The 56,012-nt window shown below is 68.2% G+C and carries 49 protein-coding genes and 3 pseudogenes (1 of these 52 running past the window's edge); 26 read left to right on the forward strand and 26 right to left on the reverse strand.

Features of this window, described 5'->3' with window-relative positions; all coding sequences use genetic code 11:
• Positions 1–252: 252 nt before the first annotated feature.
• The gene (locus BLQ74_RS25455; RefSeq protein ID WP_090268083.1) at positions 253–693 is read right to left on the reverse strand and encodes a MarR family winged helix-turn-helix transcriptional regulator; all 441 of its coding nucleotides are present in this window, start codon (positions 691–693) and stop codon (positions 253–255) included.
• A 72-nt stretch (positions 694–765) separates the two neighbouring features.
• Between BLQ74_RS25455 and BLQ74_RS25460 the strand changes: the two genes are divergently transcribed.
• The 3 genes from BLQ74_RS25460 to BLQ74_RS25470 all read left to right on the forward strand — a co-directional run bounded on the left by BLQ74_RS25460 (position 766) and on the right by BLQ74_RS25470 (position 4,022).
• Positions 766–1,503: a siderophore-interacting protein gene (locus BLQ74_RS25460; protein WP_090268084.1), complete on the forward strand. Its 738-nt coding sequence runs from the start codon at positions 766–768 to the stop codon at positions 1,501–1,503.
• Between the two features lie 537 nt (positions 1,504–2,040).
• Entirely contained in the window at positions 2,041–3,177 is a 1,137-nt protein-coding gene (gene ssuD / locus BLQ74_RS25465; protein WP_090268086.1) for an FMNH2-dependent alkanesulfonate monooxygenase, read from the forward strand.
• Positions 3,174–4,022 (forward strand): amidohydrolase family protein, encoded by an 849-nt coding sequence (locus BLQ74_RS25470; protein WP_090268087.1) that lies wholly within the window; start codon positions 3,174–3,176, stop codon positions 4,020–4,022. The genes ssuD and BLQ74_RS25470 overlap by 4 nt, the downstream gene beginning before the upstream one ends.
• A 51-nt stretch (positions 4,023–4,073) precedes the next feature.
• Here BLQ74_RS25470 and BLQ74_RS25475 read toward each other — a convergent pair whose 3' ends face one another.
• From BLQ74_RS25475 to msuE, 6 genes are all read right to left on the reverse strand, one after another.
• Positions 4,074–5,399 (reverse strand): ABC transporter substrate-binding protein, encoded by a 1,326-nt coding sequence (locus BLQ74_RS25475; RefSeq protein ID WP_090268089.1) that lies wholly within the window; start codon positions 5,397–5,399, stop codon positions 4,074–4,076.
• A 64-nt stretch (positions 5,400–5,463) separates the two neighbouring features.
• Entirely contained in the window at positions 5,464–6,531 is a 1,068-nt protein-coding gene (locus tag BLQ74_RS25480; RefSeq protein ID WP_090268091.1) for a branched-chain amino acid ABC transporter permease, read from the reverse strand.
• Positions 6,532–6,543: 12 nt separating this feature from the next.
• On the reverse strand, positions 6,544–7,425 hold the full coding sequence (locus tag BLQ74_RS25485) for a branched-chain amino acid ABC transporter permease (RefSeq protein WP_090268092.1): 882 nt from the start codon (positions 7,423–7,425) through the stop codon (positions 6,544–6,546).
• Between the two features lie 28 nt (positions 7,426–7,453).
• Positions 7,454–8,251, reverse strand: a complete 798-nt coding sequence (locus BLQ74_RS25490) for an ABC transporter ATP-binding protein (RefSeq protein WP_090268094.1) — start codon at positions 8,249–8,251, stop codon at positions 7,454–7,456.
• Positions 8,248–9,393 carry an AMP-binding protein gene (locus BLQ74_RS25495; protein WP_090268097.1) on the reverse strand — a complete coding sequence of 382 codons (1,146 nt, stop codon included), beginning with the start codon at positions 9,391–9,393 and terminating at the stop codon, positions 8,248–8,250. Before BLQ74_RS25495 ends, BLQ74_RS25490 begins: the two co-directional genes overlap by 4 nt.
• Before the next feature lie 40 nt (positions 9,394–9,433).
• Complete coding sequence (gene msuE / locus BLQ74_RS25500) at positions 9,434–10,021, reverse strand: FMN reductase (RefSeq protein ID WP_090268099.1); 588 nt, start codon at positions 10,019–10,021, stop codon at positions 9,434–9,436.
• Positions 10,022–10,405: 384 nt separating this feature from the next.
• On the opposite strand from msuE, the gene BLQ74_RS25505 reads away from it, so the two are divergent.
• Positions 10,406–11,650, forward strand: coding sequence for an acyl-CoA dehydrogenase family protein (locus tag BLQ74_RS25505; RefSeq protein ID WP_090268101.1), 1,245 nt, complete (start codon positions 10,406–10,408; stop codon positions 11,648–11,650).
• Between the two features lie 157 nt (positions 11,651–11,807).
• On the opposite strand, the gene BLQ74_RS25510 is transcribed toward BLQ74_RS25505, so the two are convergent.
• The 13 genes from BLQ74_RS25510 to BLQ74_RS25570 form a co-directional block, all read right to left on the reverse strand.
• Complete coding sequence (locus tag BLQ74_RS25510) at positions 11,808–12,173, reverse strand: hypothetical protein (RefSeq protein ID WP_090268103.1); 366 nt, start codon at positions 12,171–12,173, stop codon at positions 11,808–11,810.
• Between the two features lie 11 nt (positions 12,174–12,184).
• Entirely contained in the window at positions 12,185–13,417 is a 1,233-nt protein-coding gene (locus tag BLQ74_RS25515; RefSeq protein ID WP_090268104.1) for an SfnB family sulfur acquisition oxidoreductase, read from the reverse strand.
• Positions 13,418–13,460: 43 nt separating this feature from the next.
• Positions 13,461–14,240 (reverse strand): ABC transporter ATP-binding protein, encoded by a 780-nt coding sequence (locus BLQ74_RS25520; protein ID WP_090268106.1) that lies wholly within the window; start codon positions 14,238–14,240, stop codon positions 13,461–13,463.
• A gap of 19 nt (positions 14,241–14,259) precedes the next feature.
• Positions 14,260–15,600, reverse strand: a complete 1,341-nt coding sequence (locus tag BLQ74_RS25525; protein ID WP_090268108.1) for an ABC transporter substrate-binding protein — start codon at positions 15,598–15,600, stop codon at positions 14,260–14,262.
• Positions 15,601–15,672: 72 nt separating this feature from the next.
• Positions 15,673–16,737: a branched-chain amino acid ABC transporter permease gene (locus BLQ74_RS25530; RefSeq protein ID WP_090268110.1), complete on the reverse strand. Its 1,065-nt coding sequence runs from the start codon at positions 16,735–16,737 to the stop codon at positions 15,673–15,675.
• Between the two features lie 4 nt (positions 16,738–16,741).
• Entirely contained in the window at positions 16,742–17,623 is an 882-nt protein-coding gene (locus BLQ74_RS25535; RefSeq protein WP_090268112.1) for a branched-chain amino acid ABC transporter permease, read from the reverse strand.
• Positions 17,623–18,390 (reverse strand): ABC transporter ATP-binding protein, encoded by a 768-nt coding sequence (locus BLQ74_RS25540; protein ID WP_090268114.1) that lies wholly within the window; start codon positions 18,388–18,390, stop codon positions 17,623–17,625. Before BLQ74_RS25540 ends, BLQ74_RS25535 begins: the two co-directional genes overlap by 1 nt.
• Complete coding sequence (locus tag BLQ74_RS25545; protein WP_090268116.1) at positions 18,387–19,346, reverse strand: AMP-binding protein; 960 nt, start codon at positions 19,344–19,346, stop codon at positions 18,387–18,389. Before BLQ74_RS25545 ends, BLQ74_RS25540 begins: the two co-directional genes overlap by 4 nt.
• A gap of 11 nt (positions 19,347–19,357) precedes the next feature.
• Positions 19,358–20,755: an LLM class flavin-dependent oxidoreductase gene (locus tag BLQ74_RS25550; RefSeq protein WP_090268118.1), complete on the reverse strand. Its 1,398-nt coding sequence runs from the start codon at positions 20,753–20,755 to the stop codon at positions 19,358–19,360.
• Between the two features lie 245 nt (positions 20,756–21,000).
• Positions 21,001–21,759, reverse strand: a complete 759-nt coding sequence (locus BLQ74_RS25555) for an SDR family NAD(P)-dependent oxidoreductase (RefSeq protein WP_090268119.1) — start codon at positions 21,757–21,759, stop codon at positions 21,001–21,003.
• A gap of 112 nt (positions 21,760–21,871) precedes the next feature.
• On the reverse strand, positions 21,872–22,633 hold the full coding sequence (locus BLQ74_RS25560; protein WP_244507270.1) for a PAS domain-containing protein: 762 nt from the start codon (positions 22,631–22,633) through the stop codon (positions 21,872–21,874).
• A 15-nt stretch (positions 22,634–22,648) separates the two neighbouring features.
• Complete coding sequence (locus BLQ74_RS25565) at positions 22,649–23,284, reverse strand: response regulator (RefSeq protein WP_090268121.1); 636 nt, start codon at positions 23,282–23,284, stop codon at positions 22,649–22,651.
• Entirely contained in the window at positions 23,250–24,419 is a 1,170-nt protein-coding gene (locus BLQ74_RS25570) for a sensor histidine kinase (protein WP_090268123.1), read from the reverse strand. Before BLQ74_RS25570 ends, BLQ74_RS25565 begins: the two co-directional genes overlap by 35 nt.
• 265 nt (positions 24,420–24,684) lie before the next feature.
• On the opposite strand from BLQ74_RS25570, the gene BLQ74_RS25575 reads away from it, so the two are divergent.
• The 10 genes and pseudogenes from BLQ74_RS25575 to BLQ74_RS25620 all read left to right on the forward strand — a co-directional run.
• Entirely contained in the window at positions 24,685–25,224 is a 540-nt protein-coding gene (locus BLQ74_RS25575) for a dimethylamine monooxygenase subunit DmmA family protein (protein ID WP_090268124.1), read from the forward strand.
• Entirely contained in the window at positions 25,221–26,150 is a 930-nt protein-coding gene (locus tag BLQ74_RS25580; protein WP_090268126.1) for a PDR/VanB family oxidoreductase, read from the forward strand. The genes BLQ74_RS25575 and BLQ74_RS25580 overlap by 4 nt, the downstream gene beginning before the upstream one ends.
• 14 nt (positions 26,151–26,164) lie before the next feature.
• A complete protein-coding gene (locus BLQ74_RS25585) occupies positions 26,165–27,181 on the forward strand; it encodes a heme-dependent oxidative N-demethylase family protein (protein ID WP_090268128.1) in 1,017 nt (338 codons plus the stop codon).
• Positions 27,182–27,214: 33 nt separating this feature from the next.
• Positions 27,215–28,345, forward strand: a complete 1,131-nt coding sequence (locus BLQ74_RS25590) for an aminomethyl transferase family protein (RefSeq protein WP_090268130.1) — start codon at positions 27,215–27,217, stop codon at positions 28,343–28,345.
• 43 nt (positions 28,346–28,388) lie between these two features.
• Complete coding sequence (purU, locus tag BLQ74_RS25595; protein ID WP_090268131.1) at positions 28,389–29,255, forward strand: formyltetrahydrofolate deformylase; 867 nt, start codon at positions 28,389–28,391, stop codon at positions 29,253–29,255.
• Positions 29,252–30,148 (forward strand): bifunctional methylenetetrahydrofolate dehydrogenase/methenyltetrahydrofolate cyclohydrolase FolD, encoded by an 897-nt coding sequence (gene folD / locus BLQ74_RS25600; protein WP_090268133.1) that lies wholly within the window; start codon positions 29,252–29,254, stop codon positions 30,146–30,148. Before purU ends, folD (BLQ74_RS25600) begins: the two co-directional genes overlap by 4 nt.
• Positions 30,149–30,162: 14 nt before the next feature.
• Positions 30,163–31,524 carry an NAD(P)-binding domain-containing protein gene (locus BLQ74_RS25605; RefSeq protein ID WP_090268135.1) on the forward strand — a complete coding sequence of 454 codons (1,362 nt, stop codon included), beginning with the start codon at positions 30,163–30,165 and terminating at the stop codon, positions 31,522–31,524.
• 57 nt (positions 31,525–31,581) lie between these two features.
• The gene (locus tag BLQ74_RS25610; RefSeq protein WP_090268137.1) at positions 31,582–33,924 is read left to right on the forward strand and encodes a trimethylamine N-oxide demethylase; all 2,343 of its coding nucleotides are present in this window, start codon (positions 31,582–31,584) and stop codon (positions 33,922–33,924) included.
• An 89-nt stretch (positions 33,925–34,013) separates the two neighbouring features.
• Positions 34,014–35,702 (forward strand): APC family permease, encoded by a 1,689-nt coding sequence (locus BLQ74_RS25615; RefSeq protein ID WP_090268139.1) that lies wholly within the window; start codon positions 34,014–34,016, stop codon positions 35,700–35,702.
• Positions 35,703–35,804: 102 nt separating this feature from the next.
• Positions 35,805–36,779: pseudogene (locus BLQ74_RS25620) on the forward strand (PAS domain-containing protein); the annotation flags it as partial.
• Positions 36,780–37,106: 327 nt separating this feature from the next.
• Here BLQ74_RS25620 and BLQ74_RS25625 read toward each other — a convergent pair.
• From BLQ74_RS25625 to glnT, 5 genes are all read right to left on the reverse strand, one after another.
• Positions 37,107–38,426 carry an ammonium transporter gene (locus tag BLQ74_RS25625; RefSeq protein WP_090268142.1) on the reverse strand — a complete coding sequence of 440 codons (1,320 nt, stop codon included), beginning with the start codon at positions 38,424–38,426 and terminating at the stop codon, positions 37,107–37,109.
• A 655-nt stretch (positions 38,427–39,081) separates the two neighbouring features.
• The gene (locus tag BLQ74_RS25630) at positions 39,082–40,407 is read right to left on the reverse strand and encodes an FMN-binding glutamate synthase family protein (RefSeq protein WP_090268144.1); all 1,326 of its coding nucleotides are present in this window, start codon (positions 40,405–40,407) and stop codon (positions 39,082–39,084) included.
• A gap of 57 nt (positions 40,408–40,464) precedes the next feature.
• Positions 40,465–41,139, reverse strand: a complete 675-nt coding sequence (locus tag BLQ74_RS25635) for a GltB/FmdC/FwdC-like GXGXG domain-containing protein (RefSeq protein WP_090268146.1) — start codon at positions 41,137–41,139, stop codon at positions 40,465–40,467.
• An 11-nt stretch (positions 41,140–41,150) separates the two neighbouring features.
• Positions 41,151–42,056 (reverse strand): class II glutamine amidotransferase, encoded by a 906-nt coding sequence (locus tag BLQ74_RS25640; protein ID WP_090268148.1) that lies wholly within the window; start codon positions 42,054–42,056, stop codon positions 41,151–41,153.
• Positions 42,057–42,143: 87 nt separating this feature from the next.
• A complete protein-coding gene (gene glnT / locus BLQ74_RS25645) occupies positions 42,144–43,478 on the reverse strand; it encodes a type III glutamate--ammonia ligase (protein ID WP_090268150.1) in 1,335 nt (444 codons plus the stop codon).
• Between the two features lie 354 nt (positions 43,479–43,832).
• Here glnT and BLQ74_RS25650 point away from each other — a divergent pair, with 354 nt between their 5' ends.
• The 9 genes from BLQ74_RS25650 to BLQ74_RS25690 all read left to right on the forward strand — a co-directional run bounded on the left by BLQ74_RS25650 (position 43,833) and on the right by BLQ74_RS25690 (position 53,074).
• On the forward strand, positions 43,833–44,426 hold the full coding sequence (locus BLQ74_RS25650; protein ID WP_090268152.1) for a helix-turn-helix domain-containing protein: 594 nt from the start codon (positions 43,833–43,835) through the stop codon (positions 44,424–44,426).
• Between the two features lie 379 nt (positions 44,427–44,805).
• Positions 44,806–45,633, forward strand: a complete 828-nt coding sequence (locus tag BLQ74_RS25655) for a formyltetrahydrofolate deformylase (RefSeq protein WP_090268154.1) — start codon at positions 44,806–44,808, stop codon at positions 45,631–45,633.
• A complete protein-coding gene (gene folD / locus BLQ74_RS25660; protein WP_090268155.1) occupies positions 45,630–46,553 on the forward strand; it encodes a bifunctional methylenetetrahydrofolate dehydrogenase/methenyltetrahydrofolate cyclohydrolase FolD in 924 nt (307 codons plus the stop codon). The genes BLQ74_RS25655 and folD (BLQ74_RS25660) overlap by 4 nt, the downstream gene beginning before the upstream one ends.
• Complete coding sequence (locus tag BLQ74_RS25665; RefSeq protein ID WP_090268157.1) at positions 46,535–47,776, forward strand: FAD-dependent oxidoreductase; 1,242 nt, start codon at positions 46,535–46,537, stop codon at positions 47,774–47,776. Before folD (BLQ74_RS25660) ends, BLQ74_RS25665 begins: the two co-directional genes overlap by 19 nt.
• 10 nt (positions 47,777–47,786) lie before the next feature.
• On the forward strand, positions 47,787–48,095 hold the full coding sequence (locus BLQ74_RS25670; RefSeq protein ID WP_090268158.1) for a sarcosine oxidase subunit delta: 309 nt from the start codon (positions 47,787–47,789) through the stop codon (positions 48,093–48,095).
• Positions 48,092–50,998 (forward strand): 2Fe-2S iron-sulfur cluster-binding protein, encoded by a 2,907-nt coding sequence (locus BLQ74_RS25675; RefSeq protein WP_090268160.1) that lies wholly within the window; start codon positions 48,092–48,094, stop codon positions 50,996–50,998. Before BLQ74_RS25670 ends, BLQ74_RS25675 begins: the two co-directional genes overlap by 4 nt.
• 3 nt (positions 50,999–51,001) lie before the next feature.
• Positions 51,002–51,685 carry a sarcosine oxidase subunit gamma gene (locus BLQ74_RS25680; protein ID WP_090268161.1) on the forward strand — a complete coding sequence of 228 codons (684 nt, stop codon included), beginning with the start codon at positions 51,002–51,004 and terminating at the stop codon, positions 51,683–51,685.
• Between the two features lie 46 nt (positions 51,686–51,731).
• Positions 51,732–52,487 (forward strand): IclR family transcriptional regulator, encoded by a 756-nt coding sequence (locus tag BLQ74_RS25685; protein WP_090268163.1) that lies wholly within the window; start codon positions 51,732–51,734, stop codon positions 52,485–52,487.
• 167 nt (positions 52,488–52,654) lie between these two features.
• Positions 52,655–53,074 (forward strand): cupin domain-containing protein, encoded by a 420-nt coding sequence (locus BLQ74_RS25690; RefSeq protein WP_090268164.1) that lies wholly within the window; start codon positions 52,655–52,657, stop codon positions 53,072–53,074.
• 40 nt (positions 53,075–53,114) lie between these two features.
• On the opposite strand, the gene BLQ74_RS25695 is transcribed toward BLQ74_RS25690, so the two are convergent.
• The gene (locus BLQ74_RS25695; protein ID WP_090268166.1) at positions 53,115–54,032 is read right to left on the reverse strand and encodes a glycosyltransferase family 2 protein; all 918 of its coding nucleotides are present in this window, start codon (positions 54,030–54,032) and stop codon (positions 53,115–53,117) included.
• Positions 54,033–54,052: 20 nt separating this feature from the next.
• Here BLQ74_RS25695 and BLQ74_RS25700 point away from each other — a divergent pair, with 20 nt between their 5' ends.
• The 3 genes and pseudogenes from BLQ74_RS25700 to BLQ74_RS28265 all read left to right on the forward strand — a co-directional run.
• The gene (locus BLQ74_RS25700; protein WP_090268167.1) at positions 54,053–54,985 is read left to right on the forward strand and encodes a UDP-glucuronic acid decarboxylase family protein; all 933 of its coding nucleotides are present in this window, start codon (positions 54,053–54,055) and stop codon (positions 54,983–54,985) included.
• A gap of 350 nt (positions 54,986–55,335) precedes the next feature.
• A pseudogene (locus tag BLQ74_RS28260) lies at positions 55,336–55,617 on the forward strand (PAS domain-containing protein); the annotation flags it as partial.
• A gap of 309 nt (positions 55,618–55,926) precedes the next feature.
• Positions 55,927–56,012 (forward strand): annotated as a pseudogene (locus BLQ74_RS28265) (methyl-accepting chemotaxis protein) (its annotated part continues 889 nt past the right edge of the window); the annotation flags it as partial.

Below are 56,012 nucleotides of genomic sequence, written 5' to 3' on the forward strand. Positions count from 1 at the left end.
CTTTCGTCTCAACCGAGGCCGCGCATTCTACAGCAACCTCTCGTTCCGTCAAGCGCTATTTTCGAAAATTTTCTTTTCTACTCAATCACTTGCGTCGTTGCGGACTCCAGGAGCGCCGCAGCGAGGTGGCGCATATTACAGCCTTTAAAAATGCTGTCAACAGAAAAACAAATAACTATCGAGCCATGGCGCTACGCCTCTTCGCGTCCGTATTGGATCGATGCGACGCAGGGCATTGCGGGATTCCAGCCATCAGCGCTCAGCCTCCAGGTTGGCATGAACCCGCTCCAGCAGCGCCAGCAGTTGAGCGCACTCATCGTCACTGAAGCCGGTTACCGCGACCCTGGACAAATGGCGCCCCTGGCGCTCTATGACGGCATGCACGGCAGCCCCCGTCGCCGTCAGATGCAGCCTGATGCTGCGCTTGTCGGCTGGGTTGGCCTTCCCCTCCAGGAAGCCTTTGCCCTTGAGCCCCTGGATCAATCGCGCGACCTGCGCCTTGTCGCGCCCGCTGCGCGCGACCAGATCACTGAGAGTGGCATCGGGATGCCGGGCAAAGAACGACAGCGCCTTGAACTCCATGTGGGTCAGGTCATAAGGACCGTCACGCAGCACCCGGTATTGCCGGGAGCGATACAGGTGCATGACGGCGTGAATCGACTCGAAGACGTCTTCAGGCAAATGGGCGGGCATATGGTTGACTTTATCAACTAGCAGTTTCTATGATCGTTGATATTATCAACCATGACCACAACGAGATAGCCAATGGATCATTCCCCTCTGCCACGCCGCGTACAGCGAATCCGCCACGAGCTGCGCCGGCGCGATGTCGAAGTCATCCGCACGACGACGAACGGCGCCAACTTCGTCAGCGTGACCTTCACCGGCGATGCGCTGGCGGATTTCCTCTCCGCCTCCTTCGATGACCACGTCAAGTTCATCTTCAGCGACGACAACGGCGATGTCATACGCCGGGACTACACCCCACGCGCCTTCGATCCGGCAAAGCGTGAGCTGACCATCGAGTTCGCGCTGCACGGCGACGGCAAGGCATCCACCTGGGCGCAACGCGCCAGCCGCGGCAGCACCGCGATCATCGGCGGCCCCAAGGGCTCGATGATCATTCCGCTGGACTACGACTGGCACCTGCTGGTCGGCGATGCCACGGCCCTCCCCGCCATCAACCGGCGCCTGGAAGAATTGCCCGCCGCTAGCCGCGCCCTCGTCATCGTGCAGGTGAACGACCCGGCCGACCGCCGCGCGCTCCATAGCCAGGCACAACTGGAGCTGCAATGGGTCGATAGCCCCGAGCAGTTGATTTCGGCGCTGCGCCAGCTGCAACTGCCATCCGCTGATGGCTTTGCCTGGGGAGCCGGGGAAGCGTCGATGATGGCCCAGGCGCGCGCCATCATCGCCAACGAGAAAGGCCATCCGAAGGACGCCATGCGCGTCGCCGCCTATTGGCGCCACGGCGTATCCGACTACCACGCAGAACTCAGCTAATGCGCCGCAGCGACTCGCCATGGAGCGGCGCGCCGGGCCCCGCCCTGGTATCCCCAGCCAGACCGTCACCGCCTCCTTCTATATAAGGACGAGCCGCAGGGCATTCACCGGCCCCCGCCTGGCCAGCCCCAGGCCAGGTAGGCGCGAGGACCTCGGCGCGCAGGCGCAGCTCCCGGTCCTGCCGGCGCGTTCGTCTCCCTGGCGGCGAGCTGACGCACACCGCACCAAGTGTTGGTCCAGCAACACACCCTCGACAAACTGACCGCCAAGCAACAGCGCTCTGCTTGCGCACGCCGCGCCAGGCCGCGCGGCGCCAGGCGTTTGAGGGGCTGGCACGCGGCTTGCCCTCTTCTCCGGCAAGACCGACAGCCACAAACCGCGCCCATGAGCGCGAGCGCCCCGCCGAACGCCCTCGCCCAGCCAGGGCCGCCCTCGGCAGCGGGTCGATCGGCCGCTCCCGCGCGAGCGCCGATCCGCCACGCGTGCAGCCACCGGAGCCGAACGGCTCCGCCGCCATTGCTCACTGAGGACAACACCATGAGTCTGGACATTTTCTGGTTCCTGCCGACTTCCGGCGACACCCGCTACCTGGGCCACTCGGCCAGCGGCCGCCCGGCCACCAACGAGTACATGCGGCAGATCGCCGTGGCCGCCGACCAGCTCGGCTACGACGGCCTGCTGATTCCCACTGGCGCGAGCTGCCTGGACCCCTGGGTGACCGCCGCCAGCCTGGTGCCGGTGACCCGGCGTATCAAACTGCTGGTGGCGCTGCGCACTTCGCTGGGCAACCCGACTGCCTCGGCGCGCCAGGCGGCGAGCCTCGACCAGGCCAGCGGCGGACGCCTGCTGCTCAACGTGGTGCCCGGCGGCGACGCCACCGAGCTGGCCGCCGATGGCGTGTTCCTCGACCACGACCAGCGCTACGCCGCCTCCGATGAATTCCTCAGCATCTGGCGCCGCCTGCTCAGCGGCGAAACGGTGGATTTCGCCGGCGAACACCTGAAAGTTGAAGGCGCGCAGAACTTCTTCCCGCCGTTGCAGAAACCCTACCCGCCACTGTACTTCGGCGGCTCTTCGGCCGCCGCCCACGAACTGGCGGCCAAGCACGTCGACGCCTACCTGACCTGGGGCGAGCCGCCGGCCGCGGTGGCGGAAAAGATCGCCGACGTGCGCGCCCGCGCCGCCCGCCATGGACGCAGCGTGCGCTTTGGCGTGCGCCTGCACGTGATCGTGCGCGAGACCAACGAACAGGCCTGGGCCGCCGCCGACGAGCTGATCAGCCACCTCGACGAGGCGACCATCGCCGCCGCCCAGGCCAACTACGCGAAGATGGATTCCGAGGGCCAACGGCGCATGGCCGCGCTGCACGGCGGCCGCCTCGACCGCCTGGAAGTGGCGCCGAACCTCTGGGCCGGGGTCGGCCTGGTGCGCGGCGGCGCCGGCACCGCGCTGGTCGGCGATCCGCAGACGGTGGCCGCGCGCCTGCTCGAATACGCCGAGCTGGGTGTCGACAGCTTCGTGCTCTCCGGCTATCCGCACCTCGAAGAAGCCTATCGCTTCGCCGAACTGGTCTTCCCGCTGCTGCCCGGCAAGGGCCGCGTCACCGTCGACGGCGTGCTCACCGGCGGCGCCTTCGATATCCGCGCCGGGCAGAACAAGGAACAGGCCGCATGAAGATCATCGACATGCGCTGCCGCCCGGCCTACCTGCATGCCTTCTTCGGCGGCGTCCCCGGCACGCCCGAGCACGCCACCGCGCGCTGGCTCAACCGGCGCGTCGGCACGCGCGGCGACGACACCCATTTCGAGCGCTCGCTGAGCGCGCAGGGTTTCCTCGACGAAGTACGCGAAGCCGGCCTGCACAAGGCCGTGGTGGTCGGCCGCCACACGCCGGCCCAGCACCTGCCGAACCAGCGCATCCATGAGATCGTGCACGGCCATGCCGAGCTGCTCGGCATCGGCGCCATCGACCCGGCGCTGCAAGGCGTGGAGGCGGCGCTGGCGGAGATCGACCACGCCGTGGACGTGCTCGGCCTGCGCGGCATCGACCTGGAGCCGGGCTTCGCCGAGCCGGCGCGGCAGCCCGACGACGCGCTCTACTGGCCGATCTACGAACACCTGCAACGGCGCGGTGTCCCGCTGTTCCTGATGAGCGGGCCGACCACCCCGGACCCGGCGTACAACGATCCCGGCCGCCTCGCCGCGGTGGCCCGCGCCTTCCCCGACCTGGCCATCGTCGCCTATCACGGCTACTGGCCGAACGTGCAGCAGGCCCTCGGCCTGGCCTTCCGCTATCCCAACGTGCACCTGGTGCCGGACATGTACCTGTTCCTGCCCGGCAGCGAAGGCTATGTACAGGCCGCCAACGGCTTCCTCGCCGAGCAGTTGCTGTTCGGTTCCTCCTACCCGTTCCGGCCGATCCGCCAGAGCATCGAGGATGCCCAGCGCCTCGGCCTGCGCGAGGAGGTCCTGGAACGCTTCTTCCACGCCAACGCCGCACGCCTGCTGCGCCTCGACTGAGGCGCCAGGCGGCGTCCGGGCCGGCGCGCAGGCGCACGGCCCGGCGCGCGGTCAGGACTCCTTGCTGCAATCGCGCGGGGTGATGCCCTTCTCCTGCGCGTACTTGTGCGAGGACGCCTCGATGATCGGCCGCAGCAGCGCGCGGTCGGCCTGCACCCAGTCGCTGATCAGCGTCCACTTCTCGCCATCCCACTGCTGGAAGCGCACCGCGCCGCCGCCTTCGTGGTCGGCGCAGGACAGCTTCAGCGGCTGCACCAGGCCCTTGGCGCCGAGTTGCTGCAGGCGCGCATCGTCCAGCGCCAGGTGCTCGAAGCCCCAGCGCACCTGTTCGCCGGTCAGCGGCTGCTTGCCGTACTTCTCCTGGGCCAGGCGCAGCGCCTCGACGTTGAGGATGCCGTTGACCACCCCGAGGTTGTAGTAGACGGTGCCGAAGCGCTTCGGATCGGCGAGATCGCCCTGGCCCTTGTCGACGACCTGCTGCTTGATGCCCTGCAGCACCGCGAAGTCGGTGCCCGAGGGGTGCGTGGTGATGGCGATGAAGCCCTTGGCGGCGGCGCCGGCCGGAGCGGCGTCTTCCTCGGAGTTGCTCCAGATGTTGCCGATGATGTGGTTGGCCGGGTAGCCGACCTTCTGCGCGGTCTTCAGCGCCACCGGGTTCATCACCCCCCAACCGCGCAGGATCACCCAGTCGGGCTTGATGCGGCGGATGTTCAGCCACTGCGATTGCTGCTCGTTGCCGGGGTGCGGCACTTCCAGCAGGGTCAGCTCGAAGCCGTACTTGTCGGCCAGGGTCTTGAGCACCTCGTTGGTTTCCTTGCCGTAGGGCGAGCCGTGGTAAAGGGTGACGATCTTCTTGCCCTTCAGGTGCTCGGCGCCGCCGGCCTGCTGGCCGATCCAGTTGACGATCGCCGAGACCTCGGAATAGGGGTTGAGCTGCAGCGGGAAGGCGTAGGGGAAGACGCTGCCGTCGGTGGAATCGGTGCGGCCGTGGTTGATGGTGATCAGCGGCAGCTTGTCGGCAGTGGAGCGATCCAGGGTGGCATAGGCGATGCCCACCGAGAGCGGGTTGGTGGCCGCCGCCGGCGCGCCGTTGAGGCCTTTCTTCAGGCGCTCGTAGCACTCCACGCCCTTCTCCACCACGTACTCGGTCTCGCACTCGCTCCAGGTCAGCTTGACGCCATTCACCCCGCCGTTGGCGTTGACGTACTTCATGTAGTCGATAAAGCCGCCGAAGAAGCCGGTGCCGCCGGCGGCGTAAGGTCCGACGCGGTAGCTCTGCAGGGGGAAGTACTGCTCGCCGTCGGCGTGCGCGCCAACGGCGCCCAGGCCAAGACTGGCGGCCAGCGCCAGGCGGGCGAAGAAGGAAGGTTTGAACATCGTTGCGGTCCTTGTTTGGAAAGGCGGATGGTTGGAATGACGGGGCCCCGTCGCGTGGGTCCGCTCAGTAGCGCAACGGCCACAGCCGCGCGCGCTCGCGAAAGCGTCGCCAGAGGCGCGCCAGGCCCTCCGGCTCCTTGATCAGGAAAAGGATGATCAGCGTGCCGAACACCATCTTCTGCAGGTTCTCCACCTGCCCGGCGTCGATGCTGCCGGCCGGCAGCAGCGCGGCGAGGTTGGACAGCAGCACCGGGAACAGCACGATGAAGGCGGCGCCGAGGAAGTTGCCGAGGATGCTGCCCAGGCCGCCGATGATGATGATGAACAACACCTGGAAGGAGCGATCCAGGTCGAAGCCGTGCGGCTCCACCGTGCCCAGGTAGGCAAAGGCCCAGAGCGCGCCGGCGATGCCGAGGAAGAAGCCGCTGATGGCGAAGGCCAGCAGCTTGGTCTTGAGCAGCGGAATGCCGATCACCGCGGCGGCGGTGTCCATGTCGCGCACCGCCATCCAGTTGCGCCCCAACTCGCTGCGCACCAGGTTGGCGGCGAGCCAGAACAGCGTGGCGACCACGCCGAGGGTGAGCAGGTAGCGGCCCGCCGGCGAGCTGAAATCCACCCCGGCGATGCGCAGCGGCGGCGCGCTGATCACCCCCGAGGCGCTGTCGTTGGAGAACCAGCTGAACTTGGTCAGCGCCCACTCGACGAAGAACTGCGCCGCCAGGGTCGAGACCAGCAGGTAGAAGCCCTTGATGCGCAGGCTGGGCAGGCCGAAGAGCACCGCCACCAACGCTGCCACCAGGCCGCCCAGGGCGATGCTCAGCAGCAGTGGCAGGCCCGGCAGGCGCAGGTCGAGGTTATAGGTGGCGAAGGCGCCCACGGCCATGAACGCCGCCGAGCCGAGCGACAGTTGCCCGGCATAGCCGGTCAGCAGGTTCAGCCCGAGGCCGGCCAGCGACAGCACCAGGAAGGGAATCAGGATGGCGCTGAACCAGTAGTCGTTGCCCAGCCAGGGCAGCGCGAGGAAGGCGAAGGCGAGCAACGCCGCCAGGCCGATGCGGTCCTGGCGCAGGCGGAACAGGCGGCGGTCGTCGGCATAACGGCTGCTGAACTGACCGGCTTCGAGATAGAGCATGGCGTTTCCTCCTCAGACCCGCGCGATGGCGCGCTCGCCGAACAGCCCGGCCGGACGCACCAGCAGGAACAGCAAGGCCAGCACATAGGGGAACCAGTTCTCGATGCCGCCACCGACGAAGGGCCCGAGATAGACCTCGGCGAGTTTCTCCGAAGCGCCGACGATCAAGCCGCCGACGATGGCCCCGCCGATCGAGGTGAAGCCGCCGATGATCAGCACCGGCAGCGCCTTGAGCACCACCAGCGAGAGCGAGAACTGCACGCCCAGGCGCGCGCCCCAGAGCAGTCCGGCGACCAGCCCGACGCAACCGGCCACCGCCCACACCACGGCCCACACCCGTTCCAGGCGCACGCCGAGCGACAGCGCGGCCAGGGTGTCATCGGCCACCGCGCGCAGCGCCAGGCCGGTGCGGGTGTACTTGAACAACAGGATCAGCAGCACCACCAGGGCCGCCGCCGTACCGGCGGCGAACAGGTCGAACTGCGACAGCAGCAAGCCGCCGACCTCCAGCGGTTCGTCGCTGACGCCCAGCTCCAGGCCGTGCACCTGGGCGCCCCACAGCGCCTGGGCGGCGCCCTCGATGACGTAGGACAGGCCGAGGGTGGCCATGAACAGGGTGATCGGCGAGCGGCCCACCAGCGGCCGCAGCACGGCACGCTCGATCAGCAGGGCGAGCAGCACCATCGCCGCCAGGCTGACGAGGAACGCCAGCCAGAACGGCACGCCGCGTTCGAGCAGGCTGACGAAGGTCAGCGCGGCGAACAGGACCATGGCGCCCTGGGCGAAATTGAATACCCCCGAGGCCTTGTAGATCAGCACGAAGCCGAAGGCCACCAGGGCGTACATGACGCCGGCGAGCAGGCCGCCGATCAGTACTTCGAAAAAGAATTCCATGGCCACTCCTCTGCGGCGGGCGGTCGATTCAGGCACTGGCCGCGACAGGCGCGGCCCCGGCCGGGGTTCCCAGGTAGGCGGCGATCACCTCGGGGTCGTGGCGCACCGCCGCGGGCGTGCCGTCGGCGATCTTGCGCCCGTAGTCGAGCACCACCACGTGGTCGGACAGGCTCATGACCACGCCGATGTCGTGCTCGATCAACACCACGGTGGTGCCCAGCTCGCGGTTGATGTCGCGGATGAAGCGGCTCATCTCCGCCTTCTCCTGCGCGTTCATCCCCGCCATCGGCTCGTCGAGCAGCAGCAGGCGCGGCTCGGCGGCCAGCGCGCGGCCCAGTTCGACGCGTTTCTGCAAGCCGTACGGCAGGGTACCGACGATGGCATCGCGCCAGGCCTGGATACGCAGGAAGGCCAGTACCCGCTCCGCCGCCTCGCGCTGGCGATCGTCCTCGCGCGGCGCGCGCCCCAGGCGCAGCGCCTGCTCCAGCCAACTGGCGCGGCGCTTGAGGTTGCGTCCGCTGAGCAGGTTGTCGAGCACGCTCATGTCCTTGAACAGCGCGATGTTCTGGAAGGTCCGCGCGATGCCACGGCGCGCCGCCTCGTGCGGGCGCATGCCGCGCCGTTCGACGCCGTCGTAGCGGACCCGGCCCTGCTGCGGGCGGTACACGCCGTTGATGACGTTGAGCAGCGAACTCTTGCCGGCGCCGTTCGGCCCGATCAGCGCGCAGATCTCGCCCGGGGCGACAGCGAAGCTGATGTCGCTGATCGCCTTGACGCCCTGGAAGGCCAGGGAAATGTGCTGCAACTCCAGCAGGGCGCTGCTCATCGCGACGGCTCCATCAGTGGTTCCTGGCCCCGCGGCCAGGTCGTTTCGGCACGGCGCGGCGGCGCCGCCTGCCAGCTTTCGGCCAGCGGCCAGGCGCGCGGCGCCACGCCGAGGGCGGCGAAGAAGCGCTGCGCCTCGGCCGCCAGCGGCGCGCCGACCAGCAGCGGCACCCGGGTGCGGCTGAAGCCGAGGACATCGCGCAACGGCCGCCGCAACAGCCAATGACCGAGGCTCGCGCGCAGCAGACCGGGACGATCGGCCAGCGCCCAGTCGAGCAGGCGGCGCGCCAGGCTGCCGGGCAGCGGCATGCGTTGCAGCGCCTGGGCGTACAGCCGGCCGTAGGTCTCGCGGGTGCCGAGCAGCAGGCTCGGGCCGAGTTCGCGACGGTCGCGGTCACGGGTTTCCAGGCTCTCCGGGAAATTCAGGCGGAAGCCGGCGATCAACCAGGGCGCGAGCAGGTAGCGCGCCTGTCCGGCGGCGGCGAAGGCCCGCGCCGCCAGGGCCTCTTCGCCGGCGCCGAGGCCTTCGGCGCGGACCAGCCGCTGGCCTTCGTCGAGCAGTTCCGCGTGGCTCAGCGTGTGTCGCTCCAGGCCGCCCTGCGCGGTCTGCCGGTAAAAGACGAAGGCGACTTCCGCCCCCCGCGCCTGCGCCTCGAACTGACTCGCGGCCGGCGTTGCCAGCAGCGCCGCGTATGCCTGCGTGGCGCTGCCCTGCCACTCGCTCAGGCCGCGCCCTTCGGCGTACAGCAGGAGCGCCGGGCGCAGGCCAGCGCGTTGTACGCGGAGCAGTTCGTCGAGGCCCTCGGCGAAGACGAAGTCCGGGTTCAGTTCGCGCAGCAGGCCGACTTGCGCCTCGCCCGCGTCGAGTGGGTCGAGCAAGGCCGCCGCGCCGCCCAGCCACTGCGCCGCCAGCGCCAGCAACAGCGCCTCCGGACGTGGCCGGCTGAGCACCAGCAGTTCGGCGCCGGCGGCGAAGCCGTGCGCGGCCAGCGCTGCTGCCAGGGCGCGCACCTCGGCGTCGAGGGTCGCCCAACGGCGCACCTGCCAGACCCCGAGGTGCTTGTGGCGCAGGGCGATGCCACGCGGCTGGCGTTGCGCCTGCTGCTGCAGCCAGGCCGGCAGGCTGTTGGCGTTGCTGCTCATGGCTGCCGGCTCCGGCCCCGCGGGGCTTGTCGCCGCGCGTTCATCGTTGGGTCTCCGGCACTGCCCGCGACGTGCCGGCGGCCTGCCGGAATCGCTTGGCGAACAGCGCGTCGAGCGGATCGAGGGCGCGCTCGATGCGCTCGTGGAGGGCCGGGTTGAGCAACTGGTAATCGTCGAAATCGCTTTCGCTGGCGTACACCCCGAGCGGCAGGCTGAGGGCCTGGAAGAAGCCGAACAACGGTCGCAACTGGTGCTCGATCATCAGCGCATGGCGTTCCGAACCGCCGCTGGCGGCCAGCAGCACCGGACGGTTCTTCAGCGCGTCGTGCTGGACGAAGTCGAACAGGTGCTTGAACAGACCGGTGTAGGACGCCCTGTACACCGGGCTGGCGGCGATCAGCAGCTCAGCGCCCTCGATGGCGGCAATCTGTTCGGCCACCGCGGCGGGCAGCTTGTCGCGCTGCAGCACACCGGCCAACGCCGGGCCGATCTCGGCCAGCTCCAGCAGGCGCACCTGCAGCGGCAGGCGCTGCGCCAGACGCTCCAGCACGGCCTCCACCAGCGCCAGGGTGCGCGACGGCCGCTGCAGGCTGCCGCACACCGCCACCACCTTCAACGCTCCACTCATCATGCTTCCTCGTCATCGCGACGGGGATCGCCCCCGCCTTCTGCAAGAGGCAGGAGCAGCAAGCGTGCCATCCGCATTTATTCGTTTAATTTCAATACGTTGCGCATGAATATGGGCCGCCGGGGGATGTACCGCGGCGAGCAAACTGCTGATCGGCTGTTGCGCGACGGACAGTCCCTCCCGGCGCCCCCACCGCCGAGCACTGTTGGCCCCGCCACAGCGATTCAGCAGAGTGCCCCGCCGACAACAGCCGGTGCCCGCCGCGGCGTGGGCGCAGGCCGCGCCACGCCTGGGCTGGCGTCGATCGGCATGGACTCTGCAACGGCCTTGCGGTCAGCGGCCGCCGCGCGGCCGTCCCCGGATCAATCGCCAAGGAGCATGTCCATGACTGCGCATCAGCACCAACTGCCTGCCGCCCTTTCCAACGGCACCGACTACGAAAGCCTGGCCGCGCGCTTCCGCCCGATCTTCGCGCGCATCGCCGAAGGCACGGTGGAGCGCGAACGCAACCGCGCCCTGCCCTACGAGCCGATCGAATGGCTGAAGAAGGCCGGTTTCGGCGCCGTCCGCGTGCCGCAGGAATTCGGCGGCGCCGGCGCCTCGCTGCCGCAACTGTTCCAGTTGCTGATCGAGCTGGCCGCGGCCGACTCCAACGTGCCGCAGGCCCTGCGCGGTCACTTCGCCTTCGTCGAGGACCGCCTCAACGCCCATGCCGGGCAATCCCAGGAAACCTGGTTCAAACGCTTCGTCGCCGGCGACCTGGTCGGCTGCGCCTGGACCGAGGTGGGCGCGGTGAAGATCGGCGACGTCATCACCCGCGTCTCGCGCAAGGGCGAGCAATGGGTGGTCAACGGCACCAAGTACTACAGCACCGGCAGCATTTTCTCCGACTGGATCGACCTCTTCGCCCGCCGCGACGACAACGGCCAGGACGTGATCGCCGCGATCAGCACCCGGCAGCCGGGGGTCAAGCAGAGCGACGACTGGGACGGCTTCGGCCAGCGCACCACCGGCAGCGGCACCTCGGTGTTCGAGGACGCCGTGGTCGAGGAAGAGAACATCATCGACTTCGCCAGCCGCTTCAAATACCAGACCGCCTTCTACCAACTGGTCCTGCTCGCCGTCCTGGCCGGGTCGGGACGCGGCGCCCTGCGCGACTTCTCCGCCGAAGTCGGCAAGCGCACCCGGGTGTTCAGCACCGGCAACGCCGCCGCGGTCAACCAGGACCCGCAGGTGCTGCAAGTGATCGGCAAGGCTTCCGGCCAGGTCTACGCCGCCGAGGCCGCCACCCTGCGCGCCGCCGCAGCCGCGCAGCGCGCCTACCTGGCGCACTTCGGCGCGGACGCCGAGGCCGAACGCCAGGCCAATATCGCCGCCGAACTGGAATCCGCGCAGGCCCAGGTGGCCTCGGTGGAACTGGTGCTGCGTGCCACCAGCGACCTGTTCAACGCCCTCGGCGCCTCCGCCACCAGCGTCGCCAAGCAGCTCGACCGCCACTGGCGCAACGCCCGCACCGCCTCCTCGCACAACCCGGTGATCTACAAGGAACGCATCATCGGCGACTGGCACGTCAACGGCACCGAGCCGCCCTATGTCTGGCAGATCGGCGGCGGCGCCAAGCAATCCTGAAAGCATCGCGCAACGAAAAAGCCCCGTCTCGACGGGGCTTTTTTTCGCCTGCCAGCGGCGGGCGGGGGCTGATGGATATCGCTGCGCTCAACGCCATCCTACGTGCACCCGTAGGATGGGTTGAGCCTGCGAAACCCTTGCGCTCGGCGGCTGCGGGTCAGTTCAGCGGGGTGCCGTTGAGGTAGTGGTCGCCGAGCTGGCGGCGCAGGTTCAGCAAGGGCGGCTCGCCGGCCGCCGGCAGCGGGCGCGGTGCGCTGCGGCCGGCCAGTTCCACGGCCAGGCGTTCGGCCAGCCGCGCGGCCTCGGCCGCCGCCAGGCGGAAGGCGATGGCCGCCGCCGGTGTCTCCTCGACCTGCGCCAGCAGCGCGTCGGCGGCGTCGATGCGGATGCGCAGTTCGCCGACGGCGGCGATCACCAGCGGCTCGTGACGGCTCGGCTGGCCGCTCAGGTAGTCGATCAGCACCTGCTCGGTGGCGCGCGCGTGGGCCAGGTCGGCCCGGCCTTGGGCATGGGTTCGGGACATGGATCGGTTCCTCAGTTCCAGGTATGACGCGGGGGGATGACGCCGTTCAGGCTGTGGTTGCCGACCAGGTGGTATTTCCAGCGCACCGGGTCGTGCAGGGTGTGGGTGCGGGCGTTGCGCCAGAAGCGGTCGATGCCGTGACGCGCGCTGACGCTGCGGGTGCCGGCCAGTTCCGGGAGTTTCTCCGCGGCCAGCAGGGCGATCTCGGTGGACAGTACCTTGGCCTGGCCGACCACCAGCGAGGCGGCGGCGACGCTCGCCTCGCTCGGTTCGGCGAGGGCCTGGTCCACCGCGTCGGCGGCTTTCAGCAGGATCGCCTCGGCGGCTTGCAGGCGCCAGGCCAGTTCGCCGATGGCGGCCTGGCTGAGCGGGTCCTGCCAGCCGTGCTCCAGGCCGCTGTCGACCCAGGGCCGGGCCTCGCGGGCGAAGCGCAGCAGCTCGGCGAAGGCGCCCCGGGCGATGCCGGTATCCACCGCGGCCTGGATGATCTGCGACACCGGGCCATCGGCGCTGGGCTGCTCGTAGGCTTTCCAGGCCGGGATCACGTCGTCGGCCGGCACCCGCACGCCGTCGATGAGCACCTGGCCACTGGCGGTGGTGCGCTGGCCGAAGCCGTCCCAGCTATCGACCACGCGCAGGCCGGCGGCGTCGCGCGGGACGAAGGCGATGAACGGCCGCTCGGCCTCATCGACCCCGGCCACCGGAACGATGTGGGCGAAGAGCGCGCCGGTGCAGTAGGCCTTCTCGCCGTCGAGCACGGCGCTGTCGCCGTCGAAACGGATGCGCGTCTGGAACGTGGTGACGTACTTGCTCTTGGCCTCGGAGAAGGCATTGCCGAAGCGGTAGCCAGCCAGGACCTTGGCGAAATAGCGCTGTTTCTGCGCCTCGCTGCCGGTCAGCAGCAGGTTGTTGACCACCCCCAGGTGGTTCTGCGGCAACTGGCCGAGGGACGGATCGGCGGCGGAGATGCTGGCGATCACCTCGACCAGGGTGCGGTAGCCGACCCCGGCGCCGCCGTAGGCCTTGGGCACGCTGATGGCCCACAGGCCGCTGGCCGAGAAACGCTCCAGCTCGTCCCAGGGCAAGCGCCGCTCGCGGTCGCGCTCGACCGCCTCGCGGGCGAAGTCGGCGGCCAGGCGCCGGGCCACCTCGATCGCCTCGGCGTCGCTGCGGATGATCCGCGCCGGCACGTGCGGCGCCCTGGCGATGCGCTCGCTGACGGGCGCCTGTGTCTGCTCACTCATGGTATGGCTCCTTATCGATGGATGCTGGGTTGTGGGCGCGCGCTCAGCCGGCTTCGCGGACACCGGCGCCGCCCAGGTAGAAGTGGCGGATGTCGTCGCGCGCGGCCAGCTCGGCGGCCGGCCCCTGGCCGACCACCCGGCCGTTCTCCAGCACGTAGGCGTGGCTGGCGTAGCGCAGGGCGACGTTGATGTTCTGTTCGGCGACCAGGAAGCTGGTGCCCTCCTGGGCGTTGAGCTGGGCGACGATGGCGAAGATTTCCTCGACGATGATCGGCGCCAGGCCCATGGAGGGCTCGTCGAGCAGCACCAGGCTCGGCCGGGTCATCAGCGCGCGGCCGATGGCGAGCATCTGCTGCTCGCCGCCGGAGGTCAGCCCGGCCTGGGTCTTGCGCTTGGTCTTCAGCCGCGGGAACCAGGCGTAGATGCGCTCCAGCTCCTGTTCCAGCGCCTGCCGCGACGGCCGGCGCAGGAAGCCGCCGGCGCGCAGGTTCTCCTCGATGCTCAGGTGGGCGAAGACGTGGCGCCCCTCCAGCACATGGACGATGCCCTGGCGCGCCAGCAGGTTGGCCGGAACCCCGGTGATGTCGGCGCCGCGGAAACCGATGCGCCCGCGGCTGACCCGCGCGCGGTCGGCCTGCAGCACCCCGGAGATGGCCTTGAGCGTGGTGCTCTTGCCGGCGCCGTTGGCGCCCAGCAGGGCGACGATGCCGCCCTGCTCGACGCGCAGCGAGACGCCGGAGACGGCGAGGATGGCGCCGTCGTAGATCACTTCGATGTCGTCGACGGCGAGCAGCTCGGCGGCGGCGGTCTGGGCTTGGTTCATGGCGGTTATCCCCCTGGCGTCAGTGTTCCGCCGCGCAATCGCGCGGGCTGATGCCTTTCTCCTTGGCATAGGCCGCGGACTTGACCTCGATCAGCGGACGCAGGGTGGCGCGGTCGGCCTGCAGCCAGTCGGTCACTAGCACCCACTTCTGCCCGTCCCACTGCTGCACGCGGGCCGCGCCGCCGCCTTCGTGGTCGGCACAGGACAGCTTGAGCGGCGGCAGCAGGCCTTCGAAGCCGATGGCCTTGAGGCGCGCGGCGTCGATGTCCAGGTGCTCGAAGGCCCAGCGGGTTTCTTCGCCGTTCAGCGGGCGATTGCCGAAGTGCTTCTGCCCGGTGCGCAGCGCCTCGACGGCGATGGCGGCGTTGATCAGGCCGATGTTGTAGTAGACCTTGCCGAAATAGCTCGGGTCCTTCAGGTCGCTCTTGCCGGCGTCGAGGATCGACTGGCGCAGGCGCTTGTGGATTTCGAAGCCGTCGCCGCCGGGGAACGGCGCCAGCGCCTGGTAGCCCTTGGCGGCGGCGCCGGCGGGGATCACGTCGGCCTCGGAACCGGCCCAGACGTCACCGATGAGGCGATCGACCGGGATGCCGAAGCGCGCGGCGGTCTTGATCCCCACCGGGGTGGACACGCCCCAGGTGCGCAGGAACACCCAGTCCGGCTTGACCTGCCGTACCTGGCGCCATTGCGCCGACTGTTCGTTGCCCGGATCGGCCACCGGGATCTGGATGTTCTCGAAGCCGTACTTCTCCGCCAGCAGCTTCATCGGCGCCTGGGTTTCGCGGCCATAGGCGGAGTCGTGGTAGACGGTGACGATCTTCTTGCCCTTGAGCTTGTCGAAGCCGCCTTCGCGCTGGGCGATGTAATTGATCCCCACCGAGGCCTGGCCGTAGTAGTTGAGCAGCAGCGGGAAGGCGTAGGGGAAGACGCTGCCGTCGGTGGACTCGGTGCGGCCGCCGGCGCCGTCGATCAGCGGGATATGGTCGGCCGCGCCCTTCTCCATCAGCGCGTAGGACGCCGGCGTGCTGTGGGTGAAGAAGAACGCGGTCGGCGCGCCATCCAGGCCGCCCTTGAAGCGCTCGTAGCACTCGACGATGCGGTCGGTGTTCCACTCGGTCTCGCATTCCTGCCAGACCAGTTTGACGCCGTTGACCCCGCCCTCGACCTCGTTGATGTAGCGGAAATAGTCGATTTCCCCGGCCCACCAGGGAATGCCGCTGGAGGCGTAGGCACCGACCCGGTAGGTGGCCAGCGGGATGAACTGTTGGTTGTCGGCGGCGCTCGCGAAGGATGGCACGGCGCCGTGGGCGGCCAGGGCCAGGAGGCCGGCAGCCAGGGTACGTTGCAGGGTTTTGCGCATGGCGATGGGTTCTGTGCTCGGGTGTGATGGAACCCCTCCCGTGGTCGGGTCAAGGCATGGACGGGGTGCCGCTCAGAAGCGCAGCGGCCAGACCCTGGCTTGGTCGAACAGGTTGCGGATCAGGCGCACCAGCCCTTCCGGCTCCTTGATCAGGAACCAGACGATCAGCGCGCCGAAGAGGATCTTCTGCAGGTTCTGCAGTTGTCCGGGATCGATGTGCCCGGCGAACAGCCATTGCCCGGCGTGATTGAGCAGGATCGGCAGCAGGCTGATGAAGGCCGCGCCGATGAAGTTGCCGGCGATGCTGCCCATGCCTCCGATGATGATGATGAAGAGGATCTGGAACGAGCGGTTGATATCGAAACTGCTGGCGCTGGCGGTGCCCAGGTAGGCGAAGGTCCAGAGCGCGCCGGCGATGCCCAGGTAGAAGGAGCTGACGAGGAAGGCCAGGCGCTTGTAGCGATCCACCGGGATGCCGATCACCGCGGCGGCGGTGTCCATGTCGCGGATCGCCATCCAGTTGCGGCCGACCTGGCTGCGCACCAGGTTCAGCGCCACCCAGGTCAGCAGCACCACGCAGCCGAGGGTCAGCAGGTAGCGCCCGGCCGGCGAAGCGAGGCTGTGGCCGAACAGTTCCAGGCGCGGCGCGCTGATGGTGCCCGAGGAGGCGTAGTTGTAGAACCAGGGGAACTTGGCGAACACCCATTCGAGAAAGAACTGCGCGGCCAGGGTGGTGACCATCAGGTAGAAGCCCTTGATCCGCGAACTGGGGATGCCGAACAACAGCCCGACCAGCCCGGCGATCAGCCCGCCGCCAAGCAGCGCCAGCGGCAACGGCAGCGCCGGCACGCGCAGCAGCAGGCCGTAGCTGGCGAAGGCGCCGACCGCCATGAAGCCAGCGGCGCCCACCGAGGTCTGTCCGGCGTAGCCGGTCAGCAGGTTCAGCCCCAGTCCGGCCAGCGACAGCACCAGGAAGGGGATCAGGATGGCGTTCAGCCAATAGTCGCCGGCCAGCCACGGCAGCACACCGAAGGCCACCAGCAGCAGGCCCGCCAGGGCCACGGGGCGGCGCCGGCGGACCAGAGTCAGCGGCGCGTCGTCGAAGGTCGCCGGGAGCGGCGGAATGCTAGCGGTCATGGGGTCACACTCGTTCGATGGCACGGTCGCCGAACAGTCCGGCGGGACGGATGTAGAGGAACACCAGGGCGAGGAAATAGGCGAACCAGGGCGTGATGCCGCCGCCCACCAGCGGTCCCAGGTAGGCCTCGGCGAGGTTCTCCGCGGCGCCGACGATGAGACCGCCGACGATCGCCCCGCCGATCGAGGTGAAGCCGCCGATGATCAGCACCGGCAAAGCCTTGAGCACCACCAGCGAGAGCGAGAACTGCACACCCTGGCGCGCGCCCCAGAGCAGCCCGGCGACCAGCCCGACCATCCCGGCCACGGCCCAGACGATCTGCCAGATGCGGTTCAGGTTGATGCCCAGCGACAGCGCCGCGTGGGTGTCGTCGGCCACCGCGCGCAGGGCGATGCCGATGCGCGTGCGGTTGAACAGCAGCGCCAGCGCCAGCACCAGGGCGGCGGCGACCGCGGCGGCGACCAGGTCGAACTGGCTGAGCATGATCGGCCCGAGGAACAGCGGCACGTCCTCGATGCCCAGGTCGAGGGCGCGCACCTGGGCGCCCATCAGCCCCTGGGCCAGGCCCTCGATGACGAACGACAGGCCGAGGGTGGCCATGAACAGGGTGATCTGCGAGCGCCCCAGCAACGGGCGCAGCACCAGGCGCTCGATGAGGATGGCGGCGAGCACCATCACCAGCAGGGTGAGCAGCAGCGCCACGGCGAAGGGCACGCCCTGCTCGTGCAGGCTGACGAAGGTCAGCGCGGCGAACAGCAGCATCGAGCCCTGGGCGAAGTTGAACACGCCGCTGGCCTTGTAGATCAGCACGAAACCGATCGCCACCAGCGAATACATGGTCCCGGCGAGCAGGCCGCCGAGCAGGGTTTCGAGGAAGAAATCCATCAGTGCGACCTCCCCAGGTAGGCGTCGATCACGTCCGGGTTGGCCTGCACCTCGGCCGGCGTGCCATCGCCGACCTTGCGCCCGTAGTCGAGCACCACCACGTGCGAGGACAGCCCCATGACCACCTGGATGTCGTGTTCGATGAGCACCACGGTGGTGCCCAGGTCGCGGTTGATGTCGGCGATGAAGCGGCTCATCTCGCGCTTTTCCTCGGCGTTCATCCCCGCCATCGGCTCATCCAGCAGAAGCAGCCGCGGCTGGGCGATCAAGGCGCGGCCGAGTTCGACGCGCTTCTGCAGGCCGTAGGCCAGGCTGCCCACCGCGACGTCGCGCCAGGCTTGCAGTTCGAGGAACTCGAGGACGCGCTCGGCACGCGCGGTGAATTCCCGCGCTTCGCGGCGCGCGCGGGGCAGGCCGAGGGCCTGTTCGAGGAAGCGGCTGCGCTGGAAGCGCGACAGGCCGGTGAGCAGGTTGTCGAGCACGCTCATCTTCTTGAACAGCGCGTTGTTCTGGAAGGTGCGGCCGATGCCCAGGCGCGCCGCCTCCAGCGGATGCACCCGGCGCAACGGCACGCCATCGAAGCGCAGTTCGCCGGCATCGGCGCGATAGACGCCGTTGAGGATGTTCAGCAGTGAACTCTTGCCGGCGCCGTTGGGGCCGATCAGCGCGCAGATCTCGCCCTGGCGAACCGCGAACGACAGCGCGGAAATCGCCTTCACGCCCTGGAACGACAGCGACACATCGCGGACTTCGAGCAGCGTGCTCATGCGACACGCTCCAGGTACGGGCGCAGCCAGGAGGACTGCGTCGGCGCACGCGGGTCGGCGCTCGGCGCGTCGATCCGTTGCAGGCGCTGGAAGCCAAGCAGGCGCCGCACCCGCGCCTTCAGCCAGCGCCGCGGCGGCGTCCGCGCATCGCTCAGGGTCCAGTCGCAGAGCCGTCGGCGCCAACTGCCGGCGGGGGCCAGGCGTGCCTCGATGTCCGCGGCCAGGCTGTGCAAGCGCGGCGCCGAGGCCAGCAGCGCCGTGGGCGCGATGTCGCGGCGGTCGCGGGCCGCCGATTCGTTGCTCTCGGGGAAGGCCAGGGCCTCGCCCTGTTCCAGCCAGCGGCTGAGCAGCTGGCTCAGCCCCTCGCGCCATTCGGTGCCCTCCTCGCACCAGAGCACGGCGTCACGCGCCGCCTCGCGCCAGGCCAGGCGGCCGCGCTCCAGCGGCTCGCCGGCGAACACCCGGTCGAGGGGCAGCACGTCCCAGGCGCCGACCTTGCGCGGCAGCGCCTGGGCGGAGAACAGCCGCAACGGCAGCGTCTGCTCGACGCCGGCGCGAAGCCAATGTTCGACCTGCTCGCGGCGCTGCACATAGGCGAACGCCGGGCGCTCGCGGCGCAGCTGCTCGCGCAGGGCGTCGCCGCGTGCCAGGCGCGACAGCGTGCTCAGCTCGCCGCCCAGTTCATGGGCGGCCAGTGCCAGGACCAGCAGGCTCGGCTCGTAGGCGCCGCACAGCAGCAGGCGCGAACCGGCGCCGAAGCCCTGCTCGCGCAAGCCGGCCGCCGCGCGCTCCACCTCGCGCAGCACATCGATCCAGCGCCAGGCCTTCCATTCCCCCAGGCGGCGGTGCCGCAAGGCGATGCGCAACGGCCGCTCGGCGGCCCAGCGGCGCAACTGTTGCAGCGCCGCCGCGGGCAGCGACACGGGCGCGCTGCGGTTCAGGCTGTGCACGCTCATCGGCGCTCTCCTCAGGCCAGCGCCGCGTCGGCCTGGCGCAGGCGGGCCAGGTCGCGGTAGCCGGCGGCCGGGTGCGAGGCCGGCAGGCGCGCGCCGTCGCCGAAGAGTTTTTCGCGCAGGGTGCCCTGGCTGTACTCGGTCTTGTACACGCCGCGCTTCTGCAACTCCGGCACCAGCAGTTCGACCACATCGACGAAGGTTTCGTGGGTCACCGCGTAGGCCAGGTTGAAGCCGTCCACGTCGGTGTCCTCGACCCAGCTCTGCAGTTCGTCGGCGACGGTCTCGGCGCTGCCGACGATCAGCGGACCGAAGCCGCCGATGCCGACCCAGTCGGCCAGTTCGCGCACCGTCCACTGCTTGCTCGGGTCGGCGCTGGAGAAGGCCTCGACGGCGGACTGGATGGCGTTGGTGTGGATGTGCTTGAGCACCTGGTCGGGCTGGTACTGGGCGAAGTCGATACCGGTCCAGCCGGAAATCAGCGCCAGCGCGCCTTCGTAGCTGACGTACTGCTTGTAGTCCTGCCACTTGGCGTGGGCCTGGGCATCGGTCTCGCCGACGATCACCGTCTGCAGGTTGAAGATCAGCACCTTGCGCGGGTCGCGGCCGGCCTCGGCGGCGCGCCGGCGAATGTCGGCGACGGCCTTCTTGAGGATGGTCTTCGACGGCGCGGCGACGAACACGCACTCGGCGTGCTCGGCGGCGAACTGCTTGCCGCGGCTCGACGCGCCGGCCTGGTAGAGCACCGGGGTGCGCTGCGGCGACGGCTCGCAGAGGTGGATGCCGGGCACCTGGAAGTGTTTGCCGTGGTGGCGGATCTCGTGGATCTTGCTCGGGTCGCTGAAGATGCGCCGCTCGCGGTCGCGCAGCACGGCGCCCTCCTCCCAGCTGCCCTCGAACAGCTTGTAGAGCACTTGCAGGTATTCGTCGGCGTAGTCGTAGCGCGCGTCGTGGTCGCTGAGGGCCTTCTGCCCGAGGTTGCGCGCGCCGCTGTCCAGGTAGGAGGTGACGATGTTCCAACCGATGCGGCCCTTGGTCAGGTGGTCGAGGGTCGACAGGCGGCGGGCGAACGGATAGGGATGCTCGAAGCTCAGCGACGCGGTCAGGCCGAAACCGAGGTGTTCGGTGACCAGCGCCATCGGCGTGATCAGCGCCAGCGGATCGTTGACCGGGACCTGGGTGGACTGGCGGATCGCCGCGTCGCCGTTGCCGCCGAGCACGTCGTAGATGCCGATGACATCGGCGATGAAAATCCCGTCGAAGCGCCCGCGCTCCAGCAGCCTGGCCAGGTCGGTCCAGTACTCCAGGTCCTTGTACTGCCAGGCGCGGTCGCGCGGGTGGGCCCACAGCCCCGGCGACTGGTGACCCACACAGTTCATCTCGAACGCGTTCAAACGGATTTCCCGCGACATGGTTGTCTCCTCCACTGCATATCCTCGGCGCCACCGATCGCGACGCCACTGAATAGCCCAGAACACAAACCGTGCCAGCTACAAAAATCCTTTCATTTCAATTAGTTAAGCAATATCACCAGGATCGCGCCGGTGTGTGCCGGACGGCAGTCTGTTGATCCACTGTTGCGCGGCGGACAGCGCCGCCCCGGCCAGCCACGAAGGTCCAGGGCGACGCCAGGAGGGCTCTGCGCCGGGCGCGGCGGTCAGTTGCCCGCCGACACGCCGTTGTCGATGGCCAGGTCGGCGCCGGTGATGGAGCGCGCCGCCGGCTGGCAGAGGAAGAACACCAGTTCGGCGACTTCCTGCGGCTGGATGAAGCGCGCGCGCTCGCCCTGCGGGTACTTGGCCAGCAGCTCGCGGTAGTAGCCCTGCGGGTCGCCGGCGCCGTAGTGCTCGGCCTGGAAACTGAGCATCGGCGTGTCGATGTCGCCCGGCGAGACGCAGTTGCAGCGCACGCCGAACGGCGCCAGGTCCAGTGCCAGGGTCTTGCTCAGCAGGGTCACCGCGCCCTTGCTCGCGCAATAGGCGGCGGCGTTGCGGTTGCCCTGGCGGCCGGCGTCGCTGGAGATATTGACGATCGCGCCCTCGCTGGCCTTGAGGTGCGGAATGGCGGCGGCGCACATGAAGAAGGTGGCCTTGAGGTTGACGTCCAGCACCAGGTCGAAATCCGCTTCGGAGAAGCTGTCCACCGGCCCTTCGCGCCAGACGCCGGCGGCGTTGACCAGGGCGTCCAGGCGGCCGCAGGCGGCCACCGCGGCAGCGACGATCGCGTTGCAGCGCGCGGGCAGGCGGATGTCCCCCGCGAGGCTGCCGGCCAGGGCGAAGCGCGCCTGCAGCTGCGCCAGTCTTGGCCCGTCCAGGTCGCTGGCGAAGACCCGCCAGCCGCCCGCGCTGAAACGTTCGACCAGGGCCTGTCCAACACCGCCCGCCGCGCCTGTGATGAGTACTACCGGAGTGTCCATCGTGCCTCCCCGTGACTGAATGCCATGGCGCCGCGGCCTGTGCCGGGCGCCGCCCGCTGCAGTCAAGCACAGCGGCGGCGGAAGCGGAAACCCCGCTGGGCGGCGGCGCGGCTCAGAGGCTCGCGCCGCCGCCGATCTCGAAGATCGCGCCTTCGATGCCGAGCACTTCGCCGGTGTCCGAATAGATGCCGACGCCTTTCTCCCAGACGTCCTTGATCCGCCCGTCGGCGCAGCGGATGCGATAGCTCAGTTCGTAGGCTTCGTGCTTGAGCAAGGCGCACTGCACCGTCGACCAGACGTAATCGACGTACTCGGCGAGGATCAGCGTGCTGTAGCTGTGTTCATGGGTATTGGTCAGGTACTCGGCCGGGTAGCCGGTCAGTGGCAGGCAGCCGGCGCTGACGAACTCCATGGTCCAGTGGCGGTTGTTGCGCCCCCGGTAGATCAGCCCCGGCAGGCCATCGAGCAGACTCTTCGCCGCGCGCCGGCTGGCTTCCAGCTGGATTTCCTGGCGCCGCCGGCGGGTGCCGTCGCTGAGCGCCACATAGTAGTGCTCGCCGCGCCGCCCCAGGTGCAGGTCGAACCAGCGCAGATCGCCGCGCGGGTGGATGAAGCGCATGCGCCGGTGCAGGCTGCGCTCGCCGTCCTCGCGCAGCTCGTCGAGCGCCGCCTGCCAGTGCGGCAGGTCCTCGCGGTGCAGGTAGTCGGCCAGCTCGCCGCCCAGCCGGCTGGCTTCCATGAGCGCGCTCCAGGCCTGGTTGTACTGGCGCAGACGGCCCTGGCGGTCGAGGCGCAACAAGGCCAGCGGGTAGCCGTCGAGGTCGCCGCCCTGGGCGTCCACGGGAATGTGGCTGTCGAAGAAAAACTTGGCCATGCGCGTGCTCCTTCCTCAATCGGCCCGGCCGCCACTGCGATGGACCCAGGCCGCCAACTCCAGCCGCGAGTTCAGGTTGAACTTGCGCAGCAGGTTCTTCACATAGATTTTCACCGTGCCATCGCTGATCCCCAGTTCGCGGGCGATCAGCTTGTTGCTCAGGCCGCTGGCGATCAGCGCCAGGGTCTGCGCCTCGCGCTCGGTGAGGTCGCCGGGCGTGGCCGGCCCCTGGACCTGCTCGGCGAGCAGCGCCACCAGGGTTTCGTCGAGCGCCACCGTGCCCTTGCTGCAGTGCCGCACATAGTCGAGCAGCGCGTCCGGCTCGGTGTCCTTCAGCACGTAGCCCTCGGCGCCGAGGCGCAGCGCGGCGACCAGCTCGGCGCGGTCGAGCGAGGCGGTGAGGATGATCACCCGGCTGGCCAGTTCCAGCTGGCGCAGCTCGTCGAGCACCTGCAGGCCGCCCAGGCCGGGCATGTGCAGGTCGAGCAGGATCAGCTCGGGGAGCAACTGGCAGGCCAGGGTGATGCCCTCGCGCCCACCGGAAGCCTGGCCGACCACGACGAAGTCGCCGCTGTCGCTGAACAGCTCGGCCAGGCCACGGCGAAACAACGGGTGGTCATCGATCAGCAGCAAGGTGGCGTTGGGATGCACTCGCCGGCTCCTCTTGGTATTGGCCTTGGCCGTGGTCGGCGCCGCGCTCGCCCAGGGCCAGCCACAGGCCGACGCGGGTGCCCTGCGGCAGGAGGCCTTCGACGCGCAGGCTGGCGCCGATCGAGGCGGCCCGCTCCTGCATGATCGACAGGCCGAAATGGTTACCCTCGGCGCACCCGCCCTGCAGGCCGATGCCATCGTCCTCGACCTGCACGCAGAGCGCGCCGTCGGCCTGGCGCAGTTCGATGCGCGCGCTGCGCGCGTGGGAGTGGCGGACGATATTGGCCAGGGCTTCGCGGACGATCTGCAGGATCTGCAATTCCTCCTCGTCGTCCAGCAGGCCGTCGGGGAAGCGGTTGTCGAGGTCGAAGACGATCTGGCTGCGCCGGCCGAACTCATCCAGGGAGTCGGCCAGGGCCTGGCGCAGCGAGCGCCCGTCGAGGCTCAGGCGGGCGTTGCTGATCAGTTCGCGCACCTGCCGCTGCAGGCCGCTCAGGCCACGGCGCAGCTCGTCGAGCAAGGCCGTGGCCTGTTCCGGCTGCTGCAACTGGCCGTGCAGGCGGTTGGCCTGGAACGACAGGAAACCCAGTTGCTGTGCCACCGAATCGTGCAGTTCGCGCGCCAGCGCACTGTTCTGGCCATGTTGCTCGATGCGTTGCCGCGCGCGCAGCCGGCGCACCCCCTGGCAGGCGCTGGCGAGCAACGGCAACAGCGGTTGCAGCGCCCGCGCCGCCGGGCTCTCGGGCTCCGCGCAGTCGTCCAGCAGGAGCACCCCGTAGCCGCGCCGGGCCTTCGCCGGCAACGGACAGAGCAGGCGCCGGCGGCCCTGCCGCAGACAGGTCGCGCAGGCCTGCGCATGGCTCAGCGCGGCCGGCTCGCGCAGGGGGCAGGCAGCCTCGCCGCAACAGTCACGGGCGCGGCTCAGCGGCGCCGGCAGATCGGACTGCTCCAGCAGCAGGCGCAGGTCGACGCGGCCCAGGGCGGCCATGAAGCGCGCCAGCGGCGACCAGGAGCCGGGCTCCTCCAGCAGCTCGCCGAGCAACGCCAGCTCCGCGGCGCGCAGACGGGCCGCGTCGATACCGCGGGTACCTCCCGCGGCCCAGGTTTTCCGCCACTGCCCACGTCGCTCGACCATACCCACGCCTCGCTTATTAGCTGTCACCTGGGCAGCAACTTTCATGCCCCGTCGGCTCGGCGGCGGAGCCCTTATCCCTTTGGGGGTATCACCTCCTGCTGATTGAGGGGTTATTCGTACTGGGAAATTATCTTCCCCACAGAGAAACCGGACGGAATCGCCTCCCGGCCTCCCGAACGGCACCGCGACCTGCACCAAGAGCAGGCCCGGCGCCCCGGAAACAGGCAGGCGACAGCCGCGACCGCCACGCACAGAGAGGACGCCCATGGCCACCGCCGCCCCCACCCCACCGAGTCCGCTGCCCAGTGAACCGCGCTACGGCCTGGCACGTCGCGCCGACGCCGCCGAACACCTGTTGGTGGCGCAATCGGCGGCCGCCGAACAGGCCGCCGTCAGCGAACTCGCCGGGTTGCCACTGAGCCGCCTGGCGCCCGCACCGGGCAGCGCCGCCGCCCTGCAGCGCGCCCTGCTGGAACGCCTGCGCCACTCGCCGGTCGGCCTGCGCCTGTACCTGGCCGGCGACGAAGCCTTCGTCTGGCCGCTCTACTCCCTGGCCCGCAACGCCGGCCTGCAAGCCGATGAAATCGACCTGTTGCGCAGCGGCGAGGCGCGCCGGCCGGTGTACTGCGTGCACTGCGCGACCACCCAGCTCGGCGATGCCAGCGAGCGCCTGCAATGCCGCCAGTGCGGCGTCGGCCTGGAAGTCCGCCGGCACTTCTCGCGGCGCCTGGGCGCCTATCTCGGCGTCTGCGCCGACGCCGACCACCCCTATGCCGTGCAAGCCAACCCGGAGGCGCAAGCATGAGTGCCTGGATCGATGTGCGCGTGGCCGAGGCCCGCGAAGTCACCCCGGTGATCCGCGAGATCGCCTTCGAAGCCCTGGAAGGCCAGTTGCCCGGTTTCTCCGCCGGCAGCCATGTGCAACTGCAACTGCCCAACGGCGTGCGCAACGCCTACTCGCTGATCGGCGACCCGAGCGACCGGCGCGCCTACCGCATCGCCGTGCGCCGCCAGGAACACTCGCGCGGCGGCTCGCGCTACCTGCACGAAGAGCTGCGCGTCGGCGACCGCTTGCGCTTGGGCGCCCCGGCCAACCTGTTCGCCCTGCACAGCGAGGCGCGCCTGCACATACTGGTCGCCGGCGGCATCGGCATCACCCCGTTCCTCGCCCACTGCGCCGAGCTGCTGCGCCGGGGCGCCGACTTCGAACTGCACTACGCCTACCGCGGCGGCATCAGCGATGCCTATGTGGCGGCGCTCGGCGAACGCCTCGGCGCGCGCCTGCACTGCTACGACAGCGACGAACGCAGCCTCGACCTCAACCAGGTCCTGCGCGGCCGTCCGCTGGGCAGCCATGTCTACGCCTGCGGCCCGCAACGCCTGCTGCTCGGCCTGCGCGAACAGGCCGCCGCCCTCGGCTGGAGCGACAGCCGGGTGCACTGGGAAGCCTTCGCCGCGCCCGAGCCGGGCCTGCCGTTCCGCGTCGAGCTGGCGCGCAGCGGCCGGCAACTGCAGGTGGCCGCCGAGCAGAGCCTGCTCGAAGCCCTCGAAGCGGCCGGCGTGGAGCTGCCCAACCTGTGCCGCGGCGGCGTCTGCGGCCAGTGCCAGACGCGCTACCTCAAGGGCGACGTCGAGCACCGCGACCACTTCCTCGACGCCGACCAGCGCGCCGACAGCCTGATGCCGTGCGTCTCGCGCGGTTGCGGCAGCCCGATCCTGCTCGACCTCTGACTGGAGTCGCCCGAATGAGCCTGACCTTCAAACCGGTGGAAAGCTATCGCGAAGCCTTCAGCTTCCGGAACAGCCCGGACGCCATCCGCCGCTTCCCCTTCCCCTTCCCGGAAGACCAGTACCTGTACTCGGTGAACATCGAACCGGCCACCTCGCGCGATCCCGGCTCGGTGTTCGAGCACTGCTTCGACATCGACGAGCACTACCGCTCGGAAACCGCCGAACGCGCCCTGGTGCTGGAGCGCGACCCGAGCCGCTGCCTGGTCATGCCGCACATGCAGACGGCCGCCTGGGACGCCCTCGGCGTGCTCATGGAGCAGCTCGCCGCCGACTACCCGGAGTACTTCCGCCTGGAGCGCGACGGCGACCGCTGGCACTGGCGCAACCTGGCCCTGGGCATCAACCAGGCCTTCACCTTCGGCGACGCCGCCAGCCTGCCGTGCGAACCGCTGGAATACATCACCCGCCAGGTCCAGGGCGACTTCGCCCTGCTCGACCAGCGCGACGGCGACCTCTACATGGACGCCGGCATGGTCACCGCGCCGGCCGACTGGTCGCTGGCCTTCGACGCCGGCATGAGCTTCAAGCAATGGCACTCGCCGGTGCCCATGGCGCACCAGATGGGGGTCTTCGACCGCGCCCTGAAATACCTGCTGAACATCCAGGTCGGCCATCCGGTACGCCGGCTGAACTGGACCATGACCATCAACCCGCGCCTGGACACCTCGCCGGAGACCTACCACGAGTGGGGCAGCGAGCGCGGCCTGGTCAGCCCCGACAACGTCGGCCGCCTGGTGCACCTGCGCGTCGAGCTGCAAGTGATGCTGCGCCTGCCGCGCAGCCACGCGCTGATGTTCAGCATCCGCACCTACCTGATCAGCATGGACGAACTGGTCACCCAGCCGGCCTGGGCGCGGCGCCTGCACCGCGTGCTGCGCGACCTGCCCGAGCCCATCGCCGACTACAAGGGCCTGACCCGCTACCGCGCGGTGCTGGTGGACTGGCTCAGCCAGTTCGACCGCGACGCCTGACCCCGACCTCTACCGCCCACCGGAGAAATACCCATGGCTAACTCTTGGCGCATCAGCGCACTACGCGAACGGCACCTGACGCTCGGTTCGAAACTGGAAGACTGGAACGGCATGGGCACCGCCTGGACCTACGCCAGCGACCTCGCCGACCACCACGAAGCGATCCGCACCCGCGCCGGCCTGATGGACGTGTCCGGCCTGAAGAAGGTGCACTACGTCGGCCCGCACGCGGAAAGCCTGCTCGACTACGCCACCACCCGCGACATCAGCAAGCTCTATCCGGGCAAGTCGGTGTACGCCTGCATGCTCGACGAGGACGGCAAGTTCATCGACGACTGCATCGTCTACCGCACCGGGCCGAACGCCTTCATGGTGGTGCACGGCGCCGGCAGCGGCTACGAGATGCTGATCCGTTCGGCCCAGGGCCGCCAGGTCGCCGTGCTGTTCGACGACGACCTCCACGACCTGTCGCTGCAAGGCCCGCGCGCCGTCGACTTCCTCGCCGAGCACGTGCCCGGCATCCGCGACCTGCCGTACTTCCACCACCTGCAAGGCAAGCTGTTCGGCCGACCGGTGATGATCTCGCGCACCGGCTACACCGGCGAGCGCGGCTACGAAATCTTCTGCAAGGCCGCCGACGCGCCGCTGATCTGGGACAGCATCCTCGAACAGGGCAAGGACCTCGGCATCATCCCTTGCGCCTTCACCGCGCTGGACTGGCTGCGGGTCGAGAGCTACCTGCTGTTCTTCCCCTACGACAACTCGCAGATGTACCCCTTCGCCGACCAGAAAGCCGGCGACACCCTTTGGGAACTCGGCCTGGACTTCACCGTCTCGCCCGGCAAGCAGGACTTCCGCGGCGCCGGCGAGCACTACCGGCTGCAGGGCCGCGAGCGCTTCAAGATCTTCGGCGTGCTGCTCGATGGCGAGCAGGCCGCCGGCAACGGCGACAGCCTGTGGAGCGACGGCCGCCAGGTCGGCCTGATCACCTGCGCCATGTACTCGCGGCTGACCGGCCGCTCCATGGCCATCGCCCGCCTGCAGCCGGACTACGCCGAAGCGGGCGTGCCGCTCGAAGTGCGCGGCAGCCTGCAGGCCAAGGCCGTGGCCCACGCCCTGCCGTTCGACGACCCCGAGAAAAAGAAGCGCACGGCCAAGGGCTGAGCGGCTCCCACCGACCCATTTCCCCAGTGAGGCAGAGCACCCCATGGACTCCGCATCCCCGCAGTACATCCTCAAGATCAGTTGCCCGGCGACCTCGGGCATCGTCGCCGCCGTGACCACCTACCTGGCCGGCCGGCAGTGCTACATCGGCGAACTGTCGCAGTTCGACGACGAGTTCACCGGACGCTTCTTCATGCGCGCAGTGTTCCGCTTCAACGCCGGCTGCAAGCCGGACATCGAAGCCCTGCGCCAGGGCTTCGAGGACATCGCCGTGCCCTTCGAGATGGACTGGGAGCTGTTCGGCAGCGACCAGCCGACCCGGGTGCTGCTGATGGTCAGCAAGTTCGACCATTGCCTGGTGGACCTGCTCTATCGCCACCACAAGGGCGAGCTGGACATGACCATCACCGCCATCGTCTCCAACCACCTCGACCTGCGGCCGATGGCCGAGCGCGAAGGCATCCGCTTCATCTACCTGCCGGTGACCAAGGACACCAAGGCCCAGCAGGAAGCCGAACTGCTGCGCATCGTCGAGGACACCAGGACCGAACTGGTGGTGCTGGCGCGCTACATGCAGATCCTCTCCGACGACCTGTGCAAGCAGCTCTCCGGCCGCGCCATCAACATCCACCACTCGTTCCTCCCCGGCTTCAAAGGGGCCAAGCCCTACCACCAGGCCTACGAGCGCGGCGTCAAGCTGATCGGCGCCACCGCCCACTACGTCACCAGCGATCTCGACGAAGGCCCGATCATCGAGCAGGAAGTGCAGCGCGTCGATCACGCCTACCTGCCCGACGACCTGGTCGCCATCGGCCGCGACACCGAAACCGTGGCCCTGTCCAAGGCACTCAAGTACCACCTCGAACATCGCGTGTTCATCAACCGCGACAAGACGGTGATCTTCCCATGAGCCGCGCCGCCACCCTTCCCCGCCTCATCGACGGCAAGGCCACCGCCGCGCGCGTGCTGGCCGAGGTCAGCGATGAAGTCGCCGACCTGCGCGCCCGCGGCGTGCAGCCGGGGCTGGCCGTGGTGCTGGTCGGCAGCGACCCGGCGAGCCAGGTCTACGTGCGCAACAAGGTGCTGCGCGCCGAAGAAACCGGCATCCGCTCGCTGGAGCACAAGCTGCCGGCGGACACCGACGAAGCCACCCTGCTGGCCTTGATCGAACACCTCAACGCCAGCGCCGAGGTCAACGGCATCCTCGTGCAACTGCCGCTGCCGGCGCACATCAACGAACAACGCGTGCTGCAGGCGATCGACCCGCTGAAGGACGTCGACGGCTTCCACAGCGAGAACGTCGGCGGCCTCAGCCAGGGCCGCGAGGTGCTCACGCCCTGCACGCCGAGCGGCTGCCTGCGCCTGCTGCAGGACACCTGCGGCGAGCTGCGCGGCAAGCACGCGGTGGTGGTCGGCCGCTCGAACATCGTCGGCAAGCCGATGGCCGCCCTGCTGCTGCAGGCCGACTGCACGGTGACCGTGGTGCACTCGCGCAGCCAGGACCTGCCGGCGCTGTGCCGCCAGGCCGACATCGTCGTCGCCGCGGTCGGCAAGCCTCGGCTGATCGACGCCAACTGGTTGAAGCCCGGCGCGGTGGTGATCGACGTCGGCATCAACCGCATCGATGAAGACGGCCGCAGCAAGCTGGTCGGCGATGTCGACTTCGACAGCGCCCTGAGCCTGGTCTCGGCCATCACCCCGGTTCCCGGCGGCGTCGGTCCGATGACCATCGCCTACCTGATGAAGAACACCGTCGCCGCCACCCGGCGGCAATGCCTGGCCGCGCGCCCGGCGCAACCTTGAGCGGAGATCCCAGCATGACCCTACGAGTCGCCATCATCGGCGCCGGCCCCTGCGGCCTGGCGCAACTGCGTGCCTTCCAGTCGGCCAAGGAAGGCGGCGCCGACATCCCCGAACTGGTCTGTTTCGAGAAGCAGAAGGACTGGGGCGGCATGTGGAACTACACCTGGCGCACCGGCCTCGACGAGCACGGCGAGCCGGTCCACGGCAGCATGTATCGCTACCTCTGGTCGAACGGCCCGAAAGAGTGCCTGGAGTTCGCCGACTACAGCTTCGACGAGCACTTCGGCCGGCCGATCGCCAGCTACCCGCCGCGCGAGGTGCTCTGGGACTACATCCAGGGCCGCGTGCTGAAGGCCGGCGTGCGCCCCTACATCCGTTTCGAGACCGTGGTGCGCCGGGTCGAGTGGATCGAGGAGCGCCAGCGCTTCGCGGTGAGCGTGCACGACTACGCCAACGACGTCAGCGAGACCGCCGAGTTCGACTACGTGGTCAACGCCTGCGGCCACTTCTCCACCCCCAACGTGCCGGAGCTGCCGGGCTTCCAGAGCTTCGGCGGACGCATCCTGCATGCCCACGACTTCCGCGATGCGCTGGAATTCAAGGGCAAGGACGTGCTCATCGTCGGCGCCAGCTACTCGGCCGAGGACATCGGCTCGCAATGCTACAAGTACGGCGCGCGCAGCATCACCAGTTGCTACCGCAGCGAGCCGATGGCCTACCGCTGGCCGGCCAACTGGGAAGAGAAGCCGATGCTGCTCAAGGTCGAGGGCAAGATGGCCTACTTCGCCGACGGCAGCCACAAGTCGATCGACGCCATCATCCTCTGCACCGGCTACCAGCATCACTTCCCCTTCCTGCCCGACAGCCTGGCGCTGAAGACCGCCAACCGCCTGTGGCCGCTGAACCTCTACAAGGGCGTGTTCTGGGAAGACAACCCGCGCATGATCTACCTCGGCATGCAGGACCAGTGGTACTCCTTCAACATGTTCGACGCCCAGGCCTGGTATGCCCGCGACGTCATCCTCGGGCGCATCGGCCTGCCCGACAAGGCCAGCATGCACGCCGAGAACCAGGCCTGGCGCGAGCGTGAAGAGCAACTGCAGACCGCCCAGGAAATGTTCGAGTACCAGGGCGCCTACATCCAGCAACTGGTCGACGCCACCGACTACCCGAGCTTCGACATCGCCGGGGTCAACCGCACCTTCCTGCAATGGAAGGACGACAAGCGCGAAGACATCATGGGCTACCGCAACAAGTCCTATCGCTCGCTGATGACCGGCAGCCAGTCGCCGCAGCACCACACCCCCTGGCTGGAGGCGCTGGACGACTCGATGGAGGCCTACCTCAACCCGCCGCAGACCGCCAAGCGCGCCTGAGACCGGCCGGCCCGCCCGCGTGGCGGGCCGCATCGACACGCAAGCGAGGAAGCGCCCATGAACGCCCCGATCGTCAGCCGGCCGCGCGAGCCCGGCCTGTACCGCCGCAGTCCCGGTGTCGAGCGCCACCTGGTGCGCGGCGGCGGCTTCACCCTGGTCGAACTGCAGCCCGGCGACCAACTGCAGGTGGTCGACCTGGAAGGCCTGCAGCCCTGCGAGCTGCTCGCCTTCGACGCCAGCGGCCGCGACGCCCTGGCCGCGCTGGGCCTGAACGGCCGGCACAGCGGCGGCTTCTGCGCCGCGCAACTGCAACGCCCGGAAGCGGTGTTCGCGCGCGCCCGCCAACGCCTGGCGGCACGCGGCATCGACTGCGCCCGGCTGCCCGCCGCGGCCAACCTCTGGCCGGCGCAGAGCCTGGCCGGCGAGCAGCGCCGGTTCACCGCCGAAAGCACCATTCTGGTGCTGGTCGGCGCGCCCGGCGAGGCCGCGCCGGTGGATCGCCAGGCATCGCCGACCGACCTCGCGCTGAGCATCCAGCGCGCCAATCCGGGGCTGCTCTGGACCCCGCCGCTGCCCGAACCGCTGGCCGATCCGATCGACGAATTCAGCATCCGCCCCGGCACCGCCCAGGCCTACCGCATCGCCGCCGGCGACTACATCCAGGTGCTCGACGTCGCCGGCCGCCAATGCTCGGACTTCGTCGCCCTGCGTCAGGCCGAGCTGGAGCGCGGCATCGAGCTGGACCTCGACCAGACGGTGACGCGCACCCTCAACGGCAACGCCTACCCGGCGCCGGGGCTGTTCTCCAAGTTCTTCGACCGGCAGATGCAGCCGATGCTGGAGGTGGTGCGCGACACCGTCGGCCGTCACGACTCCTTCAACCTGGCCTGCACCGCGCGCTACTACGAGAGCCACGGCTACTTCGGGCACGACAACTGCAGTGACAACCTCAGTCGCGTGCTCGCCGAGCATGGCGTGCAGGCGCGCGCCGGTTGGCCGGCGATCAATTTCTTCTTCAACACCGAGGTCGAGGCCGCGCAGCGCATCGCCCTCGACGAACCCTGGTCGCGTCCGGGCGACTACGTGCTGCTGCGCGCGCTGACCGACCTGGTCTGCGCCAGCAGCTCCTGCCCCGACGACATCGACCCGGCCAACGGCTGGGAGCCGACCGATATCCACGTTCGCCTGTATCGCGCCAAGGAGCGCTTCTCGATCGCCATGGCCAGCCGCAAAACCGCCGACGCCGACCCCGTGCTCACCCGCGAATCCGGCTTCCACTCGAAGACCGCCACCCTCACCCGGCACTTCACCGACTACCGCGGCTACTGGCTGCCCAGCGAGTACTCCGGCTACGGCCCCACCGAGGAATACCTGGCCTGCCGCGAACAGGTGGCGGTGATGGATCTCTCGGCGCTGCGCAAGTTCGACGTGCTCGGCCCCGACGCCGAGGCGCTGTTGCAGTACTGCCTGACCCGCGACGTGAAGCGCCTGGGCATCGGCCAGGTGGTCTATTCGGCGATGTGCTACGAGCACGGCGGCATGCTCGACGACGGCACCCTGCTGCGCCTCGGCCAGGACAATTTCCGCTGGATCTGCGGCGACGACTACGCCGGCATCTGGCTGCGCGAACAGGCCCAGCGCCTGGGCATGAAGGTCTGGGTCAAGTCGGCCAGCGAGCAGATCCACAACCTCGCCGTGCAGGGCCCGCGCAGCCGCGAGCTGCTGGCGCAACTGGTGTGGACCCCGGCGACCCAGCCGGGACTGGAAGAACTCGGCTGGTTCCGCTTCCTGGTCGGCCGCCTGGACGGCTACGACGGCTGCCCGATCATGGTCTCGCGCACCGGCTACACCGGCGAGCTGGGCTACGAGATCTGGTGCCACCCGCGCGACGCGCGGCGGGTCTGGCAGCGCGTCTGGGACCTCGGCCAGCCGCTGGGCATCGCCCCGCTCGGCCTGGTGGCGCTGGACTGGCTGCGCATCGAAGCCGGGCTGATCTTCGCCGGTTACGAATTCGACGACAGCACCGACCCGTTCGAGGCCGGCATCGGCTTCAGCGTGCCGCTGAAGAGCAAGACAGACGACTTCATCGGCCGCGAAGCGCTGCTGCGGCGCAGCCAGTACCCGCAGCACAAGCTGGTCGGCCTGGAGCTGGAAGGCAACGAACTGGCCGCCCATGGCGACTGCGTGCGCGTCGGCCGCGCCCAGGTCGGGGTGATCACCAGCGCCTGCCGTTCGCCGCTGCTGGGCAAGAGCATCGCGCTTTGCCGCCTCGCCGTGGAGCACTGCGAACCCGGCAGCCTGGTGCAGGTCGGCAAGCTCGACGGCCAGCAGAAACGCATCGACGCGCGCGTCGGCGCCCCGATTTTCTACGACCCGGAAAAGCGCCGGGTGCGCGGCTGAGCTGTCCGCCAAGAGACAGCCATAACAACGATCCTGGTTCCACGCCTTGCTGAGCTGCCCCGGACAATCATTCCAGATAGGGGAACGTGATGGACGCAGTAACGATTGATCAAGTCGCGATGGCTGCCCAGCCAAGCGGCACGCTACACCGCAAGATCGACTGGAGAGGCGCTTTCTGGGTGGCCAGCGGCGTCCCGGCGCTGGTGCTGTTTTCCATCGGCGCGATCGCCGCCACGGTCGGCAAGCCGGCCTGGATCGTCTGGATGCTGTCGATCAGCTTCGGCTTCATCCAGGCCTTCACCTACGCCGAGATCGCCGGGCTGTTTCCCAACAAGTCCGGCGGCGCCTCGGTCTACGGCGCGGTGGCCTGGGTGCGCTACAGCAAGCTGATCGCACCGCTGTCGGTGTGGTGCAACTGGCTGGCCTGGTCGCCGGTGCTGTCGATCGGCTCGGGGCTGGCCGCCGGCTACCTGCTCAGCGCGCTGTTCGCCCCGGACGCGCTGATCAACACCTGGCAACTGACCCTGCTCGACCTCGGCTTCATCAAGAGCGGGCTGAGCCTGCGGGTCAACGCCACCTTCCTGCTCGGCGCGGCCATCCTGCTGGTGGTGTTCGCCATCCAGCATGGCGGCATCCTGCGTTCGGCGCGGCTGACCCTGGTGCTCGGCGTCACCGCGCTGATCCCGCTGCTGCTGGTCGGCCTGGTGCCGCTGCTCACCGGCGACACGCCGCAGGCCAACTTCCTGCCGCTGATGCCACTGGCCCACGACGCCAGCGGCAAGGTGATCGACGGCGCCTGGGACATCTCCGGCTGGACGCTGATGGCCGGCGGCCTGTTCATGGCCGCCTGGTCGACCTACGGCTTCGAGACCGCGGTCTGCTACACCCGCGAGTTCAAGGACCCGAAGCGCGACACCTTCAAGGCGATCTTCTACTCCGGGCTGCTCTGCATCCTGGTCTTCAGCCTGGTGCCTCTGGCCTTCCAGGGCAGCCTCGGGCTCGGCCAACTGGTCACCCCGGCGGTGCTCGACGCCAAGGGCAACGTGGTCACCGCGGCGGTCTACAGCGGCATGCTCTCCGCCGACATCTACAGCGGCATGGGCGTCGGCAAGGTGATGGCGCAGAGCATCGGCGGCGGCGCCCTGGTGCAGAACATCGTGCTGATCATGCTGGTGCTGGCCACCCTGCTGGCGATCATGACCTCCATGGCCGGCTCCTCGCGGACGCTCTACCAGGCCTCGGTGGACGGCTGGCTGCCGCGTTACCTGGGACACGCCAACGAGCACGGCGCGCCGACCCGGGCGATGTGGACCGACCTCTGCTTCAACCTGATCCTGCTGCTGATGTCGGACTACGTGTTCGTCCTCGCCGCCTCCAACGTCAGCTACATCATCTTCAACTTCCTCAACCTCAACGCCGGCTGGATCCACCGCCTCGACCGGCCGACCTGGACGCGCCCCTACAAGGCGCCGACCGTGCTGCTCGGCCTCGGCGCCCTGCTCAGTTTCGTCAACCTCGCCTGCATGGGCCTGGGCGCCGATATCTGGGGCAGCGGCACCCTGCTCACCGGGCTGTTCTTCGCCGTGCTGATCATCCCGGTGTTCCTCTACCGCCACTACGTGCAGGACAAGGGCGTCTTCCCCGAGGCCCTGCAGAGCGACCTGCACCTCGATGAGCAGGGTGTGCTGCACCGCGCCGGCGTGCTGCCCTACGTCGTGCTGGCGGCCGGCGCGCTGCTGGTGTTCTACACCCACCACCTGGCGACCAGCGCCGGCTGATCCGCAGGCGCAGGCAATCCGCACCGTGCTCCGGCCTCCCCAGGGAGGCCGGAGCACGTTCGTATCCAAGGCCGGCACAGGCCATCCAGGGAGAATCCGCCCATGTTGTTCCGTAAACCGCTCCGTGAACTGACCGGCGAACTCGAACGGCTGCTCGACCACCTGCTCGACGGCCAGGCGCTCGACCCACTGCGCCAGGACTATCTGCAAAGCCAGCCGCACCTGTTCGCCCGCCTCAACGAGCTGCAGCGCCGCTGGCACGACCAGCAACGCGAGAACCAGGCGGCCCGCGCGCAACCGGCGCCGGCCTGCAGCGACGCCGAATACCAGGCGCTGTACGCCGAGCGCGACGCGCTGCAACGGCGCTGCGCGGCGCAGCAGGAGGAGCTGCAGGCCAGCCAGGCGCAGCTCGCCGGCTTGCTCGACGAGCGCCATCGCTGGGAGGAACGCCAGCAGGTCTGGGAACTGACCCAGCAGGCGCTGACCGAAGGCTGCTGGAACCTCAGCGTGGTCGATGGCGATCCGGACAACCCGCGCAACGTCATCCGCTGGTCCGAACAGTTCCGCACCCTGCTCGGCTACAGCCAGGCGGAATTCCCCGATGGCTGGGACAGCTTCTTCGCCGTGGCCAACCCGGACGACGTCAAGGAGGTCATGCGCGTCTTCGCCGAGGCCATGCAGCAGTCCGGCAGCGGCGCCTACGCCGTGGAGTACCGCATCCGCCACAAGAGCCGCGGGGAAATCTGGGTCCGCGAACGCGGCCGCTGCCTGCGCAACGCCGCCGGGCTGCTGACCCACGTGACCGGCGCGGTGCGCGACATCAGCGACGAGAAGGCCGCCGCCAGCCTGCACGAGCGCGAGCAGGCAAGCACGCAGAACACCTACGGACGCATCGCGCAGATCGCCGGGGCGATCCAGGCCATCGCCGCGCAGACCAACCTGCTGGCGCTCAACGCCGCCATCGAAGCGGCGCGCGCCGGCGAGTCCGGGCGCGGTTTCGCGGTGGTCGCCGATGAGGTGCGCGGGCTGGCCACGCGCACCCAGGAGTCGGTGCAGCAGATCCAGGCCATGTTGCAGTTGGGCAAGACCGCCTGAGCCCTGGCCAGCGGCCCCTGGCGCTCGTCAGGCCAGGGGTCGCGACGGCCGCGCGCGATGCCGGGGCGCTGGCTTGGCAGGCCGCGAAAGGAGGCGGCGGCACGCGCGCAGGCCTTGGCGCCTGGGCATGTCGGGCAGGTTGTGCGGGTCGGCTGGGCGGGCGCCCGGGGGGAGCGGCCACATCCGTGTGGCCTTCGGTTCCCGGCCCCAGGAACGGGGTCGCTCCCTGCGACTCGGTGACCGCGCGCCAGGACGGCGCGCGGTGGCGAAGCGCCATGCGGCCACGCTCGGCGAGCGTGGCCCGGTGGCTCAGAGGTTGTAGGCGCGCTCGTTGTGCTCGGCGAGATCCAGGCCCATCTCTTCGTTCTCGCTGGAGGCGCGCAGGCCGACCAGCAGCTTGACCAGGCCGAGGATCGCCCAGCTCACCACGAAGCAGTAGACGAAGGTGAAGGCCACGCCCTTGAGCTGGATGAGGAACTGCGGGAGCACCTCGGCGCCGTCGACGTAGCCGCCCATCGAGGGCGCGGCGAAGATGCCGGTGAGCAGCGCGCCGACCATGCCGCCGATGCCGTGCAGGCTGAACACGTCGAGCGTGTCGTCGTAGCCGAAGGCCTGCTTCAAGCGGCTCACGGCGAAGAAGCAGATGGTCCCGGTGAGCAGGCCGATGAGCAGCGCGCCGATCGGCCCGACATAGGCGCAGGCCGGGGTGATGCCGACCAGCCCGGCCAGGGCGCCGGAGGCGGCGCCGAGGGCGCTCGGCCGGCCGTGGATCATCTTCTCGGTGAGCATCCAGCCGACGATGCCGGCACAGGCGGCGATCATGGTGGTGAGCATGACGATGCCGGCGCCGGTGTTGACCATCAGGCCCGAGCCGATGTTGAAGCCGAACCAGCCGACCCAGAGCATGCCCGCGCCGATCATGGTGAAGCCGAGATTGTGCGGCGGCATCGAGGTATGCGGGTAACCCTTGCGCTTGCCGAGCATCAGCGCGGCGGCCAGCGCGGCGACGCCGGAGTTGATGTGCACGGCGGTGCCGCCGGCGAAGTCGAGCATGCCCCAGTTGACCATCAGCGCACCCGGTCCGCCCCAGACCATGTGGGCGATGGGCGCGTAGACCAGGGTGAACCACAGCGCCATGAACAGCAGCGAGGCGCTGAACTTCATGCGCTCGGCGAAGCCGCCGGCGATCAGCGCCGGGGTGATGATGGCGAAGGTCAGCTGGAACACGCTGTAGACGCCTTCGGGAATGTTGCCCATCAGGCTGTCGTGCTTCATGTCGAGCATGAACAGCTTGCTCAGGCCGCCGACGAAGCTGTTGAAGGTGATCTGGTTGGCGACCATGCCATTGGTGTCGACCACGATGCTGTAGCCGTACACCACCCAGAGCACGCCGATGACCCCGGCGGTGGCGAACAGCTGGGTGAAGATCGAGAGGAAGTTCTTCGCCCGCAGCATGCCGCCGTAGAACAGCGCCAGGCCGGGGATGCACATGAGCAGGACGAACATGGCCGCGGTCATCATCCAGGCCGTGGTGCCGGTGTCCAGGGTGACGTCGGCGGCATGCGCCAACGGGGCGAGGGCGAACAGCGGGGCCGCCAGGGCCAGGCGCGATAGCGATCGGTGTTTCATGGGCTCACTCCAGGTCGATGTCCGTATTGCGGAAGGCCGGCGGGGTCTGTGCCCCTTGGGTGGCGATCCGGTTGTTGCGGTGGCACTCCGTCGGGGGCTGTGGTTAGCAATTCCCTTCAGGAACTTATGTTTCACCTGAGGAATGCAAGGCCTTGGCCAGAACCGCGAACCGGCCGAAGAAAAATCACTAGATGCGTCGATTCAACGGCTTAGGCGCGCCTCGCAGAACCAAGTCTGACCGGCCAGTCAGACCAGGCTGCGCTTTATCAGTGCGAATTAAATATTCCCTCACCGAAATGTCGCAGCCCCCAACCGCCGCCCGTAGGCTGGGTCGAGCGCCGTAGGATGGGTCGAGCGCGAAGCGCGATATCCATGCTGTCGTCGCCCCTGCCATCGCCCCTGCATGGCTACCACCACGCCCTGCCCGGCGATGGGTATCGCTGCGCTCCACGCCATCCTACGAACCCGGCCGACCAGGTCGCACCCGCCATCGCCAACGAGCCCGTAGGATGGGTCGAGCGCGAAGCGCGATACCCATGCTGTCGCCCATGCCATCGCCCCTGCATGGCAACCACCACGCCTGGCAATCTTTCGCGCCCACGAACGAAACCGCCGGCCCGAGGGCCGGCGGTGGGTGCGCGGAGAACGATTGCTATCAGTAGCGCACTTGCCCCGGCACCCAGTTGGTCCCGGCCAGGGGCACGCGGGCCATGGCGGCGGCTTCCACGGTCAGCGCCACCAGGTCCTCGGGGTCGAGGTTGTGCAGGTGCGACTTGCCGCAGGCGCGGGCCATGGTCTGCGCTTCCAGCACCAGCACGCGCAGGTAGTTGGCCAGGCGGCGGCCGGCTTCCACCGGGTCGAGGCGCTTGGACAGTTCCGGGTCCTGGGTGGTGATGCCGGCCGGGTCGCGGCCGTTCTGCCAGTCGTCGTAGAAGCCGGCGGCGGAGCCGATCTTCTTCAGCTCTTCATCCAGCCGCGGGTGGTTGTCGCCCAGGGCGATCAGCGCGGCGGTGCCGATGGCCACCGCGTCGGCGCCCAGGGCCATGGCCTTGGCCACGTCGGCGCCGTTGCGGATGCCGCCGGAGACGATCAGTTGCACCTTGCGGTGCATGCCCATTTCCTGCAGGGCCTGCACGGCCTGGGGGATGGCCGGCAGGATCGGGATGCCGACGTGTTCGATGAAGACTTCCTGGGTCGCCGCGGTGCCGCCCTGCATGCCGTCGAGGACGATCACGTCGGCGCCGGCCTTCACCGCCAGCTTGACGTCGTAGTACGGGCGGCTGGCGCCGATCTTCACGTAGATGGGTTTTTCCCAGTCGGTGATCTCGCGCAGCTCGGCGATTTTGATCGCCAGGTCGTCCGGGCCGGTCCAGTCCGGGTGACGGCAGGCGCTGCGCTGATCGACGCCGATCGGCAGGGTGCGCATGCCGGCGACGCGCTCGGTGACTTTCATGCCCAGCAGCATGCCGCCGCCACCCGGCTTGGCGCCCTGGCCGAGGACGATCTCGATGGCGTCGGCCTTGCGCAGGTCGTCGGGGTTCATGCCGTAGCGCGACGGCAGGTACTGGTAGACCAGGTGCCTGGACTGGCCGCGCTCTTCCGGGGTCATGCCGCCGTCGCCGGTGGTGGTGCTGGTGCCGGCGATGGAGGCGCCACGGCCGAGGGCTTCCTTGGCGTTGGCCGAGAGCGCGCCGAAGCTCATGCCGGCGATGGTCACCGGAATCTTCAGGTGGATCGGCTTCTTGGCGAAGCGGGTGCCGAGCACCACGTCGGTGCCGCACTTCTCGCGGTAGCCTTCCAGCGGGTAGCGCGAGACGCTGGCGCCGAGCAGCAGCAGGTCGTCGAAGTGCGGCAGCTTGCGCTTGGTGCCGCCGCCGCGGATGTCATAGATGCCGGTCTCGGCGGCGCGCTGGATTTCCTGGATGGTCAGGCGATCGAAGGTGGCGGACTCGCGCAGCACCGGGGTGTGTTTCTCGCTCATGTGAAGCTCCTCGAATTCGGGGGCCGAGGGCGCGGGCGGGCCGCGCCGACAGCGGGATCAGTACGCCGAGGCGTTGTCGACCTTGAAGTTGTACAGCTGGCGGGCCGAGCCGTAGCGCTTGAAGCTGGCCGGGTCTTCGTCGAAGCCGGCGCGGTTGAGCAGCTCTTTCAGCTCTTCCAGGTGCTCGGCGCGCATCTCTTTCTCGATGCAGTCGGAGCCCAGCGAGGCGACCGTGCCCTTCACATAGATGCGCGTCTCGTACAGCGAATCGCCGAGGGCGTCGCCGGCGTCGCCGCAGACCACCAGGCGCCCGGCCTGGGCCATGAAGCAGCTCATGTGGCCGATGCTGCCGCCGACCACGATGTCGACGCCCTTCATCGAGATGCCGCAGCGCGCGCCGGCATCGCCTTCGATCACCAGCAGCCCGCCGTGGGCGGTGGCGCCGGCGGCCTGGGAGGCGCTGCCTTTGACCCGCACCGAACCGGACATCATGTTCTCCGCCACGCCGACGCCGACGTTGCCGTGCACGGTGATGCTGGCCTTCTGGTTCATGCCGGCGCAGTAGTAGCCGGCGTGCCCCTGGATATCGATGCTCACGGCCTGGTTCACGCCCACCGCGAGGTTGTGCTTGCCGTCCGGGTGGCTGACCACCCACTCGCGGTCCTGCACGTCGCCGTGCAGGGCCTGGTTCAGTTCACGCACCGAGGCGCTGGAAAGGTCGATGGTTTTCATTCGGATGCTCCTCAGGCGCTTTCGCGTTCCCAGATGTACATGGTGGCCGGGGCGGGCTCCCACACTTTGGCCTTGTCGATGCCCGGCAGGCTGGCCAGGGCCTGGTATTCCGAGGCCATGGCCACGTAGTCGTCGGTCTCGGCGAGGATCGCCGGCTTGCAGGCGATCGGGTCGCGGATCACGGCGAAGCCGTTGCGGGTGCCGATGGCGAAGGTGAAGAAGCCGTCGAGGTCCTCCAGGGACTTGTCCAGCGCTTCCTTCAGGCTGTCGCCCTGCTGCAGGCGCCAGGTCAGGTAGCCGGCGGCCACTTCGGTGTCGTTGTCGGTTTCGAAGGCGATGCCCTGGCGCTTGAGTTCCTGGCGCAGGCGGAAGTGGTTGGACAGCGAGCCGTTGTGCACCAGGCAGAGGTCGGCGCCGGTGGAGAACGGGTGGCTGCCTTCCATGGTCACCGCGCTTTCGGTGGCCATGCGGGTGTGGCCGATGATGTGGCTGCCCTTCATCTTGGCCAGGCCGAAGCGCTCGGAGATTTCCGCCGGCAGGCCCATGCCCTTGAGGATTTCGATGCTCTGCCCGGCGCTCATGATGCGCAGCGTCGGCGCCAGCTCGGCCAGCGCTTCGCGTACCGCGGCCTCGCTGCAATGAATCTTCAGCACCGCGGCGCTGGCGTTCTGGAACCAGTCCAGCGAGCAGCCCAGGCGGCTTTCCAGGGCGCCCATCAGGCTCTTCCAGTCATACTCGAGGCTGCTCGCCTGGAGGGTCAGCTTGACCCAGCCAGCGGCCACTTCATCGCCATAGATGGCGAACCCGGCGCTGTCCGGGCCGCGATCGGTCATGGCTTCCAGCATGGGTTCGAACAGCTTGCCGAGCTGGCTCTCCAGCGCGGGGTTCTTCAGGTAAAGACCGACGATTCCACACATGTTTTGTCTCCTTCGAGGCAGCAGGCGGCCGCCGCTTGCACGGTCGCCCAGAGGGGGTTGCGCACGCCGCCTGACGCGGCGCGCGGATCAGAAGAATTCGGTGTAGCGCTGGATCTCCCAGTCGGAGACGTGGCGGCTGTACTCCACCCACTCCATGCGCTTGAGCTTGATGAACTCGTCGACGATCTCGGCGCCGAGCACCTCGCGGAACAGCGGGTCGGCCTCCAGCGCGTCGGCGGCTTCCTTGAGCGACTGCGGCAGGGTCTGGATGCCGCGCGCGGCGATCTCCTCCAGGCTCAGGTTGTAGAGGTTCTCGTTGCACATGGCGCCCGGTTCCAACTGGCGGTCGATGCCATCGAGGCCGGCGGCGATGATCGCGGCGGTCACCAGGTAGGGGTTGCAGCCGGCGTCGGGCAGGCGGAACTCCAGGCGGCCGTAGGGGATGCGCACCATCGCCGAGCGGTTGTTGGCGCCGTAGGCGATGAACGCCGGGGCCCAGGTCGCGCCGGACAGCGAGCGGCCCACCACCAGGCGTTTGTAGGAGTTCACCGTGGGCGCGGCGAAGGCGCACAGGGCCGGACCGTGGGCCAGCAGGCCGGCGGCGAAGTGGTAGGCCAGCTTGGACAGGCCGACGCCGTTGGGGTCGCTGGCGTCGTGGAACAGGTTCTTGTTGCTGGCGCTGGCCAGCGACAGGTGGAAGTGCATGCCGTTGCCGGCGCGCTTCGGATCGGGCTTGGGCATGAACGAGCAGATCATGCCGAGGTCGTTGGCGATCTCGCCGGCGGCCATGCGGAAGAAGGTGAAGCGGTCGGCCGACTCCATGGCGTCGCTGTAGGTGTAGTTGATCTCGAACTGGCCGTTGGCGTCCTCGTGGTCGATCTGGTAGATGTCGAAACCGACCGGCTGCAGGGCCTCGGTGAGGCGTTCGAGGAACGCGCGGGAGCGCGACAGGCCTTTGTAGTCGTAGCAGGGCTTGTCGAGGTTGTCGGAGGCATCGACCAGTTGCAGCTTGCCCTGGGCGTCGCGGCGGAACAGGCTGAACTCCGGCTCCAGGCCGGTGTTCAGGGTCCAGCCCTTGTCGGCCAGACGCTGCACCTGCTGCTGCAACACAAAGCGGCTGTCGTAGGGGTGCGGCTGGCCATCGACATGGCCGATGCAGACCACGCGGCCGTACCCCGGCTGCCAGGGCACCGGAATCAGCGTGGAGAGATCGCCACGGGCCATGAAGTCCGGACCGTGCGGCTCCATGCCCATGCCGCAGATGGCGAACCCGGCGAAGCCGGCGCCCTCCTCGGCCACGGCCTTGAGCCCGGACACCGGCACCGATTTGGTCTTCGCCGCACCATGGATGTCGACGAACTGGGCCAGGACATACTTGATGCCATGCTGATCGATGATGCGCTGCGTTTCAGTGGGCAACATGGGTCTTCACTCCTCGTAATGGGCACAGCATTCGGTTTTTCCGGCGACGCCAGGGCGGGCCGGAAGGGGTTCGCTGACCGGGGCGACGGTGGCGCGCAGGATCGACTGAGCGGGTGTTGCGCGTTGGGTCATTGGCCAGAATTCCATTCAGGAAACTTACTTTCCTCTCAGGAATGCAATCCCCTTGCCAAGTTCGCCGTGCCCCTGGCGATTGCCGCGAAAGGCGCTTTTCTGCTGTATATATGGGAAACTTGCTTTCACTGTGGGAAAGTAGCGCGGCCGCAAATGCATCGACGCACTTTCCTTGTGCGAAAGTATTTTTCTTGAACTGAAATTGTGCAGGGATACCCACGCATGCCGACAGAGACCGAACCACGCCTCCGCCTGGAGCAGTACCTGGGAATGCAGATCAAGCGCCAGCGCCAGGAGCAGGAACTCAAGCTGGCCGATGTGGCGCGCATCGCAGGCATCAGCCAGGGCATGTTGAGCAAGATCGAGAACGCCCAGGTGTCCACCAGCCTGGACACCCTGAGCCGCCTCTGCGACGTGCTCGGCATGCCGATGTCCAAACTGTTCAGCCAGTACGACCAGCCGGACGGCAACGCCATCCTGGTGAAGGCCGGCGAAGGCCTGGAAGTGGTGCGCCGTGGCACCGAGAAGGGTCACACCTACCAGCTGCTCAACCACACCCGCGGGCCGAAGAAGAACTTCGAGGCCTACATGGTCAGCATGGACGACGCCAGCGAGGAGTTCCCGACCTTCTCCCACCCCGGCACCGAGTTCCTCCACCTGCTCGAAGGCGAACTGGTCTACCGCCACGGCAACCAGCTCTATCACATGCAGGCCGGCGACAGCCTGACCTTCGACGGCGAAACCCCGCACGGCCCGGAGAAGCTGGTGCAGGTGCCGATCCGCCTGCTGTCGATCATGAACTACGGCAACGACTGACCCGCCCCCGCGCGCGCTCCGCCCATCCTGCGCAAGCCCCGACGCCGTAGGATGGGTCGAGCGCGCAGCGCGATCCCCATGCCGCCGCCCCGCTCCGTAGGGCGGATAGAGCGCAACGCTCTGTCCGCCGGCAGCGCCAACGGCGGATAACGCCCGAGACGACCTTCGCCCCTCCCCTCGCCGACCACCCGGCAAAAACTTTCCTCACAGGATAAAAATTTTCTCCAGGGTATGGACCCGCAGCATCGCTTCGCCTATAAAAGCGCGAAAGGAAATTTATATTCTCATCAGGAAATTTCGTTCGCGGGTGAATCCCTTCTTCACCCCTGAACCTTTCGCCCTTGCGCCGAGCTGCCCCCACTCATTTCGAGGACCCGACATGCAACACGCCACCAGCCATTTCATCATTCGCATCAGTTGTCCGGCGGTGTCCGGCATCGTCGCGGCGGTGACCACCTTCCTGGCCGAGCAGGGTTGCTACATCAGCGAGATGGCGCAGTTCGACGACGAGACCAGCGGGCGCTTCTTCATGCGCGCGGTGTTCCGCTTCAACGATGGCCTGCAGGGCGACATCGGCATAATCGAGAGCGGATTCGCCGAGGTCGCCAGCCGCTTCGACATGGACTGGAGCCTGCACAGCAGCGCCAAGCCGATGCGCGTCTTGCTGATGGTCAGCAAGTTCGACCATTGCCTGTCCGACCTGCTCTACCGGCACAACAAGGGCGAGCTGGACATGACCATCACCGCCATCGTCTCCAACCACCTCGACCTGCGGCCAATGGCCGAGCGCGAAGGCATCCGCTTCATCTACCTGCCGGTGACCAAGGACACCAAGGCCCAGCAGGAAGCCGAGCTGCTGCGCATCGTCGAAGACACCAGGACCGAACTGGTGGTCCTGGCGCGCTACATGCAGATCCTCTCCGACGACCTGTGCAAGCAGCTCTCCGGTCGCGCCATCAATATCCACCACTCATTCCTCCCCGGCTTCAAGGGCGCCAAGCCCTACCACCAGGCCTACGAGCGCGGCGTCAAGCTGATCGGCGCCACCGCCCACTACGTCACCAATAACCAAAACCACGCCTACCTGCCCGACGACCTGGTCGCCATTGGCCGCGACACCGAGACCATCGCCCTGTCGCGGGCGGTGAAATACCACCTCGAGCACCGCGTGTTCCTCAACCGCGACCGCACGGTGATCTTCCGATGAGCAGCCAGCCCAGCGTCAAACTGATCGACGGCAAGGCTGCCTCGGCGCGGGTGCTCGCCGAGGTCCGCGCGGAAGTCCAGGCGCTGCGCGGCGACGGCATCCAGCCGGCGCTGGCGGTGGTGCTGGTCGGCAGCGACCCGGCCAGCCAGGTCTACGTGCGCAACAAGGTGCTGCGCGCCGAGGAAACCGGCATCCGCTCGCTGGAATTCAAGCTGCCGGCGGACACCGCCGAGGCTGAACTGCTGGCACTGATCGAGCGACTCAACGCCGATGCCGAGGTCAACGGCATCCTCGTGCAACTGCCGCTGCCCGCGCACATCGACGAGAACCGTGTGCTGCAGGCGATCGCTCCGCTGAAAGACGTCGACGGCTTCCACAGCGAAAACGTCGGCGGCCTCAGCCAGGGCCGCGAGGTGCTCACGCCCTGCACGCCGAGCGGCTGCATGCGCTTGCTGCGCGATGCCTGCGGCGAGCTGCGCGGCAAGCACGCGGTGGTGATCGGCCGCTCGAACATCGTCGGCAAGCCGATGGCGGCCCTGCTCTTGCAAGCCGATTGCACCGTCACCGTGCTGCACTCGCGCAGCCGCGACCTGCCGGCGCTGTGCCGCCAGGCCGACATCGTCGTCGCCGCAGTCGGCAAGCCTCGGCTGATCGACGCCAGCTGGCTGAAGCCCGGCGCGGTGGTGATCGACGTCGGCATCAACCGCATCGATGAAGACGGCCGCAGCAAGCTGGTCGGCGATGTCGACTTCGACAGCGCCCTGGCCCAGGCCTCGGCCATTACCCCGGTACCCGGCGGCGTCGGTCCGATGACCATCGCCTATCTGATGAAGAACACCCTGGTCGCCGCCCGCCTGCAACGTCAGGCGCCGCGTGGCGCCCGCATCCCGGAGGATGCCGCATGCCCTTCGCTCTCCTGAAATACGGCCTCAGCGCCGACTACCCGGTGGAAGTCGACCTGCCGCCGCCCTGCGAACTCAAGCCGCGCTACGACGTGGTGATCATCGGCGCCGGCGGCCACGGCCTGGCCACCGCCTACTACCTGTCGAAGTACCACGGCATCACCAATGTGGCGGTGCTGGAGAAGGCCTACCTGGGCGGCGGCAACACCGCGCGCAACACCGCGGTGATCCGCTCCAACTACCTCACCAGCGAAGGCGTGAAGTTCTACGCCGAGTCGGTGCGGATGTTCCAGGAGCTGTCCAACGAGTTCGACTTCAACATCATGTACTCCGAGCGCGGCCAGCTCACCCTGGCGCACACCGACGCCACGGTGCGCGCCTTCCGCCAGCGCGCCGAAGTGAACAAGCACTTCGGCGGGCGCACCGAGATGATCGACCGCCAGCAGATCCGCGAGCTGGTGCCGACCCTCAACCTCGACCCCGGCCACCTGCCGGTGATCGCCGGGCTCTGGCACATCGACGGCGCCACCGCGCGCCACGACGCCGTGGCCTGGGGCTATGCCAAGCAGGCGGCCAAGCGCGGCGTGGAAATCCACCAGCTCACCGAAGTGCAGGACCTGGTGGTGGAGAACGGCCGCATCACGGCGCTGAAGACCAATCGCGGCAACGTGCAGTGCGGCTGCGTGGTGCAGGCCATCGCCGGGGCCAGTTCGCTGCTGATGGCCAAGGCCGGCATCCGCGCGCCGATCCACACCTACCCGCTGCAAGCCATGGTCACCCAGCCGTTCAAGCCCTTCCTCGATCCGCTGGTGAGTTCTTCGGCGCTGCACTGCTACGTGCAGCAGACCAGCCGTGGCGAACTGGTCTTCGGCGGCGGCTCCGACCCCTACCCGCTGTACAACACCCGCTCGACCCTGGACCTCAAGGAAAGCCTGCTGGCCCACGCCATCGAGATGTTCCCGTTCATGGCCAACGCCAAGCTGATGCGCCAGTGGGCCGGGATCACCGACATGACCCCGGACTACAGCCCGATCATGGGCCTGTCGCCGGTGCAGAACTATTACCTCGACGCCGGCTGGGGCACCTGGGGCTTCAAGTCCACGCCCATCTGCGGCAAGACCATGGCCGAACTGGTGGCCAGCGGCGGCAAGGTGCCGGAGCTGATCGCCCCCTTCGCCCTGGAGCGCTTCAGCCGCTTCCAGCAGGTCAACGAAATGGGCGCCACCGCGGCCAGCCACTGAGGATCGGCAGATGAAGATCATGACTTGCCCACTCAATGGGCCACGCAACATCAGCGAATTCACCTACGGCGGCGAGTTCAAGCAGATGCCCGACCCGGCCACCTGCAGCGACGCCGAATGGGCCGACTACGTGTTCAACAGCGACAACGCCGCCGGCGTGGTCCTCGAATGGTGGATGCACAACGCGTCGAGCTACTGGTTCCTGGCCGAGCGCCACACCGTCAGCGACCGCATCCTCCGTACCTTCGACCCGAAGGAAATCTTCACCCGGCGCATCGACTTCGCCGCCCCGCAAACCGCCGAGGAGATCGCCGGATGAACGCCCTTTCCCGCCTTCCCGCGCCCATGGGCCTGCTGATCGACCGCGAGCAGCCGCTGCGCTTCAGCTTCGATGGCAGCGACTACCAGGGCTATGCCGGCGACAGCATCGCCAGCGCGCTGATCGGCAACGGCCGCTGGCTGCTCTCGCGCTCGTTCAAATACCACCGCCCGCGCGGCCCGCTGAGCATGGCCGGGCAGGACGCCAACAGCCTGGTGCAACTGCCCGACGAACCCAACGTGCTCGCCGACCTGCACGCTCTCAGCGACGGCCTGCGGGTCGAGGGGCAGAACTACGCCGGCAGCCTGATGGCCGACCGCGATGCCTACCTCGGCAAGTTCTCGCGCTTCATGCCGGTGGGCTTCTACTACCGTTCCTTCTACAAGCCCAAGGGCATGTGGAAGGTCTGGGAACCGCTGATCCGCAAGAAGGCCGGTCTCGGCGTGCTCGACCTGGACTTCAAGCCGCAGTACTACGACAAGGCCTACCTGTTCGTCGACCTGGCGGTTATCGGCGCCGGCCCGGCCGGCCTGCGCGCCGCGCTGGACGCTGCCAACGCCGGGGCCAAGGTGCTGCTGGTGGAGCAGCAGACGCTGCTCGGCGGTTCGCTCAACTACGCCCGCTTCGACATCGAAGGCGTGCGCGCCGCGGCGCTGCGCCGCGAACTGGTCGAGGCGGTGGAAGGCCACGCCAATATCCAGATTCTCAAGGACGCCACCTGCAACGCCTGGTTCACCGAGAATTACCTGCCGGTGATCCAGCACAAGCGCCTGTACAAGGTCCGCGCCACCCGCTGCATCGTCGCCTCCGGCTCCTTCGACCAGCCGGTGGTGTTCCGCAACAACGACCTGCCGGGCATCCTGCTGACCAGCGCCGCCCAGCGCCTGATGAAGCTCTATGCGGTCAAGCCCGGGCAACGCGCCGTGGTCCTCACCGGCAACGACGACGGTTACCTGGCCGCCCTCGACCTGCAGGAGCAGGGCGTGAGCGTCGCCGCCGTGGTCGACCTGCGCGCCGGACCCGCCGACCCCAGGCTCGCCGCCGAACTGTCGCGCCGCGGCATTGCCCAGCACCCCGGCAGCACCGTCTACGAAGCCCTGCACGAAAAAGGCATGCGCCATGTCAGCGGGGTCGAAATTCGCCGCATCAGCGGCCAGGGCACGGTCGCCAGCGACGGCCTGCGCCTGGACTGCGACCTGCTGTGCATGTCCGCCGGCTACATGCCGGTCTACCAGTTGCTTTGCCAGGCCGGCGGCAAGCTCGCCTACGAAGAGCCGCGCGCCGAGTTCGCCATCAGCGGCTTGCCGGTCGAACTGGCGATCGCCGGTTCGGTGAACGGCCGTCACGCCCTCGACAACGTGCTCAACGATGGCGCCCAGGCGGCGGCCCAGGCCATCGCCGCCCTCGGCCTGGGACCGCAGCCGGGCCTGCCGGCGTTCCACCGCGAAGCGCCGGTGAACTTCGACTGGCCGATCTTCCCCCACCCGCAGGGCAAGGATTTCGTCGATTTCGACGAAGACCTGCAAGTGCGCGACATCGTCAACGCCACCCGCAGCGGCTACCGCGACGTGCAGTTGGTCAAGCGCTTCTCCACCGTCGGCATGGGCCCCTCCCAGGGCCGCCACTCGGCGCTGCCCACCGCGCGCCTGGTGGCCCAGGCCACCGGCCGCAGCATCAGCGAAACCGGCGTGACCACCGCGCGTCCGCCGTTCCAGGCGGAGAAGCTCGCCCACGTCGCCGGCCGCGCCTTCGACCCGTACCGGCAGACGCCCATGCACCGCCGCCACCTCGAAGCCGGGGCGAAGATGATGCCGGCCGGCATCTGGCAACGCCCGGCCTATTACGGCAAGCCCGAGGATCGCGAGCGCTGCATGCAGGAAGAGGCCCGCCACGTGCGCGAGAAGGTCGGCCTGATCGACGTCTCCACCCTCGGCGGTCTCGACGTCCGCGGCCCGGACGCCGCCGAACTGCTGGAGCGCCTGTACACCTTCGGCTTCGCCAAGCTGCCGATCGGCCGCACGCGCTATGCGCTGATGACCAACGAGCACGGCGTGGTGATCGACGACGGCGTCTGCGCCCGCCTCGGCGAGCGGCACTTCTACGTCACCGCCACCACCAGCGGCGTCGACCGCATCTACCAGCAGATGCTCAAGTGGAACGCGCAATGGCGGCTCAACGTCGACATCACCAACGTCACCGCCGCCCTGGCCGCGGTCAACCTGGCCGGACCGCTGTCGCGCCGGGTGCTGGAGAAGGTCTGCGCGGACATCGATCTCTCCGCCGCAGCCTTCCCCTACCTGGGCGTGCGCTGCGGCACGGTCGCCGACATCCCGGCGCGGGTGCTGCGGGTCGGCTTCGTCGGCGAACTGGGCTACGAGATCCACGTGCCGGCGCGCTTCGCCGAGCGCCTGTGGGATGTGCTGATGGAGGCCGGCGGCGAATTCGCCATCCGCCCCTTCGGCGTCGAGACCCAGCGCCTGCTGCGCCTGGAAAAGGGCCACGTGATCATCAGCCAGGACACCGACGGCATGACCCACCCCGGCGAAATCGACATGCAGTGGGCGATCGGCCGCAAGAAGCCGTTCTTCGTCGGCAAACGCTCGGTGGAAATCCTCGAAGCACAGCCGCTCAAGCGCAAGCTGGTCGGCTTCAGCCTGCCCCAGGGCAGCGCCCAGCCGCTGGAGGGACACCTGGTGCTGGATGGCGCCGACATCAGCGGCAACGTCACCTCCTGCGAGTACTCGCAGACCCTCGGCATGATCATCGGCCTGGCCTATGTCGGCGCCGCGCAGAGCACGCCGGGCATGCAGATCCCGATCCGCGTGGAGGGCGGCCAGGTGGTCCGCGCCAGCGTCGTGCAACTGCCCTTCTATGACCCGCAGAACCAGCGTCAGGAGCTCTGAGCCATGTCCAGCCTGAAAGCCGAAGACTTCATCGAACGCAGCCCGCTCTACCCGCTGCACCAGGGCGCGCGCCTGGCCACCCTGGGCAGCAGCGCCATCGTCGCGCGCTACGGCGAGCAGGAAGAACACGCGCAACTGCAAGACTGCGCGCTGATCGACCTGAGCAACCTGCCGCGCGCCGGCTTCCGTGGCGCCGACGCCGCCGCCTACCTGCAGGCGCGCGGCTACGCCCTGCCGCCGGCGCCCAACCAGGCGCTGCGGCAGAGCGACGGCAGCCTGGTGGCGCGCCTGTCGCAGGCCGAGTACCTGCTGCTCGGCAGCCTGCATGACATGGGCGCGCGTATCGCCGCCGAGGAAGCCGCCTGGCGCCTCGACGACAGCGCCAACTACCTGCTGCCGCGCCAGGACAGCCATGCCTGGCTGCTGCTCAGCGGCCAGCACTGCGCCGAGGTGATGGCCAAGCTCTGCGGCGTCGACCTGCGCCCGCAGGCCTTCCCCAGCGGCGCGGTGGCGCAGACCTCGGCGGCGCGCATCAACGTCATCGTCATCAACCTCGGCGACGAGCACCTGCCGTGCCTGCAGATCCTCTGCGACCGCGCATCGGTGACCTACTTCTGGGAAGCCATGCTCGACGCCATGCAGGAGTTCGGCGGGCGCCCGGTGGGCATCGACGCGCTGCTCGACTGACCAGCCGGCGGCGCCCGTCAGCGGGCGCCGCCGTGGAGCCCACGCCATGAGCGAAACCGACTACCGCGTCCCCGCCCTGGAGCGCGGCCTGAGCCTGCTCGGCCTGTTCAACGCGCGCCAGCGCAGCCTGAGCATGAACGACATGGCCGAACACCTGGGTGTCAGCCCCTCGGCCCTCTACCGCATCGTGCAGACCCTGCAGGACATGGGCTACCTGAACAAGCTCGAACGCAACCAGTACGAACTCGGCGCACGGGTGATCTCCGACGGCTTCGCCTACCTGTGCAGCCGCGACATCGTCGAGATCGCCCTGCCACACCTCAACGCCCTGCGCGACCGTACCTCGCTGTCCTGCCACCTGAGCATCCGCGAGCAGACCGACAGTCTGTACATCTACCGCGCCTTCGCCCCGCAACGGCTGAGCGTGAACATCCCGGTCGGCACCCGCCTGCCCTGCCACGGCACCGCCCTCGGCCGCGTCCTGCTCACCGCCCTCGACGAAGAAGCCCTGGCCCAGCTCTACCAGCACGTACGCCTCGACGACTACCCGCCGCCGACGCCACGCACCCTGCTGGAACTGCAACGCACCATTGCCGAGGATCGCGAACGCGGCTGGGTGCTGCACCGCTCCGACTACTCGACGGCCATCGCCACCGGCATCCGCGACCGCAGCGGCAACGTCAGCGCCGCCATCAATCTCTCCGGGCCGGAAGCCGTGCTGGCGGCGGAAGGCGCCGAGGAGCGCTATCGGCAACTGCTGATGGACTGTGCGGCGGCGATCGAGGGCGAGATGGGCGCCTAGCGGCCGGCGGCAGCGGGCGCTGCCGGACGGCGCGATGACCTATGCTCAACGGAGCTGCCGGCGCCGCCGCGCAGCAGACCGTACAGGGCAAGGCCTTGCCCTGTACGCCCGGCCTGGCGTTGCAAGCCGACACCAGGCCTCAGCAGCCCAGCGGGAGGTCGGCAGCCATGCGCGCAACCCAGCCCAAGGTGCAGGGCGTCCACCCGGATCGCGAGGTCATGACGCGCCAGCGCCTGCCGTATTTCATCGGTATCTCGGGGCAGACGGTGAATGCGACCGGCCTGTCCATGCACCTGGTCGTCATACCGCCTGGCGCGCGCTCGGAACCACACATCCACCTGGGCTACGAAACCGCCCTCTACGTCCTCGAAGGCCGCGTACTGACCCGTTGGGGCGCCGCGCTGGAGCACGAAGTCGTCAGCCAGGCCGGCGAGTTTCTCTTCGTTCCGCCGGGCGTGCCGCACCAGGCCATCAACCTGAGCGCTACCCAGCCCGCCCGCGCCATCGTGGCCAGAAACGATCCCGCCGAGCAGGACAAGGTGCTGCCGTTCGAGCCGGGACAGCCGCCTCTCGACACGCCCCGTTGAACCCATGGTGCAGCGATGCGCCAGCGTTCGCCCCCGGGGCTCAGGCTTCGGCTTGCTCCCTGGCGGCGCTCGCCCCTTGTCGACTGGCGCTGACCGCACGCACGTTCATGCTCAATTCGCGTTTGCCGAAAACGACGAACTTCCTTTGTTTATTCAGCTCGACCAGAAGATCCTGGAAACTGCCATCCCGGCAAATAACCCGGGGCACTTCCAATACCACCGAATAGGTTTTCTGCTGCGCCTCTTCGGTGTGTGCGAATTGTCGTTTTATTTGTTCCATCATGCTGCGCCGGGTTTCCAGCGATAGCTCACTGGCATGATTGCGCAGGATGTATTGCTTGACTCTTATGTAGCAATCATTGATGAAACGCTGCACTTCCTTGCCTTTCACATCATGGAAAGTCGTTCTTTCAGCATCATCGTGGGATATCGGTTCGACGAACTCACTGGGATATGTACTCTCCTGCAAGTGCAGGTCATCCCTGAGCCGGGCATAAAGATCGTCATCCTCCCCGCCCCAGCCACGAAACGCTTCGTCATAGCCGCCCACTTGCTCGAAGTGCAGACGCGAACAAATGAAGGTGCCGTAGGTTTCATCGTCGCGCTCGCCATTCTCGGGCGCGGCGCGGTAGAAAAAGGCCGGCGCCAGGTTAGCGCCCATCCATTCGACCCAGTGCGGCCGTATCTTGATATCGGCGTCGATGAAACACAGCCAGGGGGCGACGGAGTTCATCGCGCCGATATTCCGCGCACGCGGCAAGCAGAATCCGGGATCGTCCGTGACACGCACCACCTTGACACTTGGATAGTTGCTTTCCACCCAGTCGCCTGTATTGTCAGGGCATGCATAATCCACCAGAATGATTTCCGCGGGCACTTGCTCGACAATTCTCGGCAACGTTTGCTGCACATGGTGCAAACGGCCTTTGCAAGTAATCACAAAAGCGACTTTCTGCATAACATTTCCCCGGGTGGCATATGCGTATTCTGGTGACAGGCGGAGCGGGCTTCATTGGTTCTCATTTATGTCGGCGCCTGCTGGCCGACGGCCATGAAGTACTTTCAGCCGACAACTACTTTACTGGAAGCCGCAAGAACATTCATGAGTTTCTGGCCAACCCGAGATTCGAAGCGCTGCGCCACGACATCACCTCGCCGCTCTACGTCGAAGTCGATCAGATCTATAACTTCGCCTGCCCGGCCTCGCCCATCCACTACCAGCAAGACCCGGTGCAAACCACCAAGACCAGCGTGCAGGGCGCGATCAATATGCTCGGGCTGGCCAAGCGCACCGGCGCGCGCATCCTGCAAGCCTCCACCTCGGAGGTCTATGGCGACCCGGAAGTGCATCCGCAGACGGAGGCCTACTGGGGGCGGGTCAATCCCATCGGTTTGCGCGGCTGTTACGACGAGGGGAAGCGCTGCGCGGAAACCCTGTTCTTCGATTACTACCGCCAGCACGCGACCGACATAAAGGTCGTCCGAATATTCAACACCTACGGCCCCGGCATGCAGTTGAACGACGGCCGGGTGGTCAGCAACTTCATCGTCCAGGCCCTGCGCGGCGAAGACATTACCCTCTACGGCGATGGCAGCCAGACCCGCTCCTTCTGTTATGTCTCCGACCTGGTCGAAGGCGTCGTGCGCATGATGAACAGCGCGCCGGGCTTCACCGGACCGGTGAACCTGGGAAACCCGGTCGAATACTCCATCGTCGAGATTGCCGAAATCATTCTCGACCTGTGCCGGTCGTCCTCGAAGCTCACGCTCAAAGCGCTGCCGGAAGACGATCCGCGTCAGCGTCAGCCGGATATCGGTCTGGCGCAGCAACAGTTGGGCTGGACGCCAAGCGTTGCGCTGGTGGACGGCCTTCGCGAAACCATCGACTACTTCAAGCGGATGCTCGCCTGAAGCGCCCTTCCTCCCCCCTTCGATTCGCCGTCGGCAACGCGCCGGCGCGCACGGCGCCAGGACTTTCCCCGGCGCCGCCTGAGCGGCGGCGCGGTTCGCGCAGCGAGGTGATGCCGTCGCCCAGCCACCGCCACAGCCCCGACCTCCGCGCCTGAGTGCGCAAACCACCCGCACACGACGGTAGACCGCGCTGAAGGCCGCGCTGAACGGCTGTTCAGGGGCTCAACGCAGCCAGCGAAAATAAATCCGGCGCCTTTCGGCGGGACAGCGGCACGGTCCATTCCTTGTGCTAGACATTCAGATAGCTGGGTCAAGACATTCGGAAAAATCTGAAGAGGGATCGCTGAGCTATGCGCCAAAACTTACCGGTTACTCAGCAAGAGCGTACTTTCCCCGCCGACGAACGCCTCATCTCCACCACCGACCTGACGAGCAAGATCACCTACTGCAACGACGCCTTCGTGGCGATCAGCGGCTTCACCCGCGAAGAGCTGCTGGGCCAACCGCACAACCTGGTGCGCCACCCGGACATGCCGCCCGCGGTGTTCGCCCATATGTGGGAAACCCTGAAACAGGGCAAGCCCTGGATGGGGCTGGTCAAGAACCGCGCGAAGAACGGCGACTTCTACTGGGTCAGCGCCTACGTCACGCCGATCTATGAGGACGGCCGGATGATCGGCTTCGAGTCGGTCCGCTCACTACCGACGCGCGAGCAGGTCAAGCGTGCCGAGGCCCTCTATGCGCGGTTGCGCGCCGGCAAGCCGGCGGCGTCCCGGCAAGCGGCCCTGGTCCATGTGCTCGGCCGCTGCTGGCCGGCGATCCTGGCGGGCCTGGCGCTGCTCGGCGTGGAGCAAGTCCTCGACGGCGCCTGGCTGGCGCTCGCGACCCTGGCGATCATGCTCGCCATGGCCGTTGCCCTGCTCGCCGATGCCCGCAAACGCATCCTGGGCACCCTGGCGCAGCACCCGAAAGCCTTCGTCAGCCCGCTGGTGGCGCTGACTTACTCGGACAGCCAGGGCGCCCAGGC

The sequence above is a fragment of the Pseudomonas panipatensis genome, from assembly GCF_900099785.1.
GTDB lineage: Bacteria > Pseudomonadota > Gammaproteobacteria > Pseudomonadales > Pseudomonadaceae > Pseudomonas > Pseudomonas panipatensis.

What these genes read in the sequence shown, in the direction of transcription:
- BLQ74_RS25455 (WP_090268083.1), bottom strand. Translation starts at nt 693, where the DNA reads ATGCCCGCCCATTTGCCTGAAGACGTCTTCGAGTCGATTCACGCCGTC.
- BLQ74_RS25460 (WP_090268084.1), top strand. Translation starts at nt 766, where the DNA reads ATGGATCATTCCCCTCTGCCACGCCGCGTACAGCGAATCCGCCACGAG.
- ssuD (WP_090268086.1), top strand. Translation starts at nt 2,041, where the DNA reads ATGAGTCTGGACATTTTCTGGTTCCTGCCGACTTCCGGCGACACCCGC.
- BLQ74_RS25470 (WP_090268087.1), top strand. Translation starts at nt 3,174, where the DNA reads ATGAAGATCATCGACATGCGCTGCCGCCCGGCCTACCTGCATGCCTTC.
- BLQ74_RS25475 (WP_090268089.1), bottom strand. Translation starts at nt 5,399, where the DNA reads ATGTTCAAACCTTCCTTCTTCGCCCGCCTGGCGCTGGCCGCCAGTCTT.
- BLQ74_RS25480 (WP_090268091.1), bottom strand. Translation starts at nt 6,531, where the DNA reads ATGCTCTATCTCGAAGCCGGTCAGTTCAGCAGCCGTTATGCCGACGAC.
- BLQ74_RS25485 (WP_090268092.1), bottom strand. Translation starts at nt 7,425, where the DNA reads ATGGAATTCTTTTTCGAAGTACTGATCGGCGGCCTGCTCGCCGGCGTC.
- BLQ74_RS25490 (WP_090268094.1), bottom strand. Translation starts at nt 8,251, where the DNA reads ATGAGCAGCGCCCTGCTGGAGTTGCAGCACATTTCCCTGGCCTTCCAG.
- BLQ74_RS25495 (WP_090268097.1), bottom strand. Translation starts at nt 9,393, where the DNA reads ATGAGCAGCAACGCCAACAGCCTGCCGGCCTGGCTGCAGCAGCAGGCG.
- msuE (WP_090268099.1), bottom strand. Translation starts at nt 10,021, where the DNA reads ATGAGTGGAGCGTTGAAGGTGGTGGCGGTGTGCGGCAGCCTGCAGCGG.
- BLQ74_RS25505 (WP_090268101.1), top strand. Translation starts at nt 10,406, where the DNA reads ATGACTGCGCATCAGCACCAACTGCCTGCCGCCCTTTCCAACGGCACC.
- BLQ74_RS25510 (WP_090268103.1), bottom strand. Translation starts at nt 12,173, where the DNA reads ATGTCCCGAACCCATGCCCAAGGCCGGGCCGACCTGGCCCACGCGCGC.
- BLQ74_RS25515 (WP_090268104.1), bottom strand. Translation starts at nt 13,417, where the DNA reads ATGAGTGAGCAGACACAGGCGCCCGTCAGCGAGCGCATCGCCAGGGCG.
- BLQ74_RS25520 (WP_090268106.1), bottom strand. Translation starts at nt 14,240, where the DNA reads ATGAACCAAGCCCAGACCGCCGCCGCCGAGCTGCTCGCCGTCGACGAC.
- BLQ74_RS25525 (WP_090268108.1), bottom strand. Translation starts at nt 15,600, where the DNA reads ATGCGCAAAACCCTGCAACGTACCCTGGCTGCCGGCCTCCTGGCCCTG.
- BLQ74_RS25530 (WP_090268110.1), bottom strand. Translation starts at nt 16,737, where the DNA reads ATGACCGCTAGCATTCCGCCGCTCCCGGCGACCTTCGACGACGCGCCG.
- BLQ74_RS25535 (WP_090268112.1), bottom strand. Translation starts at nt 17,623, where the DNA reads ATGGATTTCTTCCTCGAAACCCTGCTCGGCGGCCTGCTCGCCGGGACC.
- BLQ74_RS25540 (WP_090268114.1), bottom strand. Translation starts at nt 18,390, where the DNA reads ATGAGCACGCTGCTCGAAGTCCGCGATGTGTCGCTGTCGTTCCAGGGC.
- BLQ74_RS25545 (WP_090268116.1), bottom strand. Translation starts at nt 19,346, where the DNA reads ATGAGCGTGCACAGCCTGAACCGCAGCGCGCCCGTGTCGCTGCCCGCG.
- BLQ74_RS25550 (WP_090268118.1), bottom strand. Translation starts at nt 20,755, where the DNA reads ATGTCGCGGGAAATCCGTTTGAACGCGTTCGAGATGAACTGTGTGGGT.
- BLQ74_RS25555 (WP_090268119.1), bottom strand. Translation starts at nt 21,759, where the DNA reads ATGGACACTCCGGTAGTACTCATCACAGGCGCGGCGGGCGGTGTTGGA.
- BLQ74_RS25560 (WP_244507270.1), bottom strand. Translation starts at nt 22,633, where the DNA reads ATGGCCAAGTTTTTCTTCGACAGCCACATTCCCGTGGACGCCCAGGGC.
- BLQ74_RS25570 (WP_090268123.1), bottom strand. Translation starts at nt 24,419, where the DNA reads ATGGTCGAGCGACGTGGGCAGTGGCGGAAAACCTGGGCCGCGGGAGGT.
- BLQ74_RS25575 (WP_090268124.1), top strand. Translation starts at nt 24,685, where the DNA reads ATGGCCACCGCCGCCCCCACCCCACCGAGTCCGCTGCCCAGTGAACCG.
- BLQ74_RS25580 (WP_090268126.1), top strand. Translation starts at nt 25,221, where the DNA reads ATGAGTGCCTGGATCGATGTGCGCGTGGCCGAGGCCCGCGAAGTCACC.
- BLQ74_RS25585 (WP_090268128.1), top strand. Translation starts at nt 26,165, where the DNA reads ATGAGCCTGACCTTCAAACCGGTGGAAAGCTATCGCGAAGCCTTCAGC.
- BLQ74_RS25590 (WP_090268130.1), top strand. Translation starts at nt 27,215, where the DNA reads ATGGCTAACTCTTGGCGCATCAGCGCACTACGCGAACGGCACCTGACG.
- purU (WP_090268131.1), top strand. Translation starts at nt 28,389, where the DNA reads ATGGACTCCGCATCCCCGCAGTACATCCTCAAGATCAGTTGCCCGGCG.
- folD (WP_090268133.1), top strand. Translation starts at nt 29,252, where the DNA reads ATGAGCCGCGCCGCCACCCTTCCCCGCCTCATCGACGGCAAGGCCACC.
- BLQ74_RS25605 (WP_090268135.1), top strand. Translation starts at nt 30,163, where the DNA reads ATGACCCTACGAGTCGCCATCATCGGCGCCGGCCCCTGCGGCCTGGCG.
- BLQ74_RS25610 (WP_090268137.1), top strand. Translation starts at nt 31,582, where the DNA reads ATGAACGCCCCGATCGTCAGCCGGCCGCGCGAGCCCGGCCTGTACCGC.
- BLQ74_RS25615 (WP_090268139.1), top strand. Translation starts at nt 34,014, where the DNA reads ATGGACGCAGTAACGATTGATCAAGTCGCGATGGCTGCCCAGCCAAGC.
- BLQ74_RS25625 (WP_090268142.1), bottom strand. Translation starts at nt 38,426, where the DNA reads ATGAAACACCGATCGCTATCGCGCCTGGCCCTGGCGGCCCCGCTGTTC.
- BLQ74_RS25630 (WP_090268144.1), bottom strand. Translation starts at nt 40,407, where the DNA reads ATGAGCGAGAAACACACCCCGGTGCTGCGCGAGTCCGCCACCTTCGAT.
- BLQ74_RS25635 (WP_090268146.1), bottom strand. Translation starts at nt 41,139, where the DNA reads ATGAAAACCATCGACCTTTCCAGCGCCTCGGTGCGTGAACTGAACCAG.
- BLQ74_RS25640 (WP_090268148.1), bottom strand. Translation starts at nt 42,056, where the DNA reads ATGTGTGGAATCGTCGGTCTTTACCTGAAGAACCCCGCGCTGGAGAGC.
- glnT (WP_090268150.1), bottom strand. Translation starts at nt 43,478, where the DNA reads ATGTTGCCCACTGAAACGCAGCGCATCATCGATCAGCATGGCATCAAG.
- BLQ74_RS25650 (WP_090268152.1), top strand. Translation starts at nt 43,833, where the DNA reads ATGCCGACAGAGACCGAACCACGCCTCCGCCTGGAGCAGTACCTGGGA.
- BLQ74_RS25655 (WP_090268154.1), top strand. Translation starts at nt 44,806, where the DNA reads ATGCAACACGCCACCAGCCATTTCATCATTCGCATCAGTTGTCCGGCG.
- folD (WP_090268155.1), top strand. Translation starts at nt 45,630, where the DNA reads ATGAGCAGCCAGCCCAGCGTCAAACTGATCGACGGCAAGGCTGCCTCG.
- BLQ74_RS25665 (WP_090268157.1), top strand. Translation starts at nt 46,535, where the DNA reads ATGCCCTTCGCTCTCCTGAAATACGGCCTCAGCGCCGACTACCCGGTG.
- BLQ74_RS25670 (WP_090268158.1), top strand. Translation starts at nt 47,787, where the DNA reads ATGAAGATCATGACTTGCCCACTCAATGGGCCACGCAACATCAGCGAA.
- BLQ74_RS25675 (WP_090268160.1), top strand. Translation starts at nt 48,092, where the DNA reads ATGAACGCCCTTTCCCGCCTTCCCGCGCCCATGGGCCTGCTGATCGAC.
- BLQ74_RS25680 (WP_090268161.1), top strand. Translation starts at nt 51,002, where the DNA reads ATGTCCAGCCTGAAAGCCGAAGACTTCATCGAACGCAGCCCGCTCTAC.
- BLQ74_RS25685 (WP_090268163.1), top strand. Translation starts at nt 51,732, where the DNA reads ATGAGCGAAACCGACTACCGCGTCCCCGCCCTGGAGCGCGGCCTGAGC.
- BLQ74_RS25690 (WP_090268164.1), top strand. Translation starts at nt 52,655, where the DNA reads ATGCGCGCAACCCAGCCCAAGGTGCAGGGCGTCCACCCGGATCGCGAG.
- BLQ74_RS25695 (WP_090268166.1), bottom strand. Translation starts at nt 54,032, where the DNA reads ATGCAGAAAGTCGCTTTTGTGATTACTTGCAAAGGCCGTTTGCACCAT.
- BLQ74_RS25700 (WP_090268167.1), top strand. Translation starts at nt 54,053, where the DNA reads ATGCGTATTCTGGTGACAGGCGGAGCGGGCTTCATTGGTTCTCATTTA.